Genomic DNA, 41,542 nt, shown 5'->3' with positions numbered 1-41,542 from the left:
CGCGCCAGTCGCCGCCGTCGGCCTGGTCGCCGCGCCAGTCGCCGCCGTCGGCCTGGTCGCCGCGCCAGTCGCCGCCGTCGGCCTGGTCGCCGCGCCGGCCGGCGCCGTCGGCCTGGTCGCCGCGCCAGTCGCCGCCCGTCTGGTCGCCCCGCCAGGCATTGCCACTCGCCTGGTCGCCGCTGCGCCAGGAGGCGCTGTCCGCCTGATCTCCGCCGCGCCAGTCGCCGCGTGGCGCTTGACCGCCGCCGCGCCACTCGTCGCGTGCTGCCTGGTCGCCATTGCGCCACTCGTCGCGCGCTGACTGGTCGCCGCCGCGCCAGTCGTCGGGCGCTGCCTGGCCGCCGCGCCAGTCGTTGCGTGGCGCTTGACCGGCGCCGCGCTGATCGTCGTCGCGGACGGAGTCGGCACTCTGCCAGCCGTTGGAGCGGGCGGCTCCGCCACCCGGCCAGCCGTTGGCGGAGTCGCCTCCCTGCCAGCCGTTGGCGCGCGTCTGACCATCGCTGCCACGTGGGTCGCCGTCCGGTGACCGGCCGCTGGTCGCCCAGCCCTCGGCGTCGGGCTCCACGGCTCGACGGCCGTTCGCGCGCGCGCCACCACGGGCCTCGTCGGCGCTGCGCCAGCTGCCCGAGGCCGGGTCGGCGGTGCGCCAGCTGTCGGTGGCCGGGTCGGCGGGGCGCCGGCCGTCCGTCGCGGCGGGGCCTTGCCAGCTGTTCGTGGTCGAGCTGGTGCGCCAACTGTCAGGCGCGGGGGCGTCCTGGCGCCAACTCGGGTTGTCGGCTACCGGGTCCTGGAACCTCGGAATGCTTCCGGTGTCGGTGTGCCCCGCCCAGTTGTCGGCGTCGGAGTGTTCCGTCCAGCCCGTGCCTCCGCTCGTACGGGATCCGGGCTCGGCGGCCCGGCGGTGACCCGCCTGGCGTGACCCGGCGTCGAAGCCCCCCTGGCCTGCGGCCGACTCGCGGCGCCATTGGGCACGGTCGTCCTCCCGGACCAGGTGACGGCCGTCGTCGAGGCCCGAGGACCAGCTCGCGGCGTAGGAGACCGGCTCGGCCGGCAGCTGGGAATTTTGCCGGCTCGGCGAGCTTTCTCCCGGCCGGCCGGTCTGCCGCCGCGCGCCGCCGCCCTCCCCCGGCTGGTCGGTTTGCCAGCTCTGGGCGCCGTTCCGGGTCGGTTGGTCGGTTTGCCAGCTCGGGGGGCCGCTCCGGGTCGGTTGGTCGGTCTGCCGGGGGAAGGATCCCGTATCGGAGGGCGACGGGGGCTCCGACCGGCCCGCTCCGGTGAACTGCTGCCAGCTCGGACGGCTGTCCCAGGAGGGGCGCTCGGTGCGCGGCTGCGGTGCGTCGGCCGGCTGCGGGGGCGGCGCTGACTCCTGCCACGCGGGGGCGGCCGACGGCGTGGCGAACTGCTGCCACGACGGTCGCTCTTCGCCACGCTGCCGGCTCGGGGGTGCGTCGGCCGGGCGCTGCTGCCAGGGCGGAGCTGGATCCGTCGGGCGCTGTTGCCACGGCGGAGCGGCCTCCGCGGGGGGCTGCTGCCACGAGGGCCGGTCCTCGCCGCGCTGCCAGCTCGGCGTGCCGTCGGTCAGGGGCGGCTGCTGCCAGCTCGGGGGCGCGTCGGCCGGGCGCTGTTGCTGCCAGCTCGGGGTGGCGTCCGCGGGGCGCTGAGGTCCGCCGGCGCCTGGCTGCTGCCATGACGGTGCGTCGGTCGATTGCTGCCACGACGGGGTGTCGGTCGATTGCTGCCACGACGGGGCGTCGGTTGCGGGCTGCTGCCAGCTGGGAACCGCCGAGGTCGGCGGCGTGCCGGTCGGGGGGTCGACGGTGTCGGGGGTGGGCCAGGCCGTGCCCGAGATGGCCGGCAGGCTGGTGGGCGGGTCGACCGGCGGGCGGAAGTTCTCGCTGTCGCCGGACTGCCATGCCTCGGTCGTCTGACGCCAGCCATGGGTCCCAGAGGCGGACCGCCATTCGGTCGTCTGGCGCCAGCGGGCCGTGTCGCTGGTGGCGCGCCACTCGGACGTGGACGTGCGCCAACCGACGCCATCGGCGGGAATCGCCGGACGGCCGGTCGCCGCGACGTCGGACCACCGGCTTACCGTGCCCGAACTGGACCTTTCGACCGCTTGGTCCTCGTTTTGTGCCCAAGCCTCGGCGCGCAACGACCAGGCGACGGCCTCGGGAATGGGCTGCATGCTGCCGGTGTCGGCGACCGAACCGGTGCCCCACACGGTGGCTCCGGGTTCCACAATCTGGGAGGAATCAGGACTTTCTGGGCTGTCTGTGGGTGTCCAAGGGTCCGTACCGCTCCTCCCGCGCGGCAGGCGGGCGCCGAAGTCCCACTCCCGTTGGTCCACCTGAAAAGCGTGACGTGCGTTCAGCGGATCTGCAACGCCCTGGGGCGATGGCTTCGTCACGAGCGGCACCTTTTTGTTCTCTCCACACGGTGGGGACGGCAAAAGTGCTGGTCAGAACGGTACGTCCGGGGGCTTCCCCAGCCGTTATACACAGGCTGTGCACAGGGCCGCGCACAGAACCGGGGGTGTTGTCCACAGGTTGTCCCGAGACTCGTCCACCGGCCTGCTTGGGCCGATGACGTGCGGGTTCGTATGGTTACCCGCGCCGGATCACGCCCTCGGGCCGATCCGGTCGGGAGGTTCCGGCGGTGGAGGGCTCGTTGTCCGGGTCACCCGGGCGGGGATGCGCTCACCCGAAAGTGTCGTACCCAGGCAGTTTGATCGTTTGGGGCGGGGTGTTCGGCGGGCTGCGCGGCATCGACGGCCGCGACAAGCTTGCCGGCGGGGTCGGGCGGCTCGGTGGTTGGATGCTCACCCGGGCCTCGAGGTTCGGGGTGGGCGGATGGCTGTGGGTGGAGATGGCCCGGACGGGCCGGCTGCTCTCGGCGGGCAAGGCTGGGCGGATCGCCACGATTCTGCCGTGATGAGCGGCGAACCGGCCGGAAATGAGCACGAGCCCGACCGGCGCTGCCGGGCGGTTGTGGTGTGAGATACCCGAGAAGGGGGAGGTCGGAGTGTCGATCACCGACGACGCACGGCCCGAGTCCCGGCCACAGACCGGCGGTGGGCGCCCGCCCGGCGGCAGGCCACCCGGCGGTGGCGGCCCGACCGAAGGCGGATTCGACAAGACGCCGCCCCAGGACATCGCCGCCGAACAGAGCGTCCTCGGCGGCATGCTGCTGTCCAAGGACGCCATCGCCGACGTCGTGGAGATCCTCAAAACCCCGGATTTCTACCGCCCGGTGCACGCCACGATCTTCGACATCATTCTCGATCTGTACGGCCGGGGCGAACCAGCCGACGGCGTCACGGTCGCCGCGGCCCTCGCCGACTCCGGTGACCTGCAACGCGTCGGCGGAGTGCCGTACCTGCACACCCTGATCGAGAGCGTGCCGACCGCGGCGAACGCGTCGTACTACGCCCGCATCGTCTCGGAGCGCGCCGTGCTGCGCCGGCTCGTCGAGGCGGGCACGAAGATCGTGCAGCTGGGGTACGGCACCGGCGGCAACGGTGGCCGCGACGTCGACGACATCGTCGACCTCGCCCAACAGGCCATCTACGACGTGACGGAAAAGCGGGTCAGCGAGGACTTCGCCGCGCTCGGCGACATGCTCCAACCCACCCTCGACGAGATCGAAGCCGTCGGCGCCCAGGGCGGCGTGATGACCGGCGTACCCACCGGATTCTCGGATCTTGATCGGCTTCTCAATGGTCTTCACCCCGGCCAGCTGATCATCGTCGCGGGCCGCCCCGGTCTGGGTAAGTCGACGGTCAGCATGGACTTCGCCCGCAACGCGGCCATCCGCAGCAACTGCGCCAGCGCCATCTTCTCCCTCGAAATGAGCAAGATCGAGATGGTGATGCGCCTGCTCTCGGCGGAGGCCCGGGTGCCACTGCACACCCTGCGCTCCGGCCAGCTCTCCGACGACGACTGGACCAAACTCGCCCGCCGCATGGGCGAGATCAGCGAGGCACCCATCTTCGTCGACGACACCCCGAGCATGAACCTGATGGAAATCCGAGCCAAGGCCCGCCGCCTCAAACAGCGCCACGACCTGAAGCTCCTGGTGATCGACTATCTCCAGCTGATGACCTCACCCAAGCGGACGGAAAGCCGCCAGCAGGAGGTCGCGGACCTGTCGCGAGGACTGAAGCTCCTCGCCAAGGAGATCGAATGCCCGGTGATCGCGGTGAGCCAGCTGAACCGAGGCCCGGAACAACGTACGGACAAGCGCCCCCAACTGTCCGACCTGCGTGAATCCGGCTCCATCGAGCAGGACGCCGACGTGGTGCTGCTCCTGCACCGCGACGACTATTACGACAAGGAATCACCCCGAGCCGGCGAAGCGGACTTCATCGTGGCGAAGCACCGTAACGGCCCGACAGACACGGTGACGGTTGCGGCGCAACTCCACCTGTCCCGCTTCGTCGACATGGCCATCGTCTAACGCCAATCGTGACATCGCTTTCGTCTCGCAAGTGGACCGAAGGTGTTGTCTCGGGCCGCTCGGACCGCGTCGCGAGGCGGAAGCTGAACCGTCGCAGGGGTTTGCCCCGGGCGCGATGGCTCGCCCGGGGCAAGTTCGCCGTCATGAGCGGCAGTCAAAGACTGACAGTGATGGTCCCTCTGTCACCGCGCCACACGACGTAACCACCATCGCCGGTAACAACGATCATGCGCAGCTCCGGCCGAATCTCCGACGTGAGCGACTCCACCGCACGGCGGATCCCCCGCACCGCGTCGTCGATGCTGAGCCCGGCCCGCTCACCGTCCACAACAGCCACGACAACTCGCGGGTCCCGCCCAAACGACCCACGCAGTCGCCGCTCTACCAGTTGAGAAAGGTCAGGATCCCGCGCCGACGCCGGCTCCCCGGGATCAAGCCATTCGAGACCACCGTACGAGCCGGCGTCGGCGCCATCGGCCCGGATGATCACATCCGGACCAGGCTGCCCGTCGGGGGCGGCGTCGAGAACGCGGACGTCGAAGGAAGTGCCGAGTCGCTGGGCCTGCCGGCGGTTGTGCTCGTACCCGAAGATTTCCAGGTAGTGCGCACCGGGCCGGAACGCGACACCCAGCGCGCCCAGGCTCTGGCCCGGGCGAGAATTTGGCCGCGCTGCCTCCTCGGCGGGGCGGTCGGTTATGGGCGGGGAGGGCCGAAGTCCCAGCCCATCCGCTCGCCCTCCTCGCATATCTTGAGCAGCATTTCCTCGCTCGGGAGCTCGGTCCGCAACTTCTCGCGGGCGATCTCCTCCGCCGTCTGCCGATCGATCACCCGGGTCCTGCCCTGGTGCTGGTCGTCGTAGAGCAGTGGCACTGCCAGCCCGGGGGCGTAGATCCACGCCATTCTCGGGACGCTCCAGATCACCGCCTGGAACGGACTGTCCGGGGAAGTCTGGTAAGCGATCAGGCTCGTCACCCTTCCCGACATATCCGACTTCAGCACCGCCTGGTAGTCGAACGGCTTGTCGGCCATGTTCGTCGTCCGATCTCGTCGCACCGAGCACGTCGGCTCGGCTGAGGCCGTAGTCAGCCAGGTCTTCGTCGAAGGTCCTGCCCTGCCGTTCCAGGTGGCGAGCGTACTCGCGCCACATAGCCGGCTCGTCCACCATCAACCGGCGCAGTGAGGTGTCCACAGTCTTGGCGATCAGCAGCCGGTCGAGGCCCTCGGGCTGATGCTCGGCGACATGAGCATCGTGATTGATCTGGAGAATTCTCAGCAGGGCTCGCATGCGAAGATGGGCCGATACTCGCCGGAACCGGAATATTTCGTACGCCTGGTGTGTCGCCGTTCCGACCGCGCGTGACAAGGCGGTAGGAAATTGCACCTCAAAGACAAAACCATCGCGATCGGTCATCGTGACATTCAGTCCATTGTGGCGGCCCGCAGGGCTCCAGAAGTTCACCAGCCGGCCGGCCGTGATGCCAAGACTGCTGAGCTCGGCAAGTGCTGCCCCGACGGCGTTTGCGTAGCCGTCTTCGGGGAGCTGGATGGAGAACCGCACGCGATCTTTGGTGTTCTGCAGGAATGCGTGCACCTCCAAGGCCTCGAACTCGGACTCGATGGCGAACGCCCGAGCGAGCGAGTAATCGGTCTTGACTCGGTGCTCCTCGCCGACGATCTCAGGGGGAGGGGCGAATCCAAGCGATCGAAGCGCGGTGACGGCTTGATGGAGACGGCCGGAGATGCGCTCGGCCGCTCGATGCGCCTCGATGACAGACGCGGTGATGGCGGCCCGATCGTCGTCGGCAAGGCCGGCTAGGAGGCGGCGCTCCTCCGCCTCGGCATCGAAGTCTTCTTCGGTTGGCGGCGCTACTCCCGGGGTGGGCCGTAGGACCAGTTCATGCGTACGCCCTCTATGCACATCGCTTCCAGCTGCTCCGGACTCGGAAGTTCCGTATGCAACTGCTCCCGCGACAGCTGCTCCGCTGCTGTCCGGTCGACACTCATCGACTCGTCTGCGTATGAATCGTCGAACAGGAGACCGGCTGCCAGCCCTGGGGCGTATATCCACTGCTTCCTCGCCGCGTGCCACATCACCGCCACGAGGGGTTCCGTCGCTCGGCTTCGGAAGGCGATGAGGCTCGTCACCTGGTTCGAGCCTGGCGATGCGAGGAACGCTTGGTATGCGAAGGTCGGGTCGCTCATCGACTGGGTCCAACCTTTCTATGCCCGATATGTCTTCCGGGGCGAGGGTCCAATGGTGCAGTGCCTGATGAAGCGTCATGCCGTCGGAGGCCAACGCCCTACGGTATTCGATCCATGGTTCTTTGCCGGCGCTGCGCGTCGCCCATCGCACCAGCGAAGTGTCGACCGGAACGATTGATTCCATTGCGTCGAGGTCGGCTGGCTGGTGCGCGGCCATCTCGTGCATCTTGTTGATGGCAAGGATGGCTAGGAACGCCTCGACTCGCTCTATGCCGGTGATGGTTTCCGAGCTCAGGCGTACGATCTCGTATAGCTCGTGGGTCAATTTGCCGACGCGGCGGGACTCCTCAGTGGGAAACTGGAGCTCCATCCGGAATCCATTCGGGCTGGTCATAGTGACGTTCAGACCATTGTGGCGACCACGTCCGTCGCCCCAGAAGCTGGATATCTCCAGGATGTTGTATCCCTCGTTGCTGAGGCGGACGAGTGCGTGATGAAGCACCCGGGCATAGCCGTTTTCGGGAATCTGTATAGAGAAGCGCACCCGATCGTTCGAGGTTCGGAGGAACCAGTTGATCTCGGTGGCCTTTGCTGCCTCGCGCTTCGCGAATTTGCGGGCGAGCGACGCGAGTGCCTTGACCCGGTGTTCCTCGTCCACGACCTGGCCGCCCACCGCGCTGGCGAGGGCTCGCATTTTTGGTAGTTCTGTTTGTGCTGTCGCCTGGGCTTCGTGGACCGATTCTTCCAATGCTTGGCGTTGGGGTGGGGTCAGGCTGGCCAGGACAGCCTGCTCGGCCGCCCGCGCTGTCGGGTCTGGGGTGCCTGTCGGGGCCAGAGTCGTGCGGCTCCAGAGGCCCGCTTGGTGGTAGGGCAGCGGACTGGTTCTGCCCTCGTTGTTGACGACTAGGGCGTCCATTGAGACGACGTTGTCTGGGGACGGAATTCCTTTGTGGCCGTACAGGGGTGTGGTTTCCGCGAGGTAGCCGGTCTGTGGGTCGAGGAAGAGGATTTTGCCGTTCTGGTTTACTGCCGTCCAGGCGTGGGCCGTGCCCTGCTCCGATTCCGTGACGATGAAGGCGAATGCGCCGTGCCCGGTGTTGTAGAGGTGGTTGTGCAGGTTGGTCATCGCCTTGGCCACTGCGGATCCGGCGTGTTCCGCGGGGAGCGATCCGACGTAGGGGCATAGTCCCTGGAATTCGCCGCCCACGGTTTCCTCGATGCGGGACAAGCCGGCTTCTTCGGCGCCGAGGGGGCGGGTGGGGTCGCCTTCCGCGTATGCGTCGAATGTTCTTGGGGCCGATACTCGGGGGCGTCCGTGGATGTATGTCTCGTAGAGGGAGAGGACGCCGTCCACGCAGTTGGTGCCGCGGGTGGGGTCGGCCGTGGGGCCGCCGTCGTTGGCGAGGCTGAACCATTCGCCCTCTCGGGGGTCGGCCAGGCGGCGGATGCGGCCGTCCGACCCTCGCGGCATTGCCCGCTCAAGGTCTTTCTGATGTACGGCCAGCGGAGGGCGCAGGCCGTGACGTTTTCCGTATCGGCGGGAGCGGTCGATCGGAGGTGGATGGTCGTCGCCGGTGAGCATCGAGGTGTCGCCCGTGTCGACGCCGGCTCGGGCGGATGTGCCGAGGTCGTCGTTGAGGCGGATCCAGTCCGGCGGGTCGACGGCGATGTGGTCCGGGACGGCTGCTCCCGACCGTACGGAATCCGCTCGGGTTTCTAGGTCTTGGATTTCCTGCCGGATGAGGCGGGCGTCCGCGCGGAGCCGGGCGGCCCGGAGGGTGGAACCTTCGCTGTCGGCGGCGTTCGCGTGATGGTGGAGGTCGTGGATCTTGGCGTGTTGTGTCTCGGCGAGGCGGATCAGGTAGTCGGCGTGTTCGGTCCGGCGGTTGTGCTCGTGTGCGGCGCGGATGTGGGCGAGGTGGTCGCTGTGGTTGGCGCGTTGGGCGGCATCTGGGTCGGGGGTGCGCGGGGTCGGGACCGCGGCGCGATCGGTTGGCGGGGCGTGGGGATCGGTTGGCGGTGAGGCGGGATCTGTCCGCGGTGGGGCGGGATCGGTTGGCGGTCGGGCGGGATCTGTTAGCGGTGGGGTTGGCTCGGCGGTGGGGTGGTCGGGTCGTGGGCGCGGCAACCGATCGTTGGGCTCGGGGTTTCGTGGCGTTACAAGGTCCGGCTCAAACGCTGCGGCAATGCGGTCGAAATCGGTGGGATTGCGCACCTGGGAGGCTGTGAGGGCGTCGGGGATGGGGGCGCGCACCGCCTCGAAGGCCTTGGCGATGTGGCCATGGGAAGGATCCGGAGCGGTGATGTGGTGGTCGAGCGGGCGGCGCGGGACCGGAATCCGGGGTTCGGTCGGAGGAAGGGTCGGCGAGGGCGGGCCGGGTGCCGGGTCGGGAGGTGCGGGAAGCGCCGGGTCGGATTCCGGCTGCGGCGTCGGGTGTGGTGGTGGGCCGGGTGAGGGCTGCGGCGTCGGGGTTGGTCTGGGTTCGGGGCGCGGCGCCGGAATTGGCGGGGGCTTGGGCTGCGGCGGCTGTTCGGATAACGGCTGGGGTGGAGGTTCGTGGGAAAGCCGCAATGTTGGCTGTGCGAGTTCGGGGGCGGGTTCCTTGAGGCTCGGCGGAGGATCTGGCGGGGGGCTCGGTGGCACCGGGCCGGCGTCAACGTTCGTGTCGTCTACCGGCCCTGGTCGCAGGGTTGATCGGCCTGGGCGCCACATCCCTTCCGGCCGGGTGGGGAACGGCATTGGTTGGCCGTGGCCGTTTACCACCAGCGCGTCCATTGCGATCACGTTGCCGGGGTGTGGAACGCCGTGGTGGCCGTACAAGGCGGTGCCCGGTGGGGCGATCAGGCCCGACTGCGGGTCTACGAACAGGATTTCGCCGTTCTGGTTGACCGCCGCCCAGGCGTGGGCCGCGCCGCTTTCCCAGGCGTTGATCAGGAATGCGAACGAGCCGTGGCCGCCCGTGAGTAACTGTGTCGACACGGCGACCAGCGCCTGTTCCACCTGGTGGCGGGCGGCTGCGGGGTCACGGATGTCGACTGGTGGGCACACGGATTGGAGTTGGCCGCCGGCGGCGTACTCGATGCGTTCTGAGCCGATCTCTTCGCCGAACTGGGGTCTTTGCGGGTCCCCACCTTGATAGGCGTCGAAGGTGCGCGGCGCCGATACGCGAGGTCGCCCGTGCATGTATGTGTCGAAAAAGGACAGTACGCAGTCTTGGCAGTTGATGGCTCGCGTCGGGTCGGCCGCCGGGCCGCCGTCGTTGATCAGGCGGAAGTACGGCGTACGCGGGTCGGCCGTGCGCACGGGGTCGCCGCCGGCGTCGCGGGGCACGGCCTTCTCGAGATCGAGTTGATGGCGGGCTAGCGGCGCCCGCAGGCCGGCCCGTTCGCCGTAGCGGCGCGTACCGTCGATCGGCGGTGGATGGTCACTTCCCGTGAGCATGGAGCGGTTACCGAGCGAGACTCCGCCGGATGCGAGTTGACCGTTGTCGCGGTTTGCGCGATGCCAGTCCCGCGGCTCGACCGTCGTGACCGATTCCGCCGCTGGCGGCCGAGCGTTCCGCATCGCGTCGAGCTGTGCCTCGGCCCGGTCGGCGGCCAGGGTGGCGGCCAGCACGTCAGCCTCGAAAAACTGTGCCAGGCCGGAATCGAACTTGAGGAATCTGGCGACCCGGGCGGACCGGCGGGCCTGACGGGCTCGGCGCCGAGCACTCTCGGTCTTTTGCGCGAGCGCATCGATCGCATCCTGCCGGCGAAACTCCGCGTAGGCGGCCCGCTGCTGCCGCGCAAACTCAAGGTAACGGCTTGACTCGGGCGACGGCGCCGCCGGCCCAGGCCCGGCGGTCACGGCAAATGCAAAATCCGCGGGTACGTCGGCAGCATCGTTGGATGGATCCGCGCGATCGCCGCCGGCCGTGCTGACGAAATCGGACCCCGGATTGACCGGTTGCCCTGGCGTGACAACCCCGGATCCGTCCCGCGCGGATCTACCGAAATCGCTCGGCGCGAGCCGGGATGCGAGTGGTGATGCGGGCGGCGATGCGGGCGGTGGTGCGGGCGGTGGTGCAGGCGGTGGTGCAGGCCCGGCGTCCCGAGTGGCGGCGCTACCTGCGACTCCGACGCTCCGCGCTCCCGCTGAATGGGTGGTGCTGCTGTCGCGTGGCGCCATGGTGTGACCCGAGCCTGCGTCCCGGGGCGCGGTGGGATGGGTGGCGCTTGTGTCAGCAGTGTGGTGTGCCGAAGAAGCAGGAGAGGGTGCGGCATCGCGCGTCGAAATGGATGATTCCGCGCTCCCCGATGACGACACCTCGAACTGAGGCGGTGGAGGTGCGATCCCGGAGAGGTTTGGACCGCCGTGTTCCTCTGCCGGAGAGGCTGCTGTGGAAGGCGACAGGAACGACAGCGTCGGGGATGAGCCAGGCGGCGACGACTCAAGCGGAGGTGAAAAGGCCCAGGGAGAGGGCAGTTCGGGCGAGGAGGTCGCGGACGGTGGCGGTGACGAAGATCCCGAGAACGAGTCGGGCCCAGACGAGAACCCCACCACCGAAGAAGGCGGCTGGAGTGAAGGTGCCGCAGCGGCGGGCGGCGGCAACGAAGTCGCCGAAGACGAGTCAGGCGGGAAGGAAGACGCCGAGGAAGTGGGCGGTGAGGAAGCAGACGAGAGGGAGGTGGGCGGTGAGGAAGCAGACGAGAGGGAGGTGGGCGGTGAGGATGCGGGCGAGAGGGAGGTGGGCGGTGAGGAGCTTGGATGCCCTGGGCCGGACGGATCGCCAGCCAGCGACGCGAGGTCCGGCGCCGTCAGCCCGGACACCTGGGCTTGTAGCGATTCGGTGAGCTGGGAGCTCGTCGAATGCGCTGCGGCACCCGCTGCTCCCGAGCTGGCCGATTTCGCCACGTCCTCGAGGTCGGGCAACTCCCCGGTCGCCGCCGCGCCCCCGAACTCCCCCAGGACCTCCGCGCCCATTCCTCGGGCAATGCCCGGGTGCGAGCCGCGCCCGATTCCCGCGCCGGAGGCGGCGAAGCCGCCTGCGAAGCCGGCGGCCGCCGATGTGCCCAGGTCTTTCCAGTCCGGGCCGTGTGCTCGTCCCGTCGTGTTCTGGTAGGCCTGGATTCCGGCGTTGGTGGCAACCTCTTCGCGCATCTCCTCGAAGCCCTCGACCAGACCCTCCCGGCCGAGGCGCCGGAGACCCTGCCTGGTTGTCAGCTGGGTGGCTGCGCGTTCGCTCGCTTCCTTGAGCGTCTTCTTGATGGCCTTCCGGCCGAGCCGTTCGACGAGGCGCTTGAAGATCTGTTGGATCGCCAGGCGGGTCGCCGCGATCAGGCCGCCCGCGGCCGGGGAAGCCGCACCCAGCGTCAGGGTGACCGCTACGGCCATGCCGATCAGCTCGATGAGGAACAGGCCGATCTCCACCCACGCCTCGAGCTTGGCCCCCTCGATGTCGCAGCCGCACTCCTCGACAAGCTTGCCCAACTCGTCGGCGATCGCCAGCAGCGTCGTCAACGGCGCCGGGTCCTCCACAGCGACCCTGTCCCACGCACCGAGGAAAGCCCGCGCGGTAACCCCCGCGCCGCCGAAGCCGGCGGCCACCCGGGAGGCCGCGTCGAACGCCTCGTTCCGCGGCGAAGCGAGCAGCCCCGCGATGGCATACCACCGATCGGCGACATCCCAGGTTGCCTTCTCGTCCCCCTCCGGCCACTCGAAGCCGACGACCCATTCGAGGGCCTCGTAAGCCCACCCAGGCACGTCAAACGGGCTGAACTCCAGCGGATGCGGAATCGGGCTCGGCAGGACCGTCACGACCGCTTCCCGAACGAGTGCTCCACGCGTACCGAAGAAATTTCGTCAGTCCGCAGTGCCTCGCGGACGGTCTGGACCGACGCGTCGCCGAGTTCTTCGACGTAGGCGCCGAGCCTTTCCCAGGCTTGCAGCACCTGCTGCTCGATGGGGCGGTAGTTGCGCTCGAAGGCCTGCCCGATGTCGTCGTTTCCCCACGGGCGGGTGGCGCTCTTGGCCGCGACCTCTGCCCCGGCGCCGGTGCGCAGCTCGGTGAGGTGTTGACCTGCCGATGCCAGGTCGCGGCCCCCTCCGGCCGCTTGCCCGGGGTCGAGCCACAACTCGCTCATGATGGAGGGTCTTCCTCCCGCATCGCGGCGTCCTGCCGGTGGAGCAGTGAGCCGAGGTCGTCGTCGCGGAGGAAGCGCATCGGTCCCGAGTCGGCGGGCAGGTATCCCGCCATCAGGCGTTCGACCTGGGCAGCGGCCTCCGCCGCCGCGGCGGTCGTCGTCGCGACGATCGCGCGGCTCAGGTCGGTGACGTCGAGGTCGCGGTAGATGTGGCGGTCGAGGCGGAGGTCGACGAGTTGGCCGCGGGGGCCGACGGTTGCCCGGATCAGGCCGTCCGGCGACTCGGCGGTCGCCCTGAGGTCGGTGAGGCGGCGCTGGATGGAGTCCAGATCGGACCGAAGGCGCTGGTATTGGCCGTACACATCGTCGAGGCGCGCCCGCAGGTCGTGGTTGGCGTCGCGGTCTGACGTCTGCGCCACCGTCGTGCCTCCTCGCATCCATCGACAACCTTGGACCTTACCGGGAGACGCGACACCTCGTGGTCCGGTAATTTCAGCCCCGCACGGGTTGGCACACGAGGAGGCGCGATGATCACGCTGGCGGATGCCGAGGAGATCGCCGCCGGGTGGGCGCGTGGCGAGTCCGAGCTCCGGGGGTACGAGTGCACGCCCATGGTCAGCGAGTTCGACCTGGGTTTCGTGGTGTGGACGAAGGAGCCGTCGTCCGTTCTGCCCGTGCCCGGCGACGGGGTGCGGACGGTGATCGACCGCGAGACGGGTGTCCTGTCCACGTACCCGGGTGTGCCGTCGACCGTCGTCGCCGAGATGTACCGGCAGCGGCAACCCGAGGTGGCCGCGCAGCGTCGGACCGTTGATCCCGAGGTGGAGCTGCGCCGGGGGGTGCGGCGCCGTCCGGCACCCACCACCGCCGCGCATCTCACTGTGGACGGTCGGGTCTTCATCGCACACGGCGCGAAGGGCGATCAACGCCTTGAGCATCATCCGCTGGTCGCGGAGCGGCTGCGCGCCATCGAGCCGGGCGCACGGGTGCGCGGCGACGAGCGTCACGCCGAACTGATCGTGCTGTCAGACGCGCTCTACGAGGCGGATCGCGGGCGTGGCATGCCGCTGACCGCGGGCGAGGCCCGCGAATGGCTGCGTACGTCCGATTTCCAGGCGTTTCTCGTGCGCGAGCAGGGCGATCCGCTCGGCGGCACGCAGGCCCGTCCGTGCGAGTCCTGCCTGGTCACGCTGGTCGACTTCGCGGTGCTGCCGTGGTCGCATCTGGCCTTTGTGGAGCCGCTCCGGCCGTACTCGGAGAATGTCGCGCAACCCGGTCGCTTCCCGGACCCGATGGCGGGCGCTCTGGCGGACGCCGGCTGGCGGCCGACGCACCGGATGGTGGCGGAGGCGCTCGCCGAGGGCATCATCGAGGACGTCGTCGCGGTCACCGGTCGACGCCATCGGCACCGGCCGTTCACGGCTGCCCGCGCGGCGATCATGGACTTTCCCGGGATCTTCTGCGGCCTGCGGATGCCGGGCGTGCGCCGGCAGGTCCGCTGGCTGGCCCTCGAGCCGTCGGCGGCGGCGCACACGGCGGACGCGTTCGGGGAGTTCGCCGCCGTGATCGGCGCAGCGCTGTTCCCGCTCGGTGTCGAGGCCAAAGGCGAGGCGATCGTGGCGATCGACGAGCGCGGCCGGCTGTTCGCGCTGGACCAGGGCGGCGAGTGGTATCTCGGCGAGAATCTGGACGAGGGTCTGATCAGCCTGCTCACCGGCGACGGCCCCGCCGAGCGCGTCCGCGACGACGGCACCTGGTGATTCTTGGATCAACACCGATTCGACGGTACGGCCGCACCCGCCCCCAAACTCAGCAGCGTGGCCGGCCGCCCCACGCGCGGAGGACCGTAGCCACTCCAGACCGTCGTCGGCCGCCGGCCGGGCGCGACCGTGCCGCCGAGCAGGGAGGCGGTGGTCGGCGGCGCGCCCGCGCTACGACTGGCTCGGCTCTCCGGACAGCGACGGCGGCGGGATCCGCGTGGTGCGACGGCGGCCGGCGTGGACGCGTGGTGCGACGGCGGCCGGCGTGGAACGCCTCATGCCGCCGCCGCGTCGCCATGGAACGCCCCGTGCCGCCGTGGGTCAGTCGAAGAGCTCGTTGAGGAAGCTCTTCTTGCGCCGGTAGTGGCCGTGGTGGCCGTGGCCCTGCCGGTAGTGGCCGTGGTGGCCGGGGCGTCCGTATTGAGGCGCGCCGTATGCCGCCGCGGCCGGTGGGTAGGCGGGCTGGCCGTAACCCGGAGGCGCCGGGGGCGGTGCGGCGTAACCACCGCCGGGCGCCGGCGGGGGCGGCGGCGGCGCGTAGCCACCCGGGGCGGGCGCGCCGGGCGCCTGGGCCGGCCGGGGCGGGGCGCCTGCCGGTGCCTGACGGTTGTTCCAGTTGGCCTCGGCCTCGAAGAGCTTCTCCAGCTCGCCACGGTCGAGGAAGATGCCGCGGCACTCGGTGCACTGGTCGATGGTGACGCCGCTGCGCTCGTACGTCCGCATTTCGCCGTGACACTTGGGACAGGTCATCTGCATCTCACAAACGGTACAAGGCCGGGTCACTCCGCGGTGGCGTTGTAGCTGTGGGTCTGCTGAAGACCAGCGCGGGAGCCCAGGCGAGCAGCGCCAGCGGGTAGAGCAGGTAGCCGAAACGGGTGGTGGGCATCAGCAGGATGGCGGTCAGCAGGCCCCACCCACAGAAGCGCGCCGCGGTCGCCGCCGTGTCGGGTGCGCGGCGCACGAGCAGTACGGCGATCGTCAGGGCGGCGGCGCCCAGCAGGCCGGCCGCGACGTAGCGTCCGCCGGGCAGCGCCTGGGCGATCAGGAAGCCGGGGAACGGCGATTGCGCCGGGCTCGTCACGATGCCGTGCCCCAGCGGAAAGCGGATGACGTTCTCGACGAAGGCATTGCCGTCGATCAGGAACGTGGGCACCAGCACGAGGATCGGCAGCCCCAGCGCGCCCGGCAGGAACCGACGCAGGTTGCCCGTGGTGAAGGCGAGCACGAGCAGCACCGCGACGACGGGCAGGGCGAAGAGCTTGAGCGCGGCGGCCGCGCCGATCGCGAGTCCGGCGGCGGTGAAGCGACCGGCCGCGCAGCAGGCGAGCGCGAGCAGGCAGAGAGCGAGAACGGGCAGGTCGTCGCCGCCGGTGGCGAGGGTCAGTGCGCAGATCGGCAGGACGGTAGCGAACTGCACCGCGACCACCGGGCCGGTGCGCACCAGGCGTACCGCCGCGATCAGGGCCGCCGCCGTGACCAGCGCGAACCAGATCCGCGCGTCCGTGATCCAGACGTCGCCGAAGGCGGCGCGAGGCAGTCCGAAGACGGCCATTCCCGGCTGGTACGGGGCATAGCCCAGCAACTGCTCCCCGGGCGGCAACGCCCCGATCGCCTCCGGACCGAGGTACGGCGTGCCGGTGTGCACGAGCCGCTCCCCCATGTGCTCGGCGACGCGGACCTCTTCCTGGGCCCGATCGGTGCGCCCGCCCGCCCGCTGCACCGCCTGCACGAGCAGCGGCAGCAGGGCCACCGCGACCCAGGTGACCCAGGCCAGCGCCATCCGCGCGGCGGGCCTGCGCAGCACGAGCTGGACAACGGCGACTCCGCACGCGGCGAGGTAGCCCCACGCCGCGACGCCACCCCAGGCGCGGTGCGGCAGAAGCGTCGACGTGAGCGCCGTGACCAGGGCGAACACGGCGGAGAGCCCGTAGAGCACGACATCGCCCCGGAGGCCTTCGACGGCGCGGGACATGCGGGCGAGCAGCTTCACGCAGGCAAGTGTGGCAGAGGTGATCTCGGATTTCGGCGGCGCGCCATCCGGACGACCGATCCCGACTTGTGCAGCGGACCGGCCAGGAAACCCGGCCGGCCGTCGGAGCCGCGCTGCAGCGTTGCGAGCAGCCTGCCGGCGCGCATCGGGCGGGCGAAGAGGTGACCCTGTCCGGCGACGCAACCCAGCTCCCACAGGGCGTGCCGCTGGGGTTCGCTCTCCACGCCCTCGGCGATCACGGCGAGGTGCAGGCTGCGGGCGAGGTCGACGGTGGAGCGGACGACGGCGGCGGCCTCGGGGGAGGTCTCGACGGCGACCACGAACTCCCGGTCGACCTTCAGCTGGTGCACCGGGATCCGGGAGAGCACCGACAGCGACGAGACGCCGGTGCCGAAGTCGTCGAGGGCCAGCCGGACGCCGGCGTCGCGCAGTTCGGTGAGGGCGCGTTCGACGACCTCGAGCTGGCTGAGGGTCAGCGTCTCGGCGAGTTCCAGGACGAGTCGGTCGGCCGGGACCGCGTGGGTCGCTAGCCGGGCCAGGACGGCGGACGGGAACGTCGGATCGAGCAGGCTGCGTGGCGACACGTTGACGGCCACGGGCAGGTCGAAGCCGGCCTCGCGCCAGCCGCCGACGGCGGTCAGCGCCTGCTCCAGCACGGCGTCGACGAACGCCGGCAGCTGACCGGAGCGCTCGACGGTGTCCAGGAACTGCATCGGGGTGAGGTCGCCGTGTTCGGGGTGGTGCCAGCGGGCCAGGGCCTCCGCGGAAATGACCTCGCCGCTGCCCAGGTCGACGATCGGCTGGTAGTCGACGACGAATTCCCGGTGGGTGACCGCGCGGGTCAGCTCGCCGCCGAGGACGAGCCGGCCGACGTCGGCGGTGTCGCGGGCGTGTGCGTACGTCGCGGTGCGTTGGCCGGAGCGTTTTGCCTGGTACATGGCGACGTCGGCGCGGCGCATCAGCTCGCTGACGCCCCCGCTGCCGGGCGCGAGGGCGATGCCGCCGGCCGCCTCGACGGTGAGCTGCATGCCGTCGACCTCGATGGGTCGTTCGAGGATGGCGAGCAGGTCCGCGGCACGGTGGGTGGCGACGGCCGGGGCGGGCAGGCCGGTCAGCAGCACGGCGAACTCGTCGCCGCCGAGCCGGGCGACCAGGTCGTCGGGGCGGGCGGCGTCCTCGAGCCGGCGGGCGACCTCGCGCAGCACCTCGTCACCGGCGGTGTGTCCGAGGGTGTCGTTGACCTCCTTGAAGTGATTGAGGTCGATGAGCAGCATCGCGAACATGCCCTCGGGCGCCCGCCGGGCGAAGATGTGGTTTGCCTGGTCGAGCAGCTCGCGGCGGTTGGCCAGCCCGGTCAGCGGGTCGTGGGTCGCGGCGTACGCGTTCTCGGCGTTGATCCGCTTGAGCTCGGCGTAGGCGCGGGCGTTGCCGATGGCGGTGGACAGCGACGAGGCGAAGGTCTGCAGCTTGTAGCGTTCCGACTCGTTCAGCGTCACGGGCCTGCGGAACCGCAGGCGCAGGACGCCCATCCGGCCGTCGGGGCCGTCGAGTTCGGCCTCGATCATCGAACCGTCGCGGGCTGGTGCGCCGACCACGGTTCCGTCGTAGCGCAGCTGCCCGGCCGATCCACGGACCAGCCGGGGCGGGTCCGCGTCACGGAGCTCGATCTCGGCTTCGTCGGCGGAGAAGAGCTCCGGGGTGAGCGTGACCGCGGCGTGCAGGACCGACTCCAGGTCGGTGACGTTGAGGCGGTCGGTGGTGCCGGCGAGGCGTCGCCAGGCCTCCTGATCGGCGCGTTGGCTGATCTTGTTCTTGGTGGCGAGCTGCAGCGCCAGCACGGTCGGCACCATGGTCAGAATCAGCAGCTCTTCGTGCTCCACCACCATGACGGTCAGCAGCGCGAGCACGAGGTTGATGCCGCGAATGCCGATCACGACGTCCCAGTTGTCGCTTGCGGCCTGCCGCCAGGGAGTGCGGGTCGACAACGAGATCGCCGTGTGGCCGAGAAGGTGGTCCAGCAGCGCATAGGCCAGTGCCGCCGCGGTGAGGCCCAGGAGCAGTCGTGGAATGGACGGCACGACGACGTCGAGACTCGTGGTGGGACGGATGCCGGCGAGGAAGGCGACCGAGGCGGCGGCGGCCGCCGCGCTGGTGTCCTTCGCGACGTTGAACAGCACCTTGATCGGCTGGCGGGTGAACGCCTTGGAGGCCAGCACGCCCAGGGCGGTACAGATGATCACCCAGGGCAGGGGAACCGTGGCGATGGCCAGCAGGATCGCCCCGGAGGTGGCCGGGAAGGCACGCCTGTCGGACCTGATCCGCAGCTTGATGATGGGGCCGCTGGCCCCGGCCGTGATCGCGGTCAACGCGCCGAGGAGAAGGAGCTTGCTGGACGGCACGGCGGTCACGGAGAGCGCCGACACGAGCAGGCAGGCGATACCCGCACACGCGACTAGACCGACATACAGCCGGAGCCGCTTGTCGGTCTTCGCGTCGTTCACTGCGGTCGCCCCACGTTCCCATGGTCTCCCGCTGCCCATACGGGCTGTCAATGACCGATTGCCGCTCCGTGAGGAGCGCCGGTCACCGGTGGGTTCACAACCAGTCGACTTCACGCATCTCGGCACCTCCGCTTTCGTGAATGGGAGCGGCCGTTCGGCTGCCACCCATAGACAAATCTCTGAACAATCCCGGTCCGCGTTTCCTGTGCCGAGGTTAGAAAAGAAACGGCGATTAGGGAAGAATGATTTGTCGCTCGTTTCATGAAATGCGAGGTTGGGGCACTTTATACCAAATCTGTGACGGTTTGCTGACGCTCCGCATGCGAGGCGTTCCCGGGAGGGCGGTGATCAATCACCGACATTTGCGCTGCTGCGTACCGGGCGCGCAGAGATGAATGTACGACGGTTTGGTGAATGGGCCGAATCCACAAAGCGCACACTGGCTCGATTTGTTGCGTAGAACGGATTGCCATCTCGAAAATGCTACGGAAAGTGTGGGCGCGCTGACGATGCGCCATTGCTGGCGCGGCGAATGTGAAGACCGTCCAGGCGATGGATACTCTGGCCCATGTGACGAACGCAGCGAAAATGACTCATGTCGACGCCGACGGGGCGGCCCGCATGGTCGACGTATCGGCGAAAACCGTGACCGTCCGCCGGGCCGTCGCCGCCGGCCGGCTGGTCACCACCCCCGAGGTTGTCGCACTGCTGCGCGGTGACGGCCTCCCCAAGGGTGACGCCCTCGCGGTAGCCCGCCTCGCCGGAATTCTGGGCGCTAAGCGGACACCCGATCTAGTACCCCTCTGTCACCCGATCGGGTTGCACGGCGTCACTGTGGACCTGACGATCACCGACGCCGGAGTGGACATCGTCGCCACGACGAAGACCGCCGACCGCACGGGCGTCGAAATGGAGGCGCTCACCGCGGTGGCCACCGCGGGGCTCGCGCTGATCGACATGGTCAAGGCCGTCGACCCCGCGGCGAGCATCGAGGCCATCCGGGTGCTGCGCAAAGAGGGCGGCAAGACCGGCGAATGGGTACGCCCGGAGGACCGCCCATGATCCGCGCCCGAGTGATCGTCGCCTCCCAGCGTGCCGCCGCCGGCGTCTACGAGGACACCAGCGGCCCCCTGCTCGTCGCGGGCCTGACCGACCTCGGCTGCCAGGTCGACCCTCCGGTCGTGGTGAGCGACGGCCCGCCGGTCGCCGAGGCGCTGCGCGCGGCCGTCGCCGAGGGCATCGACGTGGTGCTGACCAGCGGCGGAACCGGAGTCACGCCCACCGACCGGACGCCCGAGGCGACCCGAGGGCTGCTCGACTTCGAGGTCCCCGGCATCGCCGAGGCGATCCGCGCGTACAGCCGGGACAAGGTGCCGGCCGCCGCGCTGTCGCGGGGTCTCGCCGGGGTCGCCGGCCGTACGCTGATCGTCAACCTGCCGGGGTCGACCGGCGGCGCGCGTGACGGGCTGGCGGTGCTCGGCCCGATTCTCGACCATGCGGTGGAGCAGATCGCCGGCGGCGACCATAGGCTGCAGAAGTGAACGCGCAGAGCATGCCGGTCGACTGGGACAAGGCCCGCGCCCTGGCCTACGAGGCGGGCCGGGTGGCGGCGGGGCCGGCGGAGTCGGTGCGGCTGGACGCGGCGGACGGCCGCACGCTCGCGGAGCCCCTCGTGGCCCTCACCGATCTGCCCGCGTTCCCGACCTCGAGCATCGACGGCTGGGCGGTGCGCGGCCGCGAGCCGTGGCGCCCGGTCGGCCGGGTCCTGGCCGGCGGCACGCCGCCGCCGCTCGCCGAGGACGGCACCTGCGTGGAGATCGCCACCGGCGCCATGGTTCCGGACGGCGCCGAGGCACTGATCCGGGTGGAGGAGTCCAGCCGGGACGCCGCGGGCCTGGTCAGCGGTAAAGCGCGCGCCCAGGCGGAGTGGCGGCTGCCCGGTGAGGAGGCCCGCCGGGGCGAGGAACTGCTGCCGACCGGCACGCCGGTCGACCCCGCTGTGCTCGGCATGGCGGCCACCTGCGGCTACGACACCATTCCCGTACGCCCGCGGCCCCGCGCCGCCCTGCTCGTCTTCGGCGACGAGTTGCTGACCAGCGGGCCACCGGGCGACGGCCGCGTCCGCGACTCGCTGAGCTCGCTGGTCCCGGCGTGGCTGCGGCGCTCCGGTGCCACAGTGGAACCCGAGGCCGTCCAGGGCCCGGTGCGCGACACCCTCGACGCCCACATCGAGGCGATCCGGCACGGCCTGGCCGTCGCCGACGTCGTCTGCACCACCGGCGGCACCATGCACGGCCCCGTCGATCACCTGCACCCCGCCCTCGCCGCCCTCGGCGCCGAATACGTCGTGAACACGGTCGCCGTACGCCCGGGCTTCCCGATGTTGCTCGCCACGGTCGCCGGCTCCGACGGACGCCCGCGCTTCCTGGCCGGGCTGCCGGGCAACCCGCAGTCCGCGGTCATCGCGCTGGTGTCCCTGGTGGCGCCGTTGCTCGCCGGCCTGCACGGGCGTGAACTACCGTCGCTGCCGCGCGTCGAACTGACCCAGGACGTCGCGGGCCGGGGCGGATTCACCCACCTGGCCCTCGCCGCCCTCGACAACGACCGCCGGCGGGCCACGCCCGTCGGGCATGCCGGCTCGGCGATGCTGCGGGGCCTGGCCCGGGCGCACGGCTTCGTCGTCGTCCGCCCCGATCAGCCGGCGAAAACCGGTGACCTCGTGCCGTTCCTGCCCCTCCCGCTGTCTCCCGGGGAGCGCCCATGACCAGTGTGGACACCGTACGGATCGCCGAGGTCGGCGACACCGCCCTCGACCTGGCCGCCCACGAGAAGGCCGTCGCCGACCCGCGGGCCGGGGCGGTCGTCTCCTTCCAGGGCGTCGTCCGCGACCACGATCACGGGCGGGGCGTGACGCTGCTCGAATACGAGGGCCACCCGGGCGCCGCGGCCGTGCTCCGCGAGGTGGCGGCGGAGATCGCCGCGGATCCGGACGTGTACGCGGTCGCCGTGTCGCACCGGGTGGGCACCCTGCGGATCGGTGACGTGGCGCTCGTCGCCGCGGTCAGCACGGCTCACCGGGCCGCCGCGTTCGCGGCCTGCGCCCGGCTGGTCGACGAGGCCAAGGCCCGGCTGCCGATCTGGAAGCGCCAGGTCTTCGCCGACGGCACCGAGGAATGGGTCAACTGCCCCTGACGAGGGGTTCGCGCGGCGGCGGGATGGTCATCGCCCGACGGCTCGCGCGGCGGCTCTCCCAGCGGTCGATCGGCACGGCCGGCGCCGCTCCCGCCCGCCACGGCAGTGCGTTGACCAGCAGGATCAGGGCCAGCGCATAGGAGTTGCGGGAGATCGGGTCGGCGAGGCTGCCCATCGGTGCCAGCACCGTCAGCAGGTAGACCGCCACGGCCGCCGCGGCCAGGCCGGCGCCGGGGCGCCGGGGACGCCCCGGCAGCGAGCGTCGTGCCGAGGCACGCCGCCGGGCGGCCGCGTCGACGAGGACCAGCACGGCCGGCAGCATCCACACCAGCTCGTGGGTGTCGGTGACCGGACCGGCGATCGCCGCGGTGAGCCCCACCAGGGTGAAGGCCGCGATCTCGTCGCCGTCGGCGTGCGCCGACCGGGCGCGGATCAACCCGACCGCGACCAGCAGCAGCGAGAACGACAACCAGAGCAGGATCGGCGTGGTGGCCGACTCGTAGAGCCGGGCGAACACCCCGGCCAGGGACTGGTTGGTGGGTGCGTCCACCGGCCCGGACCGGTCGATACGCAGGAGCACCTCGCCGAACCAGGCCGCCGTCTCGTGCCGGGTGATCAGCGCGGCGGCCACGGCGGTCGTGGCGGCCGTGGCGACGGCCGTCAGCGTCGCCCGCCACTGCTTGGTGACTGCGAGGTACGCGATGAAGAACACCGGGCTTACCGTCAGCGCCGTCGCCAGCCCCACGCCGACCCCGGCCCAGCCGCCGTCGGTCCACACCCGGCGCGGCCACGGTCGCGGCGACGCGTCCGAAAACCGGGGCCACCAGCGTGCCCGGCTGCGGGCCCAGGCGCTGCGCCGCAGCGCCACGATGTCGGCGGTGATGAGGCCGAAGGCCACCAGGTCCAGCGTGCCGAGGCCGAGCGCGGCGCGCACCGGCTCCGCCGTCAGCGCCAGGGCACAGGCGGCGAGCACCACCGGCCACGGCCGTCGGCCGTAGCGGCGGGCGATCGGCCCGGCCAGGACGACGAGGGCGAGGGCCAGCGCGGCCACTCCGGCGAGGGCGAGCGACCAGCCCGCGACGGCGAGCGGCAGTATCGCGGCGGGCGCGACGAGCAGCGCGGCGGCCGGTGGCAGGGCGGTGCCGAGGTGGCTGCCGGCGGCGCGGTACGCATAAAGCCCGTCGCCGCCCAGCCAACTCGTCACGGCCGCGCGGTCCAGGTCGAGGCCGCTGAATCCGTACCGTTGGGCGATCGTGGTGATCGCGGCCAGGAGGCCGACGCAGGCGAGCGCGACCACGACGGATCGCGAGGTCGCGGGGCGCGCAGGTGTCATCGCGGGCATGCCCCACCCCCCGTGGCTCGTCCGCTCGATGCTCTGCGGTGCTTAACGTCGGGATGGCCCGTTTGGTGATTGAGATTTTGATGTTGGATGCATCGCGGGACGGTCCCGCGGGCGACTATCCGGGCAGCTTGCGGGCGGCCGCCGCGGACAGGGCCGCGATCTTCGCCTCGCGCTTCGCCGTCCGCACCGCCCGCCGCGCGGACCGCTGCGAACGCTCGACCGCGTGGCTCACAGACCGCTGCGAGCGTTCGACCGCGTGGCTCACGGACCGCTGCGAGCGGCCGAGCGCGTGCGTGGTCCTGTACTTCAGGCCCGGCTTGCCCTGGGTGTCGACCGCCGCGAGCAGCAGACCGCCGAGCAGGCCGAGGTTCTTGAGGAAGTGGATCTGGTGCTGCTCGCGTTCGGGCTGCGGCAGCGTCCAGAACGGGTGGCCCGCGAGGGTGGTCGGGACGAGACCGGCGGCGAGCACCGCGGCGGCCGGGCGGGTGAACCTGCCGGTGGCCAGCAGCAGTCCGGCGGCGACGTCGCTGCCGGCCTTGAGTCGGACCAGGGTGCGCGCGTCGCTGGGCAGGCGCGGATCCACCTTTTCGATCATCGGTCCGACCTTGTCGGTCACCCGCTTGGCGGCGGTGACCTTCGAATCGGGGTTGAGCACGATGCGGGCTCCGCTGACGACGAAGATGGCACCGAGCATGGCACGGGCTGCTGCGCGTACGGGCTTCATAGCACCGTTATACCCGCGTTGTCCGATGACCAACTCGGAGCTGACTAGGGTGCGTTCATGAATCTTCGCGTCGAGCGGCCGGGCGACGCCGGTCCCGTCTGGGCGGTGTTGACGGCGGCCTTCCCCACCGACGCGGAGGCCCGCCTGGTGGACGCGCTCCGCGACACCGACTCATGGCTGCCCGGCCTGTCGGTGGTTGCCGAGGAGAACGGCCGGGTCGTCGCGTACGCCCTGCTCAGCCGGATCACCGTGGGTTCGGACCCGGCGCTCGCCCTCGGACCGGTCGCCGTGCTGCCCGGCGAGCAGCGGCGCGGCCTCGGCGCGGCGGTGATCTCCGAGGTGCTCAAGCTCGCGACCGTCGCCGGAGAGCGGCTGGTGCTCGTTCTCGGGGACCCGGCCTACTACCGGCGTTTCGGGTTCACGCCGGCGATGCCGTACGGAATAACCAGCCCGTGGTCCCACCTCGGCGACGCCTGGCAGGTCCTGGCCCTGAACGGCGCGGAGGCCAAATATCCCGCGCCGTGGCACGAGGTCTAAGGCTGAGTGCGCAGGTAGCGGCCGAAGTGCGGGACTGTGAACGCGACCGTGCCGCGCTCCCCCGAGTAGATCAGTCCCTTCTTGATCAGGGCGTCGCGCGCGGGTGACAGGCTCGCCGGTCGCCGGGACAGCGACGCCGCGATCTCCGACGTGGGCACGGCCGCGTCCATGTCGTGGTCGGTCTCGCCGGACAGCGCCGCCATGGCCCGCATGTACTCGCGTTCCGCCGGGGTCGCGCGCTCGAAGCGGGAGCCGAAGAAGCCCACGGCGAGCTCCGCCTCGGCCTCCGGGGCGGCCACCCGGACGTCCTCCGCGGTCACCGGCGAGGTCGGCGCGTGGTCCCAGGTCGCCTTCCCGTACGCCTGGACGAAGTAGGGGTATCCGCCCGACTTCTCGTAGAGCAGGTCGAGCGCCTTGGCCTCGTACTCGACGTCCTCGCGCGCCGCCGGGGCGCACAGTGCCCGGTCTGCCGCGATGCGGTCGAGCCGGTCGATGCGTTGGTAGCGGAACAGCCGCTCGGAATACGACTTGGCGGCGGACAGCACGGCGGGCAGGTGCGGCAGGCCGGCGCCGACCACGATCAGCGGCGCGCCGAGCTGCGACAGCTCGTGGCAGGCGGCGCAGAGCGCGGACACGTCCGCCGCGCCGAGGTCCTGCATCTCGTCGATGAACAGGGCGATGCCCGTGCCGACGTCCGTGGCCAGCGACGCGGCGTCGGTGAAGAGCTCGACCAGGTCGATCTCGATGTCGCCGGAGTCGGCTCGTCCCCGGGCGGCCGGCACGTCGATGCCGGGGGTCCACCGGTCGCGCAGCTTGGCGTTCGCGTCGTTGGCGCGCAGGGCGAAGGCCTTGAGCACGGCGAGCACCTCGTCGACCCGGTCGGGGTTGCGGTGGTGCGGGGTCAGCTCCCGGATGGCCATGTGCAGCGCGGCCGAGACCGGGCGGCGCAGCGACTGGTCGGGACGTGCCTCGATCTTGCCGGTGCCCCAGAGCCGACCGATCGCCGCCGACCGCAGCGTGTTGAGCAGCACGGTCTTGCCGACTCCGCGGAGGCCGGTGAGGACGAGGCTGCGCTCGGGGCGCCCGCGGGCCACCCGTTCCAGGACGACGTCGAAGGCGTCCAGCTCGCGGCCGCGTCCGGCCAGCTCGGGCGGGCGCTGGCCGGCGCCGGGTGCGTACGGATTCCGGACCGGATCCACGGATAGCACCGTATCGGGCTGTCTAGCCGAAAAGCTAGAGTCGTCTATTCGTGGCGTGTATAGAGCTTTCTAGCAAATAACCTAGAGACCCCTAGCTCACGCCATACTCGCGGAGGCAGAGCACGAAGTCGAGGCTGTCCAGCTCACTGTCGTAGAAGTACCACTTGGAGTACTTGGCGACCTTTCCGCACTTGTCCTCGGCGTCCGCCTCCCCCGTCGTGCGGCCGTCGACCCGCTTGAGCACCTCATAGGTGCCGTTGGCACAGACCACGATCTTCAGCTCCGGGTTGTCGTCGGCGCGGCTCTCGTTGCGGACGCACTGGCCTTTCCGGACGAAGCGGGCATCTTCACTGGTCTGCGGCTCCGGGGCGGCGACCTGGTTGGTCGCGGTGGTCGCCGGCACGGTCGGGCCGCCCTCACCCGCCCCAGGCTTGTCGCTTCGGGACACGAGCCACGCGGTGGTGCCCAGCCCACCGCAGATCAGCAGACCCAGCACGAAGACCAGGGCGACAATCGGGGTGTTCCGCCGCTTCCGGGGCAATGACAACGGCTGCGACGGCTGCTGCGGCGGCTGGTGCTGCCAGCCGGGCGGCGAGGTGTGCAGCGGCGCACCGGTATAGGGCGGCGGGGTGTAGGACGATCCGGTGATCGGCACCGACATCGACTGCCCGCCCCAGCTGGAATCCTCGGGCGGCGACGCGGTGCCCGCGGCGTCACCCCACGGATCGGACGGTTGCGTGTACGGCTCGTCGGACCCCGACGAGCCGCCGGTCGGCGGCCAGCCCTGGCTGGGATACGGGCCGTTCTGCGACATCGGGATTTCCTCCAGGCGGTTTTCGCTGTACGCCACCGTAGCGTTTCCGGTCGGCGCGCTCCCTCCCGGAATCGCGCCGACCGATGCTCAACCGCCCAAGCAGGAGGTTGCGGCCCGCTTTTGTCGGCAACAAGACGCGCCAGGGGCGTCCGCCGCGGATACCGTTGCGCCCCATGACCGTTGCGGTTGCCGTCTGCTCGGCCGTCTTCGGCGGCGCCGCGGCCGCCTTCCTCCCCCGCGTCGCGGACCGCCTCGCGGTGCCGCGAGGCACACCACCCCGGTCCGCCTGCGCTCACTGCGCCAAGCCCTTCCCCCAATGGGTACGCGCCGGAGCGTCATGCGTCTGCGCCAGCCGACCGTTGTGGACGGTGTCCGCCGGCGCGCTGATCGCGGGCCTGCTCGGTGCCACGATCGGCCCGGCGCCGCTGCTGGTGGTTCTGCTGCCGGTGGCGATCCTCGGCGTCCTGCTCGCGTTGATCGACCTGCGCTGCCGGCGCCTGCCCGACCCGCTGGTCGCCGCGCTGGCGGCCGCCACGGTGCTCCCGCTCGGCGCCGGCGCCCTGATCGCCGGGGAGGCGGGGCGGATCGGGCGGGCCGGGGTGGCAGCGGTGCTGTGCGGTGCGGCGTACCTGATCATCGCCCTGCTCCCTGGCAACGGCCTCGGCCTCGGCGACGTCAAGCTGGCGACCGTCCTGGGTTTCGTCCTCGGCTTCGCCGGCTGGCCGGCGGTGGCGGTCGGCCTGGCGGCGGCACACCTGATCAACGGCCCGGTGGCGCTCGCCCTGCTCATCGCCAGACGCGCGACCCGGCACACGGCGCTGCCGTTCGGCCCGGCCCTGCTGGCCGGAGCCCTGATCGGCGTAACTCTGCCCGCCGCGCTCGCCTAGAGCAGGCGCAACTGCCGGTCCTGCCGCGCTTGTCTAGAGCAGGCGCAGCTGCCGGTCCTTCGGGCGCGACGGCACCGTGTCGCCCATGCGCTCGAACAGGCCCGCGTCGATCGCGTCCAGGAACGGCGTCGGCGACTGCTCGCGCTCGCTGCCATGCCGGAAGCGCCGGGCCGCGTGGCTGACATAGAGCCGGTCCTGGGCCCGGGTCAGGCCCACGAAGAAGAGCCGGCGCTCCTCGGCGGCGTCGTCCTCGGACGGGGTCGTGCCCGGCCAGCGCAGCGGCAGCAGCCCGTCCTCGCAACCGACGAGGAACACCACCGGGAACTCGAGCCCCTTCGCCGCGTGCAGCGTGAGCAGGTTGACCGCCTCGGCCCGCGGATCCAGGGCGTCGATCTCCGCCCCGGTGGCGATCTCCTGCAGAAAGCGCGGAAGATCGTCGCCCAGGCGTTGGGCCAGCGGCATGAGCAGGTCGACCGCCGTCCAGATGTCCTCCGGGGCGAGCTGCTCCGCGTCGAGTGTCGGCGCGGCGTACCGCTGGGCCAACACCTGCGCGCTGGACCTGACGCGCGCCGTGAGCGAGCCGCCCGGGCCGTCCGCGAGCCGCAACTCCCGCGCGATCACCTGCACCCCGGCACGGTCCCGCAGGCGGTTGTGCGAGCGCTTCTGCACCGGTACGCCCGCGCGCGACAGCGCGTCCACCACGGCCCGCGCCTGCGAGTCGGTGCGATAGAGCACCGCGATGTCCGAGAAGGACAGCGTTCCGGGTGCCACCGCCCGCGAGTCGACCCGGCCCGAGTCGAGCGAGCGGTGCGACAACCCGCCGACCAGCTCGTCGACCGTACGCACGACGAAATCGGCCTCGTCCGCGACGCTGGCCGCGAAGTACCGCCCGACCAGCGGCGACTCGGGGTTGACCCGGGCCGGATCCAGCCGGCGGCCGCTGACCAGCGAGGTCGGCGCGATCGCCTGCACCGCGGCGGCGAGGATCGGCGCCGACGACCGGTAGTTGCGGGTGAGCCGCACCAGCCGGGCATCGGTGAAGTCCTCGGCGAACCGCAGGAAGTAGCCGACGTCCGCGCCCCGGAAGGAATAGATCGCCTGGTCCGGGTCGCCGATCGCGCACAGGTTTCCGTCCGCGGGACTCAGCAGCCGCAGCAGCTCGTACTGGGTGTCGTCGACGTCCTGATACTCGTCCACGAAGATCCATTGCCACTGCCGCCGGTACCGTTCGACCAGCGCGGGATCGTCGCGCAGCAGCGCCACGGGCACGGTGAGCAGGTCGTCCAGGTCGACCAGATCCTGCTGACGCAGCAGCTTCGTGTACGCCGCGTCGTCGTCCCCGGCCTGCTCCCGGGCCGAGGCCCGCTCGGCGTCGTCGGCGATCCGCCACCCGGCACCCAGCCCGGCCGCCTTCGCGTTCTCCTTGAGAATGGTCAGGCCTACCGAGTGGAAGGTGCCGACGGTGATGTCCTCGGCGACGTCACCCATCAGCGCGTCGAGCCGGGCCCGCATCTCCTCGGCCGCCCGCCGGGTGAAGGTGATCGCCAGGCAGCGGTGCGGAAAGACATTCAGCTCGGCACACAGGTACGCGATCCGGTGCGTCAGCGTCCGCGTCTTGCCGGTCCCCGGCCCCGCCACGATGAGCAGCGGCCCCCCGGGCGCCGACGCGGCCACCCGCTGCATGGCGTCCAGCCGGTCGAGCAACCCGGTGCCGACCTCCTCCATGCCGGCAAGCATCGGCTCGAACGGCTCATGCGGCGACGCGGGCGGCTGAATCGGCGGCGCCTTCTTCTTGACCGGCTCCTTGACCTTCGGCACCGGCGCACGGCCGATGGCCGGCTCGGTCCTGCGCTGCTGCGGCACCGGCAGGGGAACCATGTCGAACAGGGTCTCGGCCTGCGGTGCGCTCTGCCGGGTCCGCAACTCGCCGGGCTCGAACAGGGTGATGACGCCGTACTCGCCGTCGTACCCGGGAACGCGCTTCACCTCGCCGCGCCGCAGCCGCGTGACCGCCTCCCGCAGGTTCTCCCCACCCTGCCGGCCGATCTCGTCGACCGGAACCTTGCGCAGGATGTCCAGCTCGGAGCCGAGCGTCGCCACCAGATGGTGAAGTTGCCCCTCGACGGTCTTCGACTTCGGCCCCACCCCGTTGATCTCGCCCACGATCTCGGCGAGCTGAATCAGGTGCTCGACGGTCTGCGGCCGCGCGGGTGCGTTGTCGCGGTCGGCCAGATCCTCGACCCGGCTCAGCACGCCGACGGTCAGCGGCTTGCCACACTCGGGGCACCGCCCACCGGCCGCCCGCGTGCGGGCAGGCTCCCAGTTCACCCCGCACGCCCGATGCCCGTCGGCGTGGTACTTGCCCTCCTCGGGGAAGAACTCGATCGTGCCGGCGAGACCCCGGCCGTCCTTCACCGCGAAGTAGTCCGGCGTACCGGAGAAAAGCGTGGCCTCCCGGGCGAGCGCCGCCGGCGAATGCGCGTCCGAGTTGGAAACCAGCCGGTACCGGTCGAGGCTCGAAACCCGCCAGTTCATCTCCGGATCGGAGGATAGGCCGGTCTCGACGGCGGTGATGTGCTCGGCCAGGTCCGCATAGCAGTCGGCGATCGCATCGAAACCGGATTTGGATCCGAGCGCCGAGAACCACGGCGTCCAGATGTGCGCGGGCACCAGATAGCCGTCGGGGCTGGCCTCCAGCACGATCTCCAGCAGATCCCGCGAGTCGAGCCCCAGAATCGGCCGGCCGTCGGCCGTCAGATTCCCAATCCGCCCCAACGCCGCGTTGAAGCGCGCGGCCGCGTCGAGGTCGGGCAGGTAGACAAGATGATGGACCTTCCGCGTACGGTCGTCGCGCTTGTAGATCGTAGAGATCTCGACGCTGAGCATGAACCGGGCGGGGGCGGTGCCCTGCAGCGAGCCGGGAAGGCGGCGGGTGACGTCCTGCTCGGCCTCGGCGCTCAGCCGGAAGAGGCCGGGCTCAGAGGCGGGCCGCAGGTTCTCCCTCAGGTGATCGAACCAGGCCGGATGGGTGAAGTCCCCGGTTCCCAGCAGCGCGATGCCCTTGCGGCGGGCCCACCAGGCCAGGTTGGGAAGGGTGAGGTCACGGCTGCAAGCACGCGAATACCGAGAGTGGATGTGGAGATCCGCGACGTACGTGTCCGCGACGTTCGTGTCCGCGGCAACCGAGGACCCTGCGCTGTCCGAGGGCACGCTGCATCCTGTCACGGGCCCGCCGCGCGCCTGAAGCCGCCACGCGCGAAGTGACATAACCGATCCACGATTGAATCCTGCGGAGATCATCGTCGTGGCTCGGGGATCCACCCGAGATTCACTTCTAAGAGGTACGGCGGTTGCGCAGAGTAACGTCACTGCTGGGGTTCGGGGGGTTTTGTTGTTGATTGTGAGCTGGTGAGCACGTCGACTCGGGTCCCGCTTGGCGGTTGTTCCACTCGCCACCACGGGCACGGACTCGTCTGGCCTGGGGTCGTCTGGCCTGGGGTCGTCTGGCCTGGGGTCGTCTGGCCTGGGGTCGTCTGGCCTGGAGTCGTCTGGCCTGGAGTCGTCTGGCCTGGAGTCGTCTGGCCCGGACTCGTCTGGCCCGACGAGGCGGCGCCGGCGGGCGTCGGGTGTGACCGCGTCAGATCCACGTCCGGTTCTGAGTCGCTTGGGTGTGACCGCGTCAGATCCACGTCCGGTTCTGAGTCGCTTGGGTGTGACCGCGTCAGATCTACGACCGGTTCCGAGTCGCTCGGGCCGGCCCGGCCGGAGAGCCGGTTTCTACGCCTTCGACCATCTGCACGGCATCCCCGCCTACTCCGGCCCGCTCGCGACGGCGGCGCCGTCACGGTCGCCACCGACGGGATGCGATCACACTCGCCAAGGACCTCGCGGGGGCCCGGGGCGAGGGTCGGCCCGCCGGCGCCGCGCTGCGGGCTGCTAGGCGACCGGGCCGTAGCGGACCGGACTCGCGCCGGGAATCGTCGGCTTACAGGGTGCGAAGCTCGATGACGGTCACCTGAGGCGGCGCCCCCACCCGAACCGGCGGACCCCAGAACCCGGCGCCGTTGGTCACATAGACGGGCACCCCGTCCACCTTGCCGAGCCCGCTCACGACCGGCTGCTCCAGCCTGACCAGCAGGTTGAAAGGAACCATCTGACCGCCGTGCGTGTGCCCGGAGACCTGGAGGTCGACGCCGAAAGGAGCGGCTTCCTTGGCGGCGATCGGCTGGTGCGCCATGAGCACGACAGGACGCGCCGGATCACGGTCCCCGAGCGCCCGCTCGAAATCGGGCCCGTCACCGAAGGCGGCGCCACCGATATCGTTCACCCCGGCCAGATCCAGCCCACTCACCTCGAGCCGCTCGTTGCGCAACGGCCGAATCCCGAGCCGAGCCACCTCCGCGACCCACTCGGAGTAGCCGGAGTAGTACTCGTGATTCCCGGTAACGAAATACGCCCCCCGCCGCGACCGAATATCGGCCAGCGGCGCCGCGAACCGCCCGAGCTCGCCCACGGTCCCGTCGACGAGATCCCCCACCACGCAGACAATGTCGGCATCGACTGAGTTGATGAGCCGAACGATCCGCTCGGCGTGCCGCACGCCGGTCAGCGGCCCGAGATGGATGTCGGAGACCACGGCGAGCCGGGTGCCATCCATCGCACGGGGAAGCTTGGCCAGGGAGATATGCACCCGGTCAAGCTGGGGGTCACCGAGCGCGTTCTTGACGCCGTAGCCGGTAAGGCCCGCCGCGGTGAGCCCGGCGAAGATGGCGGCACCGCGCGCGAGCAGAAGCCGCCGATCAATACCGGGCGGTTCGTTCTGGGCGGTGGTGTTCTCCTCGGCGGGGCTGCTGGTCTTGGTGCTGTCCGGGTTCGCGGGGCTGCTGTCCGGGTTCGCGGCGTTGGTGGGGCTGGTACCGGTGCTGGTTGCGTCGGCGGCGGTGCCGATGGCGGTGCGGTTTGCTTTGGCGATGCCCTTGGTGGCGCTGCTGGTGGCTTGGGCGGCGCTGCTGGTGGCGTTGGTGGCGCTGCTGGTCGCTTGGGCGGCGGTGCTGGTCGCTTGGGCGGCGGTGCTGGTCGCTTTGGCGGCGGTGCTGATGGCGGTGCTGTCCGGGTTCGCGGGGCTGCCGGTCGCGGTGCTGTTCGCGCTGGCCGGGCGGCTAGGCGCGCTGGCGTTCGTGCTGGCGCCGCCCGCGTGAGACGGCGACTCGGTTTCTCGATAGGAATCATCTCGATCGGAGTCCCCGAGACGACTGTCAGCCGTTCCGCCACGTGCGGCAGCTTCGCGAACTCCGGGAGCCGCCTTCGAGCGGAGCCAAAGGTTGGCGACGAGGCGTGGGATCTCCAGAGCAGTCAGGACTACCAGCAGGTAGAACATCAACGCGACCCAGAGGTAGCCGGGCCAGGCCAGCCACTTCGCGTAGCCGCTTCGGACACCGATCAACGTCGCGGGCGCCAGGAACGCCAGCAGAAGGATGACGACACCGCCGGCACGACGAGCCCGGACCCCGCGCAGCGGATCGCGGACAAGGCGCTTCCAGAGGTAGAGGTGGACCAGGCCGAAGACGACGATAATTACCGCTGCGAACCCGATCAAGCTCAACCCCCCGCAAACGGTGGCAAGACATCGACGGTCGCCCCGGCGGGCAAAGCCACCTGTCGATCATGACAGGTAAGGCCGTTCACGAGAAAGCTGGCGGCCTTGAGTACGAGAGCGAGCCGCTCGCCGTGGCGCCCGCTCAGCAGGACGGTGAGCTCGTCGAGCGAGGAGGCTTCGACGGTCTCCTCGCTGGTGTTCCCGGCTGCCGCCCGCGCGCCGGCGAAATACCGGACCCGAATCGGCCGGGCTGCGAGGTCGGCGCTGCGGGCCACCACAGAGGGGTCTCCGGTGAGGGCGAGCTGAGTGTCCGACACCGAAGTCGCTCCTGCGTCCCCGCCGGTCCCCGGCGTCATGTGCGAGTTCTGGCTAGTCCCGGCCTCGGCGTGCGAGTCCTGGCTAGTCCCGGCCTCGGCGTGCGAGTCCTTCACGACCGTCGCGCCAACGTCCTGGTTGGCGCCGACTGATTCGTGCGCGTTCTGGTGGGACTTGAAGCTTGCGGGTGCATCGGCGTCTGGGCGAAGCATGATCATCCGCCGATCGCGGACATCGGGCGGGCGGGTTGCAGGAACGTCGGGTCGTCGATTCCGTGGCCGGCCTTCTTGCCCCACATCGCGGCGCGCCAGGCGTTGGCGATCTCGTCGTCCGATGCGGTGCCCCGAAGCAGCCCACGCAGATCCGACTCGCCATTGGCGAACAAGCAGTTGCGCACCTGTCCGTCCGCGGTCAACCGGGTGCGGTCGCAATCGCCGCAGAAAGGCCTGGTCACGCTGCCGATGACGCCAACCCGAGCCGGATTTCCCGCCGCATCGACATAGCCGGGCACCAGCCAGGTCTCCGCCGGCGCTGTTCCACGTGAAACCGGATCGGCCTGCAACCCATAAGGCTCCAACGAAGCGAGAATCGCCGCAGCCGTGACCATCTCGCGCCGCTCCCACTTGTGCTGCGCGTCGAGCGGCATCTGCTCGATGAACCTCAACTCGTACCCGTGATCCAGCGCGAACCGCAGCAGCTCCGGCGCCTCGTCGTCGTTGATGCCCCGCATCAACACGGTATTGATCTTCACCGGCGTGAGCCCGGCAGCCACAGCGCCGGCCAACCCCTTGAGCACGTCGGCGTGCCGATCGCGATGAGTGAGCTCCTCGAACCGGGCCGGCGACAGCGTGTCGAGCGAGACATTCACCCGATCGAGCCCGGCGTCGCGCAACGGCTGGGCAAGCCGCTCGAGCCCGATGCCGTTCGTCGTGATTGAGAGTCTCGGCCGTGGCCGCAGCGCCGCAGCCGCAGCCACAATGCCGACAAGCCCTCGACGGATGAGCGGCTCCCCGCCGGTAAAGCGCACCTCAGTAACGCCCAGTCGCTCGACCGCGATCCGGATGAGGCGACCCACCTCGTCATCGCTGAGCTGCTGCTCCCGCGGCATCCACGCCAGGCCCTCTTCGGGCATGCAGTAGGTGCACCGCAGATTGCAACGGTCTGTCAACGACACGCGAAGATCGGTCGCGACGCGTCCGAACCGGTCGGCAAGCAACCCACCCCCGCGCACGAAACCCCGCGGCGGCACGATGGGCATGGCAAGCTCGGTCACTGGTCGAACGTAGCGCTTGGATACGACATTTGCCGTCGCCTGTATCGCACTGCGATACACCGCACGCCGGTCCATCCGCGAATCCGCCCAACTTGCCTCACGATTGCACCGCTTCCACCCATCTCCGGAGCACGTTCAAACCCACGCCCACGCCCACGCCTGCGCCCAGGCCGCTTTGCCGTGACGCCCGACTAACGCGTCCGATGCCCGATTTGTGTGTCCGTTCATCCCAGAACGCACTCTCGATCGATGGCGCCGTCGCTCCCGCCTTACCGACCACCTCGTTACACCGCTAACCAGAAAGATCAGCTTCCGACCGATAGCCACGTGATCCCCGGAGCCACGTCCTGCCCCACCTGTCTCGGCGGAGCGCGGCGGCCCAGCCCCAGCCCCGTGGGGGAAGAACTGGACGGCTTTACGGGCGGTTAGCTCCAGGCCCAGTCCCAGACAGCACCGGGGCCACGTAGGCGATGAGCTTTGCCATGTCCCCAGACCCAGACCCACGCCGAGACCATGCCCAGGCCGAGACCCACGCCCACGCCGAGGCCCAGACCAGGCCCAGGCCGAGACCCACGCCCACGCCGAGGCCGAGACCACGCCGAGGCCGAGACCATGCCAAGGCCGAGGTCCCAAGTCCAGACCAAGCCAGCCTGTCGGGTCTCTAATGTCCGAGTAGCGTGTCCGCCGCCGCCCGTACGGCCCCGCGATACCCCTCGCCGAACGCGGCCGTATGCACCAACAGCAGGTGAAGCTGATGCAGAGGGATGCGTGCGCGCCACCCTTCCCCCAACGGCCATACCTCGTCATACGCCGAGATCACCGCTTCGAGGTGCGGCACTCCGCCGAACAACGCCAGCTGCGCCAGGTCGGTCTCGCGATGCCCACCATGAGCGGCGGGATCCACGAGCCAAGCCCGCCCGTCCGCGCCCCACAGCACGTTGCCCGGCCACAGGTCGCCATGGATTCGGGCGGGAGATTCCTCCCCGCCGTACCTGTCGATCCCCGAGAGGACGCGTTCGACCACCGCGACATCCGCAGCGGAGAGCGCACCGCGGTCGGCTGAGGTCCTCAGGTACGGCCGCAACCGACGCTCCGCGAACCACTCACCCCACGGACCCGCCGAGGGCGTGTTGTCCTGTGGCAACGGCCCGATGAACCCGGTCCACCCGGCCCCGAAGCTGTCCGCCCCCGCCCGGTGGAGGCCGGCCAACTCCCGCCCGAACCGCTCGGCACCTGCCCGCGTCGCCGGACCCGGATCCACCCATTCGAGCGCGAGCATCTCGTCGAGCGCGACGATCACCTCGGGAACCGGGACCGCGTCGGCCTCCCGCAGCCACGCGAGCCCAGCCGCCTCGGTAACGAAGAAGTGCTCGGGTGGCTCGCCAGCCGGCCACGTCTTCGCGAAGAGCGACGATCCGTCGTCCAAGGTCAGGCGGGACGCTCGGCAGACATCACCTCCTCCAACGGGGGTCTCCCGAATCCGCTGGTGAGTCAGAAATGTCGGGAGATGCTGCGGGTGCGTGCGCAGATACGGCAGATCCACCGCCTTATCTTCCACTTCGGGTTACGGCGTGCCCGATTCGGAGTCAAAATGTCGGCATGACACCTGTCGCTGTGCGTTCGTACCGGCCGAGCGACCACAGTGCCGGCCGGCGCCTATGGGCGGAGTTGACGGCCCAGCACAACCAGATGTACGGCGATCCGTCCGATGACGGCGGAGCCGGCTTCGAGGAGTATCTGACCCGCCTCGACCTGGGCGGCCTGTGGGTCGCCGACCACGCGGACGACGGCGTGGTCGGCCTGGTGGGCCTCATCATCCGGGGGCGCGCGGGCGAGGTCGAGCCGGTCGTGGTGACCGCCTCGCATCGACACAAGGGCGTCGGTCGCAAGCTGCTGCGACACGTCGCGCAGGAAGCCAAGAAGCGCAACATGCAGGCCCTGACGATCTCTCCCGCCTCGCGCAACGTGGACGCCATCCGCAGCCTGCACGCGGCCGGCTACGACGTTGTGTCGTCGATCGAGTTGACGATGGACCTCGATCGCCATCCGCACGACTGGCAGAAAGAGGGCCTGGAGTTGCACGAGCTTCAATTCCGCTCCTAAGTCTCGGCGGCCGGTGGCGTCCAGCCGGATTGGCAGCTTGGCATGCGGGGCGACCCGCGAATCGGTTATCCACAGCGCAGGGTTATCCACAGGCCGCGGCTTCTGGCACGCGGCCTTCGGCCGTTCTCGGCCAACCTGCTCGCCATGACGAAGCTGAAAGTGCGCACCCCGGCCGAGCTGATCGCGGCGGTGCCGTTCCTGATCGGTTTCCACCCGACGGACAGCCTGGTTGTCGCCGCGGTGAAGGACGCGAAGCTCGCGTTCGCGGCCCGCATCGACCTCCCGGAACCCGGCGTTCCCGACCTTGAGGCCCGGGCGCCGGTCCTCCATCTCGCCACGCTCATCGTCGAACAGTGCCCCGAAGCCATAGCCCTCATCGGGTACGGGCGCAGCGACCGCGTGACCCCGTCGCTCCTCCACCTGTCCGACGCCCTGAAGAAGGCAGGTGTGCGGATCATCGACGAGTTCCGCGTGGCCGGCGGGCGGTACTGGTCGTATCTGTGCACCAATCCGACCTGCTGTCCCGAGGACGGAAGGCCGTGCGACCCGCCGGACAGCGTGCTGGCTACAGAGGCGACCTTCGCGGGAGCAGTCGCCCTGCCGAGCCGTAAGGACCTGGAAGCACAACTCGCGCCGGTGACCGGAGTGGAGCGGGCGGCCATGGACTCTGCGGATGACCGAGCGATGGCCCGGCTGCTCGATCTGCTGCGGCAGGAGCCGGCGCAGGAGGGTGGCCCGGCTGCCCCGGTCGAGGAGGGTGACGTGGCTGCCCCGGCCGAGGAAGGAGGGGCGGCTGCACCGGCCGATGAGCGGAGCCGGTGTGAGCGCCTGATGCTGCGGGCGGGCCGGACGGCTATCCGCTCGGCGGAGCGGCGCTACCGCTCCGGTGGTCGACTGTCTGACGAGGAGGTGGCTTGGCTCGGCTACCTGCTGACCTCGTTGCCGGTACGCGACTACGCCTGGATCCGCAGCGGCACCGACGACTGGCAGGTCGCGCTCTGGTCGGACATGGTGCGCCGGGTCGCCCCTGGGCGTGTTCCTGCACCGGCCTCGCTGCTCGCCTTCATCGCATGGCGTGCCGGCATGGGCGCCCTGTCGGCCATCGCGGTGGAGCGCGCCCTCGAGGCCGACCAGCACTACTCGCTGGCCGTGACGATGAATGCCACGCTGTACTCGGCAGTTTCGCCGTCAGTAGTGGCCGGTTGGCCGACACCGACGGGCCGGCCCGCGCCGACGGAGCCCGGCGGCGCCTGGCCTGGGGAACTCCACCGCGCCGAATCGGGAAGCAACCCTTCCGGCTCTGACACGCACGAGAACGGCCCGAACACCCAGCCGTACGGGTCAGGCACCGAGGCGATCAGCCAGTCATCGAACGCAACCTGCGGCACGGCAGGCGGGCCGGAGATCCGAGACAGCGAGGTCGGCGGGCCGGAGAGCCGAGACAGCGAGGTGGGCTGGCCGGAGAGCCGAAGCAGCGAGGTGGGCTGGCCAGAGAGCCGAAGCAGCGAGGTGGGCAGGCCACAGAGCCGAAGCAGCGAGGTCAGCGGACCGGAAAGCCGGGGCAGGGAGGAAGGTATTGCGACGAGTCAAAGCCCCGGGGAGGCGATGGTGGAGCCGAGCGGCGAGGCAAGACGGACGGCGGGGCCGGGGAGCAAGGCTCACCAAACGGCGGAGCAAGGCAACGGCGTAAGCCAGACGCCGAAATCTGGCAGTGGCCGGCAGGGCAGTCCAATTGGGGAAATGCAAAAACCCCGCTGTCACATCGCAGGTCCCCACCGTCGCTGGACAAAGCCAGGCGGCGAAACGCGGTCTTGGGGTCGACCCGAGCGGCCCTCAAGCCGCGAGACCACCTTCGACGGCACCGAACAACGTCGAACCACCCACCGCCGGCCGTGATCTCGCCGAGTCTGCTCAGGATCAGTGAGGGCCGCGGATGCAGCGAACTCAGCCGGTTACACGATGCGATCCCGCATAGACATTCATCGACTGGCCCCGCAGGAATCCGACGAGGGTCATTCCCGCCTCGTCCGCCAGTTCCGCCGCGAGCGTGCTGGGCGCGGAGACCGCCGCCAACACTGGGATTCCGGCCATCCAGGCCTTCTGGGCCAGTTCGAAGCTGGCCCGTCCGGACACGAGCAGCACATGTCCCGAGAGCGGCAGACGGCCCTCGCGGAGCGCCCATCCGATGACCTTGTCGACCGCGTTGTGCCGTCCGACGTCCTCGCGGAGCATGACCAGTTCTCCGCTGGTGTCGAAAAGGCCGGCCGCGTGCAGTCCGCCCGTACGGTCGAATGCCCGCTGAGCGGCGCGTAGCTTGCCGGGAAGCTCGGTCAGGGTTCGCGCGGCGACCGACGTCTCGTCGGCTCCCACGTCGAAGCGCGAACGGGTGCGGACGGCGTCGATGCTGGCCTTCCCGCACACGCCGCACGAACTGGTCGTGTAGAAGTTGCGACTCGGATCGGTAGCCGGCGGCGGCACATGATCGCCCAGCATCATGTCGACAACGTTGTACGTGTTGGGCGCGTCGGTGCCGGCGCACAGCTGGGCGGTGACGACGTCGGAGGCTGTCTGGATGATGCCCTCCGTGAGCAAGAATCCCATCGCAAGGTCGATGTCCTGGCCCGGCGTACGCATGGTGACGGCGAGCGGCTTCTTGCGCAGCCGGATTTCCAGCGGCTCCTCAGCGGCCAGGTCATCGAGCCGCCGTTGCGGCCCGCCGGACGCGTCCAGGTCGATCTTCGTCACGGTTCGCCGGTTCGTCGTCCGCGCCATGTCGCCAGCCTAGGGTCAGCCGTCCGCACCCGACGGCGAGCACTGGCGCCCTACCTGATCACCTGCGGCGGGACGGAGCCCTATCGCCTGGGGTCTGATCGCCTGGGGCGGGACGGGGCCGATCGCCTGGGGCGGGGCCCGATCGCCTAGGGGCCCGATCGCCTGGGGCAGGGCGGGGCCTGATTGCTTAGGACGGGACGGGCCTGACGCCCTGCGCCTGCAAGCCGGGGAGGTCTCACATGATGTCGGGAGGGGGGTGTCGCATGAGGTCGGGCCGCTGCCCGGCCAGGAGGGATGGCGCTCAGGACTGAACGGGAGTGCGTCGCGAAATCTTCGGTCGTTCGGCACTCGGCGGCGGCGATCTGCACGCCTTCTCCGGGTTGTCGGGCTCCGCGCGGTCACGCTGGCGGGCTCGGCGGGATACGGTACGTACGTGGGGGGATTCGCGGCGGTGGTGCTGGCCGGCGGTGCGGCGCGTCGGATGGGTGGTGCGGACAAGGCTGCCATCCCGGTGGCTGGACAGTCGATGCTGACGCGTGTGCTCGCCGCGGTGCACGACGCCGACCCTCAGGTGGTGGTCGGTCGGGTGCCGCCTGACCTGCCCGTCCAGGTGGCGTCCACCAGTGAGGAGCCGCGGGGCGGTGGCCCTGTGGCGGCCACGGCGGCCGGGCTCGCGCTCGTGCCGCAGGATGTCAGTTTCACCGCGTTGCTCGCCGCGGACTTGCCATTGCTGACCGGCGAGGCGATCGACGTGCTGCGCCTCACCGTCGAGTCCGCGCCGCTGGAGGGCGCGGTCTACCGCGACGCGGAGGGGCGTCGACAGGCGCTGTGTGGGGTCTGGCGAACAAGCGCATTGCGAGAGGCCGTCGGCAAACTCGCCGAGGAACGCGGAGGCCTGCACGGCGCCTCAATGCGTGCGCTCCTGGAACACCTGCGCTTCATCGAGGTCTCATGGCGACGCCCCGGCCCGCCACCTTGGTTCGACTGCGACACCGACGACGACCTGCGAACCGCTGAGGAGTGGGCTCGGTGAGCGTTGTCGGCGGCGTCGGTGGCCTGCGGATCGCTGAGGAGTGGGTCCGGTGAGCGTTGTCGGCGGCGTCGGTGGCCTGCGGATCGCTGAGGAGTGGGTCCGGTGAGCGTTGTCGGCGGCGTCGGTGCCCAGCGGATTGCCGAGGAACGGGTCTCGTGAACGTCCTCGACGAATGGATCAAGGTGGTTGTGGCCGAGCTGGGCCTCAGCTCCGCTGACGCGGCAGCGGCACCAGATCGGGCCGGGTCAGCTACGGCGCTGGTGCTGGACTTGGCCAGGGACGTCGCGCACAACGTGGTACGCCCAGGAGCGCCGGTCTCGGCATACCTGATGGGCATCGCCGTGGGCCGTGGCGCTGACCCCGCAGACGTCGCCGCCCGGCTGAGCGAGCTAGCCAAGAACTGGCCCGCCGACAATCAGTGACACCGATCCCGACGCCCCCGAAGACCCCCCCAGAACCAGCAGCACTGGCACTCCCCCCAGGCCGGGACGCCCAGCAGCCCGGCGCGGGGTGCCGGTTGGGCACAGGACACTGCCTGAGCGCGGAATGCCGGCTGGCCGCGGGGCGCCGGCTGGGCGCGGGGCGCCGGCTGGGCGCGGGGCGCCGGCTGGGCGCGGGACGCCGGCTGGGCACAGGACGCTGGGTGCGGGGCACCGGCTGGCCGCGGGACGCCGGCTGGCCGCGGGACGCCGGTTGGGCGCGGGACGCCGGCTGGGCGCGGGAG

At 70.4% G+C, this 41,542-nt stretch carries 30 protein-coding genes and 1 pseudogene; 14 read left to right on the top strand and 17 right to left on the bottom strand.

The features are described from left to right. Window positions 1-2,221, bottom strand: a pseudogene (locus AB0M36_RS19300) (hypothetical protein); the annotation flags it as partial. A gap of 503 nt (window positions 2,222-2,724) precedes the next feature. On the opposite strand from AB0M36_RS19300, the gene AB0M36_RS19295 reads away from it, so the two are divergent. Together AB0M36_RS19295 and dnaB are read left to right on the top strand one after the other, a co-directional pair. Beyond that, complete coding sequence (locus AB0M36_RS19295) at window positions 2,725-2,931, top strand: hypothetical protein (RefSeq protein WP_364159249.1); 207 nt, start codon at window positions 2,725-2,727, stop codon at window positions 2,929-2,931. A gap of 90 nt (window positions 2,932-3,021) precedes the next feature. Further along, window positions 3,022-4,455: a replicative DNA helicase gene (gene dnaB, locus AB0M36_RS19290; RefSeq protein WP_364159246.1), complete on the top strand. Its 1,434-nt coding sequence runs from the start codon at window positions 3,022-3,024 to the stop codon at window positions 4,453-4,455. A gap of 154 nt (window positions 4,456-4,609) precedes the next feature. Here the strand turns inward: dnaB and AB0M36_RS19285 are convergent, their stop codons facing one another. The 3 genes from AB0M36_RS19285 to AB0M36_RS19275 are packed head-to-tail and all read right to left on the bottom strand — an operon-like array spanning window position 4,610 to window position 13,199. Then, a complete protein-coding gene (locus AB0M36_RS19285) occupies window positions 4,610-12,454 on the bottom strand; it encodes a toxin glutamine deamidase domain-containing protein (RefSeq protein ID WP_364159243.1) in 7,845 nt (2,614 codons plus the stop codon). Further along, window positions 12,451-12,780: a hypothetical protein gene (locus AB0M36_RS19280; protein WP_364159240.1), complete on the bottom strand. Its 330-nt coding sequence runs from the start codon at window positions 12,778-12,780 to the stop codon at window positions 12,451-12,453. Before AB0M36_RS19280 ends, AB0M36_RS19285 begins: the two co-directional genes overlap by 4 nt. After that, window positions 12,777-13,199, bottom strand: a complete 423-nt coding sequence (locus tag AB0M36_RS19275) for a YbaB/EbfC family nucleoid-associated protein (protein WP_364159237.1) — start codon at window positions 13,197-13,199, stop codon at window positions 12,777-12,779. Before AB0M36_RS19275 ends, AB0M36_RS19280 begins: the two co-directional genes overlap by 4 nt. A gap of 108 nt (window positions 13,200-13,307) precedes the next feature. On the opposite strand from AB0M36_RS19275, the gene AB0M36_RS19270 reads away from it, so the two are divergent. After that, the gene (locus AB0M36_RS19270) at window positions 13,308-14,540 is read left to right on the top strand and encodes an SUKH-3 domain-containing protein (protein WP_364159234.1); all 1,233 of its coding nucleotides are present in this window, start codon (window positions 13,308-13,310) and stop codon (window positions 14,538-14,540) included. A gap of 321 nt (window positions 14,541-14,861) precedes the next feature. Here AB0M36_RS19270 and AB0M36_RS19265 read toward each other — a convergent pair whose 3' ends face one another. From AB0M36_RS19265 to AB0M36_RS19255, 3 genes are read right to left on the bottom strand one after another with little or no spacing between them, the layout of a single operon-like run. Continuing rightward, on the bottom strand, window positions 14,862-15,296 hold the full coding sequence (locus AB0M36_RS19265; RefSeq protein ID WP_364159231.1) for a zf-TFIIB domain-containing protein: 435 nt from the start codon (window positions 15,294-15,296) through the stop codon (window positions 14,862-14,864). 1 nt (window position 15,297) lies between these two features. Then, on the bottom strand, window positions 15,298-16,512 hold the full coding sequence (locus AB0M36_RS19260; RefSeq protein ID WP_364159643.1) for a glycosyltransferase 87 family protein: 1,215 nt from the start codon (window positions 16,510-16,512) through the stop codon (window positions 15,298-15,300). A gap of 14 nt (window positions 16,513-16,526) precedes the next feature. Continuing rightward, window positions 16,527-19,031, bottom strand: coding sequence for a bifunctional diguanylate cyclase/phosphodiesterase (locus AB0M36_RS19255; protein ID WP_364159228.1), 2,505 nt, complete (start codon window positions 19,029-19,031; stop codon window positions 16,527-16,529). Window positions 19,032-19,601: 570 nt separating this feature from the next. Between AB0M36_RS19255 and moaC the strand changes: the two genes are divergently transcribed. The 4 genes from moaC to AB0M36_RS19235 are packed head-to-tail and all read left to right on the top strand — an operon-like array spanning window position 19,602 to window position 22,223. Next, a complete protein-coding gene (moaC, locus tag AB0M36_RS19250) occupies window positions 19,602-20,093 on the top strand; it encodes a cyclic pyranopterin monophosphate synthase MoaC (RefSeq protein ID WP_364159225.1) in 492 nt (163 codons plus the stop codon). After that, window positions 20,090-20,572 (top strand): MogA/MoaB family molybdenum cofactor biosynthesis protein, encoded by a 483-nt coding sequence (locus AB0M36_RS19245; protein ID WP_364159222.1) that lies wholly within the window; start codon window positions 20,090-20,092, stop codon window positions 20,570-20,572. Before moaC ends, AB0M36_RS19245 begins: the two co-directional genes overlap by 4 nt. A gap of 11 nt (window positions 20,573-20,583) precedes the next feature. Then, the gene (locus tag AB0M36_RS19240) at window positions 20,584-21,795 is read left to right on the top strand and encodes a molybdopterin molybdotransferase MoeA (RefSeq protein ID WP_364159641.1); all 1,212 of its coding nucleotides are present in this window, start codon (window positions 20,584-20,586) and stop codon (window positions 21,793-21,795) included. Next, window positions 21,792-22,223, top strand: a complete 432-nt coding sequence (locus tag AB0M36_RS19235; RefSeq protein ID WP_364159219.1) for a molybdenum cofactor biosynthesis protein MoaE — start codon at window positions 21,792-21,794, stop codon at window positions 22,221-22,223. Before AB0M36_RS19240 ends, AB0M36_RS19235 begins: the two co-directional genes overlap by 4 nt. Here the strand turns inward: AB0M36_RS19235 and AB0M36_RS19230 are convergent. Next, entirely contained in the window at window positions 22,210-23,556 is a 1,347-nt protein-coding gene (locus AB0M36_RS19230) for a glycosyltransferase 87 family protein (RefSeq protein ID WP_364159216.1), read from the bottom strand. The genes AB0M36_RS19235 and AB0M36_RS19230 overlap by 14 nt on opposite strands. Window positions 23,557-23,680: 124 nt before the next feature. Next, on the bottom strand, window positions 23,681-24,289 hold the full coding sequence (locus AB0M36_RS19225) for a DoxX family membrane protein (protein ID WP_364159213.1): 609 nt from the start codon (window positions 24,287-24,289) through the stop codon (window positions 23,681-23,683). Window positions 24,290-24,346: 57 nt separating this feature from the next. On the opposite strand from AB0M36_RS19225, the gene AB0M36_RS19220 reads away from it, so the two are divergent. Beyond that, complete coding sequence (locus AB0M36_RS19220) at window positions 24,347-24,826, top strand: N-acetyltransferase (protein WP_364159211.1); 480 nt, start codon at window positions 24,347-24,349, stop codon at window positions 24,824-24,826. Here the strand turns inward: AB0M36_RS19220 and AB0M36_RS19215 are convergent. Continuing rightward, window positions 24,823-26,025: an ATP-binding protein gene (locus AB0M36_RS19215; protein ID WP_364159208.1), complete on the bottom strand. Its 1,203-nt coding sequence runs from the start codon at window positions 26,023-26,025 to the stop codon at window positions 24,823-24,825. The two genes, AB0M36_RS19220 and AB0M36_RS19215, sit on opposite strands and share 4 nt — an antisense overlap. Window positions 26,026-26,116: 91 nt before the next feature. Next, a complete protein-coding gene (locus AB0M36_RS19210) occupies window positions 26,117-26,839 on the bottom strand; it encodes a hypothetical protein (RefSeq protein ID WP_364159206.1) in 723 nt (240 codons plus the stop codon). 173 nt (window positions 26,840-27,012) lie between these two features. Here AB0M36_RS19210 and AB0M36_RS19205 point away from each other — a divergent pair, with 173 nt between their 5' ends. Next, window positions 27,013-27,726, top strand: a complete 714-nt coding sequence (locus AB0M36_RS19205; protein WP_364159203.1) for a prepilin peptidase — start codon at window positions 27,013-27,015, stop codon at window positions 27,724-27,726. 33 nt (window positions 27,727-27,759) lie between these two features. Here AB0M36_RS19205 and AB0M36_RS19200 read toward each other — a convergent pair whose 3' ends face one another. The 5 genes from AB0M36_RS19200 to AB0M36_RS19180 all read right to left on the bottom strand — a co-directional run bounded on the left by AB0M36_RS19200 (window position 27,760) and on the right by AB0M36_RS19180 (window position 36,453). Then, complete coding sequence (locus tag AB0M36_RS19200) at window positions 27,760-30,936, bottom strand: UvrD-helicase domain-containing protein (RefSeq protein ID WP_364159201.1); 3,177 nt, start codon at window positions 30,934-30,936, stop codon at window positions 27,760-27,762. Window positions 30,937-31,711: 775 nt separating this feature from the next. Next, a complete protein-coding gene (locus tag AB0M36_RS19195; protein ID WP_364159198.1) occupies window positions 31,712-33,322 on the bottom strand; it encodes a metallophosphoesterase in 1,611 nt (536 codons plus the stop codon). A gap of 2 nt (window positions 33,323-33,324) precedes the next feature. Continuing rightward, window positions 33,325-33,600 carry a MoaD/ThiS family protein gene (locus AB0M36_RS19190; RefSeq protein WP_364159639.1) on the bottom strand — a complete coding sequence of 92 codons (276 nt, stop codon included), beginning with the start codon at window positions 33,598-33,600 and terminating at the stop codon, window positions 33,325-33,327. Between the two features lie 251 nt (window positions 33,601-33,851). Next, entirely contained in the window at window positions 33,852-34,895 is a 1,044-nt protein-coding gene (moaA, locus tag AB0M36_RS19185) for a GTP 3',8-cyclase MoaA (protein ID WP_364159637.1), read from the bottom strand. A gap of 676 nt (window positions 34,896-35,571) precedes the next feature. Further along, entirely contained in the window at window positions 35,572-36,453 is an 882-nt protein-coding gene (locus tag AB0M36_RS19180) for a fructosamine kinase family protein (protein WP_364159195.1), read from the bottom strand. Window positions 36,454-36,509: 56 nt separating this feature from the next. Here AB0M36_RS19180 and AB0M36_RS19175 point away from each other — a divergent pair, with 56 nt between their 5' ends. Together AB0M36_RS19175 and AB0M36_RS19170 are read left to right on the top strand one after the other, a co-directional pair. Beyond that, a complete protein-coding gene (locus tag AB0M36_RS19175; RefSeq protein WP_364159192.1) occupies window positions 36,510-37,013 on the top strand; it encodes a GNAT family N-acetyltransferase in 504 nt (167 codons plus the stop codon). 144 nt (window positions 37,014-37,157) lie between these two features. Further along, complete coding sequence (locus AB0M36_RS19170) at window positions 37,158-38,909, top strand: DUF4192 domain-containing protein (protein WP_364159189.1); 1,752 nt, start codon at window positions 37,158-37,160, stop codon at window positions 38,907-38,909. Between the two features lie 48 nt (window positions 38,910-38,957). Here AB0M36_RS19170 and fdhD read toward each other — a convergent pair whose 3' ends face one another. After that, window positions 38,958-39,785: a formate dehydrogenase accessory sulfurtransferase FdhD gene (gene fdhD / locus AB0M36_RS19165; protein ID WP_364159186.1), complete on the bottom strand. Its 828-nt coding sequence runs from the start codon at window positions 39,783-39,785 to the stop codon at window positions 38,958-38,960. A gap of 433 nt (window positions 39,786-40,218) precedes the next feature. Here fdhD and AB0M36_RS19160 point away from each other — a divergent pair, with 433 nt between their 5' ends. The 3 genes from AB0M36_RS19160 to AB0M36_RS19150 form a co-directional block, all read left to right on the top strand. Further along, entirely contained in the window at window positions 40,219-40,818 is a 600-nt protein-coding gene (locus AB0M36_RS19160; RefSeq protein ID WP_364159183.1) for an NTP transferase domain-containing protein, read from the top strand. A 155-nt stretch (window positions 40,819-40,973) separates the two neighbouring features. Beyond that, window positions 40,974-41,240 carry a DUF6457 domain-containing protein gene (locus AB0M36_RS19155; protein ID WP_364159180.1) on the top strand — a complete coding sequence of 89 codons (267 nt, stop codon included), beginning with the start codon at window positions 40,974-40,976 and terminating at the stop codon, window positions 41,238-41,240. Window positions 41,241-41,335: 95 nt separating this feature from the next. Beyond that, window positions 41,336-41,542 (top strand): hypothetical protein (locus tag AB0M36_RS19150; protein WP_364159177.1); only part of this gene is annotated, 207 nt, incomplete at its 3' end.

The organism is Actinoplanes sp. NPDC051346, assembly GCF_040682215.1.
Classification (GTDB): Bacteria; Actinomycetota; Actinomycetes; order Mycobacteriales; family Micromonosporaceae; genus Actinoplanes.
Note: the sequence above shows the minus strand (reverse complement) of the source record. Positions and strands in the feature narration are given on the sequence as shown.

Excerpts from the sequence above, each read along its gene's own strand:
- AB0M36_RS19280 (WP_364159240.1), bottom strand. The coding sequence starts at position 12,780 with ATGAGCGAGTTGTGGCTCGACCCCGGGCAAGCGGCCGGAGGGGGCCGC.
- AB0M36_RS19270 (WP_364159234.1), top strand. The coding sequence starts at position 13,308 with ATGATCACGCTGGCGGATGCCGAGGAGATCGCCGCCGGGTGGGCGCGT.
- AB0M36_RS19265 (WP_364159231.1), bottom strand. The coding sequence starts at position 15,296 with ATGCAGATGACCTGTCCCAAGTGTCACGGCGAAATGCGGACGTACGAG.
- AB0M36_RS19260 (WP_364159643.1), bottom strand. The coding sequence starts at position 16,512 with ATGTCCCGCGCCGTCGAAGGCCTCCGGGGCGATGTCGTGCTCTACGGG.
- AB0M36_RS19245 (WP_364159222.1), top strand. The coding sequence starts at position 20,090 with ATGATCCGCGCCCGAGTGATCGTCGCCTCCCAGCGTGCCGCCGCCGGC.
- AB0M36_RS19240 (WP_364159641.1), top strand. The coding sequence starts at position 20,584 with ATGCCGGTCGACTGGGACAAGGCCCGCGCCCTGGCCTACGAGGCGGGC.
- AB0M36_RS19235 (WP_364159219.1), top strand. The coding sequence starts at position 21,792 with ATGACCAGTGTGGACACCGTACGGATCGCCGAGGTCGGCGACACCGCC.
- AB0M36_RS19230 (WP_364159216.1), bottom strand. The coding sequence starts at position 23,556 with ATGACACCTGCGCGCCCCGCGACCTCGCGATCCGTCGTGGTCGCGCTC.
- AB0M36_RS19225 (WP_364159213.1), bottom strand. The coding sequence starts at position 24,289 with ATGAAGCCCGTACGCGCAGCAGCCCGTGCCATGCTCGGTGCCATCTTC.
- AB0M36_RS19220 (WP_364159211.1), top strand. The coding sequence starts at position 24,347 with ATGAATCTTCGCGTCGAGCGGCCGGGCGACGCCGGTCCCGTCTGGGCG.
- AB0M36_RS19210 (WP_364159206.1), bottom strand. The coding sequence starts at position 26,839 with ATGTCGCAGAACGGCCCGTATCCCAGCCAGGGCTGGCCGCCGACCGGC.
- AB0M36_RS19205 (WP_364159203.1), top strand. The coding sequence starts at position 27,013 with ATGACCGTTGCGGTTGCCGTCTGCTCGGCCGTCTTCGGCGGCGCCGCG.
- moaA (WP_364159637.1), bottom strand. The coding sequence starts at position 34,895 with ATGCCCATCGTGCCGCCGCGGGGTTTCGTGCGCGGGGGTGGGTTGCTT.
- AB0M36_RS19175 (WP_364159192.1), top strand. The coding sequence starts at position 36,510 with ATGACACCTGTCGCTGTGCGTTCGTACCGGCCGAGCGACCACAGTGCC.
- AB0M36_RS19170 (WP_364159189.1), top strand. The coding sequence starts at position 37,158 with ATGACGAAGCTGAAAGTGCGCACCCCGGCCGAGCTGATCGCGGCGGTG.
- fdhD (WP_364159186.1), bottom strand. The coding sequence starts at position 39,785 with ATGGCGCGGACGACGAACCGGCGAACCGTGACGAAGATCGACCTGGAC.